The sequence below is a fragment of the Ruegeria meonggei genome (genome assembly GCF_900172215.1).
Classification (GTDB): domain Bacteria; phylum Pseudomonadota; class Alphaproteobacteria; order Rhodobacterales; family Rhodobacteraceae; genus Ruegeria; species Ruegeria meonggei.
In genome coordinates this window covers 1-57,671 of record NZ_FWFP01000016.1, presented here as the reverse complement: position 1 = coordinate 57,671, position 57,671 = coordinate 1, and the positions used below count along the sequence as shown (strand labels likewise).

42 protein-coding genes (1 of these 42 running past the window's edge) are annotated in these 57,671 nt (G+C 57.1%); 9 read left to right on the top strand and 33 right to left on the bottom strand.

From position 1 onward, the window contains the following. The 3 genes from RUM8411_RS20910 to RUM8411_RS20900 all read left to right on the top strand — a co-directional run. Positions 1-8,972 carry the 3' portion of an autotransporter outer membrane beta-barrel domain-containing protein gene (locus RUM8411_RS20910; protein WP_143534952.1) on the top strand. Its footprint begins 4,306 nt before the window's first position, so the window shows 8,972 of its 13,278 coding nt (coding positions 4,307-13,278); the start codon falls outside the window, past its left edge; it ends in the stop codon at positions 8,970-8,972. Between the two features lie 57 nt (positions 8,973-9,029). Next, complete coding sequence (locus RUM8411_RS20905; RefSeq protein WP_159453934.1) at positions 9,030-9,470, top strand: invasion associated locus B family protein; 441 nt, start codon at positions 9,030-9,032, stop codon at positions 9,468-9,470. Between the two features lie 414 nt (positions 9,471-9,884). After that, positions 9,885-10,169 carry a hypothetical protein gene (locus tag RUM8411_RS20900; RefSeq protein WP_085824670.1) on the top strand — a complete coding sequence of 95 codons (285 nt, stop codon included), beginning with the start codon at positions 9,885-9,887 and terminating at the stop codon, positions 10,167-10,169. Positions 10,170-10,778: 609 nt separating this feature from the next. On the opposite strand, the gene RUM8411_RS20895 is transcribed toward RUM8411_RS20900, so the two are convergent. The 9 genes from RUM8411_RS20895 to RUM8411_RS20855 all read right to left on the bottom strand — a co-directional run bounded on the left by RUM8411_RS20895 (position 10,779) and on the right by RUM8411_RS20855 (position 20,429). Beyond that, a complete protein-coding gene (locus RUM8411_RS20895; protein WP_085824669.1) occupies positions 10,779-11,687 on the bottom strand; it encodes a 2-dehydro-3-deoxygalactonokinase in 909 nt (302 codons plus the stop codon). A gap of 8 nt (positions 11,688-11,695) precedes the next feature. Further along, positions 11,696-12,865, bottom strand: coding sequence for a mandelate racemase/muconate lactonizing enzyme family protein (locus tag RUM8411_RS20890; protein ID WP_085824668.1), 1,170 nt, complete (start codon positions 12,863-12,865; stop codon positions 11,696-11,698). Then, a complete protein-coding gene (locus tag RUM8411_RS20885) occupies positions 12,862-14,322 on the bottom strand; it encodes an NAD-dependent succinate-semialdehyde dehydrogenase (RefSeq protein ID WP_085824667.1) in 1,461 nt (486 codons plus the stop codon). Before RUM8411_RS20885 ends, RUM8411_RS20890 begins: the two co-directional genes overlap by 4 nt. 7 nt (positions 14,323-14,329) lie before the next feature. Further along, entirely contained in the window at positions 14,330-15,949 is a 1,620-nt protein-coding gene (locus RUM8411_RS20880; RefSeq protein ID WP_085824666.1) for a GMC family oxidoreductase, read from the bottom strand. After that, positions 15,946-16,398, bottom strand: a complete 453-nt coding sequence (locus RUM8411_RS20875) for a hypothetical protein (RefSeq protein WP_085824665.1) — start codon at positions 16,396-16,398, stop codon at positions 15,946-15,948. Before RUM8411_RS20875 ends, RUM8411_RS20880 begins: the two co-directional genes overlap by 4 nt. A 9-nt stretch (positions 16,399-16,407) precedes the next feature. After that, complete coding sequence (locus RUM8411_RS20870) at positions 16,408-17,610, bottom strand: sugar ABC transporter permease (RefSeq protein WP_234995311.1); 1,203 nt, start codon at positions 17,608-17,610, stop codon at positions 16,408-16,410. Between the two features lie 7 nt (positions 17,611-17,617). Then, complete coding sequence (locus RUM8411_RS20865) at positions 17,618-18,433, bottom strand: ATP-binding cassette domain-containing protein (RefSeq protein ID WP_085824663.1); 816 nt, start codon at positions 18,431-18,433, stop codon at positions 17,618-17,620. 12 nt (positions 18,434-18,445) lie between these two features. Then, complete coding sequence (locus RUM8411_RS20860; protein WP_085824662.1) at positions 18,446-19,507, bottom strand: ABC transporter substrate-binding protein; 1,062 nt, start codon at positions 19,505-19,507, stop codon at positions 18,446-18,448. A 154-nt stretch (positions 19,508-19,661) separates the two neighbouring features. Then, complete coding sequence (locus tag RUM8411_RS20855; RefSeq protein WP_085824661.1) at positions 19,662-20,429, bottom strand: FadR/GntR family transcriptional regulator; 768 nt, start codon at positions 20,427-20,429, stop codon at positions 19,662-19,664. A 723-nt stretch (positions 20,430-21,152) separates the two neighbouring features. Between RUM8411_RS20855 and RUM8411_RS20850 the strand changes: the two genes are divergently transcribed. Continuing rightward, positions 21,153-24,800 (top strand): AMP-binding protein, encoded by a 3,648-nt coding sequence (locus RUM8411_RS20850; RefSeq protein WP_085824660.1) that lies wholly within the window; start codon positions 21,153-21,155, stop codon positions 24,798-24,800. Between the two features lie 134 nt (positions 24,801-24,934). Here RUM8411_RS20850 and RUM8411_RS20845 read toward each other — a convergent pair whose 3' ends face one another. From RUM8411_RS20845 to RUM8411_RS20820, 6 genes are all read right to left on the bottom strand, one after another. After that, positions 24,935-25,708, bottom strand: coding sequence for an inositol monophosphatase family protein (locus RUM8411_RS20845; protein WP_143534951.1), 774 nt, complete (start codon positions 25,706-25,708; stop codon positions 24,935-24,937). Between the two features lie 26 nt (positions 25,709-25,734). After that, a complete protein-coding gene (locus tag RUM8411_RS20840) occupies positions 25,735-28,179 on the bottom strand; it encodes a GcvT family protein (RefSeq protein WP_085824659.1) in 2,445 nt (814 codons plus the stop codon). A gap of 8 nt (positions 28,180-28,187) precedes the next feature. Beyond that, complete coding sequence (locus RUM8411_RS20835) at positions 28,188-29,069, bottom strand: phosphotransferase (RefSeq protein WP_085824658.1); 882 nt, start codon at positions 29,067-29,069, stop codon at positions 28,188-28,190. 1 nt (position 29,070) lies between these two features. Beyond that, positions 29,071-31,062: an ABC transporter permease gene (locus tag RUM8411_RS20830; RefSeq protein WP_085824657.1), complete on the bottom strand. Its 1,992-nt coding sequence runs from the start codon at positions 31,060-31,062 to the stop codon at positions 29,071-29,073. Then, positions 31,059-32,081 (bottom strand): quaternary amine ABC transporter ATP-binding protein, encoded by a 1,023-nt coding sequence (locus tag RUM8411_RS20825; protein ID WP_085824656.1) that lies wholly within the window; start codon positions 32,079-32,081, stop codon positions 31,059-31,061. Before RUM8411_RS20825 ends, RUM8411_RS20830 begins: the two co-directional genes overlap by 4 nt. 77 nt (positions 32,082-32,158) lie before the next feature. Further along, on the bottom strand, positions 32,159-33,100 hold the full coding sequence (locus RUM8411_RS20820; RefSeq protein WP_143534950.1) for an ABC transporter substrate-binding protein: 942 nt from the start codon (positions 33,098-33,100) through the stop codon (positions 32,159-32,161). Between the two features lie 213 nt (positions 33,101-33,313). Here RUM8411_RS20820 and RUM8411_RS20815 point away from each other — a divergent pair, with 213 nt between their 5' ends. After that, on the top strand, positions 33,314-34,087 hold the full coding sequence (locus RUM8411_RS20815) for a DeoR/GlpR family DNA-binding transcription regulator (protein ID WP_085824655.1): 774 nt from the start codon (positions 33,314-33,316) through the stop codon (positions 34,085-34,087). Here RUM8411_RS20815 and RUM8411_RS20810 read toward each other — a convergent pair. The 4 genes from RUM8411_RS20810 to RUM8411_RS20795 all read right to left on the bottom strand — a co-directional run bounded on the left by RUM8411_RS20810 (position 34,011) and on the right by RUM8411_RS20795 (position 38,117). After that, positions 34,011-35,699 carry a cytochrome-c peroxidase gene (locus RUM8411_RS20810; RefSeq protein ID WP_085824654.1) on the bottom strand — a complete coding sequence of 563 codons (1,689 nt, stop codon included), beginning with the start codon at positions 35,697-35,699 and terminating at the stop codon, positions 34,011-34,013. The two genes, RUM8411_RS20815 and RUM8411_RS20810, sit on opposite strands and share 77 nt — an antisense overlap. 63 nt (positions 35,700-35,762) lie before the next feature. Continuing rightward, positions 35,763-36,371 (bottom strand): GNAT family N-acetyltransferase, encoded by a 609-nt coding sequence (locus RUM8411_RS20805; protein WP_085824653.1) that lies wholly within the window; start codon positions 36,369-36,371, stop codon positions 35,763-35,765. Positions 36,372-36,439: 68 nt separating this feature from the next. Continuing rightward, positions 36,440-37,075 carry a hypothetical protein gene (locus RUM8411_RS20800; RefSeq protein WP_143534949.1) on the bottom strand — a complete coding sequence of 212 codons (636 nt, stop codon included), beginning with the start codon at positions 37,073-37,075 and terminating at the stop codon, positions 36,440-36,442. 103 nt (positions 37,076-37,178) lie between these two features. Continuing rightward, the gene (locus RUM8411_RS20795; RefSeq protein ID WP_085824652.1) at positions 37,179-38,117 is read right to left on the bottom strand and encodes a homocysteine S-methyltransferase family protein; all 939 of its coding nucleotides are present in this window, start codon (positions 38,115-38,117) and stop codon (positions 37,179-37,181) included. A 148-nt stretch (positions 38,118-38,265) separates the two neighbouring features. On the opposite strand from RUM8411_RS20795, the gene RUM8411_RS20790 reads away from it, so the two are divergent. Then, entirely contained in the window at positions 38,266-39,828 is a 1,563-nt protein-coding gene (locus tag RUM8411_RS20790; protein WP_085824651.1) for a winged helix-turn-helix domain-containing tetratricopeptide repeat protein, read from the top strand. Here the strand turns inward: RUM8411_RS20790 and RUM8411_RS20785 are convergent. Both RUM8411_RS20785 and RUM8411_RS20780 read right to left on the bottom strand, forming a co-directional pair. Then, positions 39,794-40,816, bottom strand: coding sequence for a hypothetical protein (locus RUM8411_RS20785; protein ID WP_143534948.1), 1,023 nt, complete (start codon positions 40,814-40,816; stop codon positions 39,794-39,796). The genes RUM8411_RS20790 and RUM8411_RS20785 overlap by 35 nt on opposite strands. A 273-nt stretch (positions 40,817-41,089) precedes the next feature. Then, on the bottom strand, positions 41,090-41,626 hold the full coding sequence (locus RUM8411_RS20780) for a winged helix-turn-helix transcriptional regulator (RefSeq protein ID WP_085824649.1): 537 nt from the start codon (positions 41,624-41,626) through the stop codon (positions 41,090-41,092). A 39-nt stretch (positions 41,627-41,665) separates the two neighbouring features. Here RUM8411_RS20780 and RUM8411_RS20775 point away from each other — a divergent pair, with 39 nt between their 5' ends. Beyond that, positions 41,666-42,043, top strand: coding sequence for a VOC family protein (locus RUM8411_RS20775; protein ID WP_085824648.1), 378 nt, complete (start codon positions 41,666-41,668; stop codon positions 42,041-42,043). Positions 42,044-42,150: 107 nt separating this feature from the next. Here RUM8411_RS20775 and RUM8411_RS20770 read toward each other — a convergent pair whose 3' ends face one another. From RUM8411_RS20770 to RUM8411_RS20715, 12 genes are all read right to left on the bottom strand, one after another. After that, entirely contained in the window at positions 42,151-42,927 is a 777-nt protein-coding gene (locus tag RUM8411_RS20770) for a hypothetical protein (protein WP_143534947.1), read from the bottom strand. Positions 42,928-43,049: 122 nt separating this feature from the next. After that, positions 43,050-43,943 carry an RDD family protein gene (locus RUM8411_RS20765; protein WP_085824646.1) on the bottom strand — a complete coding sequence of 298 codons (894 nt, stop codon included), beginning with the start codon at positions 43,941-43,943 and terminating at the stop codon, positions 43,050-43,052. After that, positions 43,940-44,935 (bottom strand): stage II sporulation protein M, encoded by a 996-nt coding sequence (locus RUM8411_RS20760; protein ID WP_085824645.1) that lies wholly within the window; start codon positions 44,933-44,935, stop codon positions 43,940-43,942. The genes RUM8411_RS20765 and RUM8411_RS20760 overlap by 4 nt, the downstream gene beginning before the upstream one ends. Then, a complete protein-coding gene (locus RUM8411_RS20755; RefSeq protein ID WP_234995310.1) occupies positions 44,935-46,149 on the bottom strand; it encodes a DUF58 domain-containing protein in 1,215 nt (404 codons plus the stop codon). Before RUM8411_RS20755 ends, RUM8411_RS20760 begins: the two co-directional genes overlap by 1 nt. A 65-nt stretch (positions 46,150-46,214) precedes the next feature. Then, positions 46,215-47,171 (bottom strand): AAA family ATPase, encoded by a 957-nt coding sequence (locus RUM8411_RS20750; RefSeq protein WP_085824643.1) that lies wholly within the window; start codon positions 47,169-47,171, stop codon positions 46,215-46,217. Then, positions 47,161-48,474: a hypothetical protein gene (locus RUM8411_RS20745; protein WP_085824642.1), complete on the bottom strand. Its 1,314-nt coding sequence runs from the start codon at positions 48,472-48,474 to the stop codon at positions 47,161-47,163. Before RUM8411_RS20745 ends, RUM8411_RS20750 begins: the two co-directional genes overlap by 11 nt. Beyond that, positions 48,471-49,184 carry a DUF4129 domain-containing protein gene (locus RUM8411_RS20740; protein ID WP_085824641.1) on the bottom strand — a complete coding sequence of 238 codons (714 nt, stop codon included), beginning with the start codon at positions 49,182-49,184 and terminating at the stop codon, positions 48,471-48,473. Before RUM8411_RS20740 ends, RUM8411_RS20745 begins: the two co-directional genes overlap by 4 nt. Positions 49,185-49,311: 127 nt before the next feature. Continuing rightward, complete coding sequence (locus RUM8411_RS20735; RefSeq protein WP_159453933.1) at positions 49,312-49,767, bottom strand: hypothetical protein; 456 nt, start codon at positions 49,765-49,767, stop codon at positions 49,312-49,314. Further along, positions 49,745-52,144, bottom strand: coding sequence for a trimethylamine N-oxide demethylase (locus tag RUM8411_RS20730; RefSeq protein ID WP_085824639.1), 2,400 nt, complete (start codon positions 52,142-52,144; stop codon positions 49,745-49,747). Before RUM8411_RS20730 ends, RUM8411_RS20735 begins: the two co-directional genes overlap by 23 nt. Before the next feature lie 14 nt (positions 52,145-52,158). Further along, the gene (locus tag RUM8411_RS20725; protein WP_085824638.1) at positions 52,159-54,141 is read right to left on the bottom strand and encodes an ABC transporter permease; all 1,983 of its coding nucleotides are present in this window, start codon (positions 54,139-54,141) and stop codon (positions 52,159-52,161) included. Beyond that, positions 54,141-55,169 carry a quaternary amine ABC transporter ATP-binding protein gene (locus RUM8411_RS20720; RefSeq protein ID WP_085824637.1) on the bottom strand — a complete coding sequence of 343 codons (1,029 nt, stop codon included), beginning with the start codon at positions 55,167-55,169 and terminating at the stop codon, positions 54,141-54,143. Before RUM8411_RS20720 ends, RUM8411_RS20725 begins: the two co-directional genes overlap by 1 nt. An 80-nt stretch (positions 55,170-55,249) precedes the next feature. Next, positions 55,250-56,203 (bottom strand): ABC transporter substrate-binding protein, encoded by a 954-nt coding sequence (locus RUM8411_RS20715; RefSeq protein ID WP_085824636.1) that lies wholly within the window; start codon positions 56,201-56,203, stop codon positions 55,250-55,252. A 236-nt stretch (positions 56,204-56,439) separates the two neighbouring features. Here RUM8411_RS20715 and RUM8411_RS20710 point away from each other — a divergent pair, with 236 nt between their 5' ends. Both RUM8411_RS20710 and RUM8411_RS22595 read left to right on the top strand, forming a co-directional pair. Beyond that, entirely contained in the window at positions 56,440-57,375 is a 936-nt protein-coding gene (locus RUM8411_RS20710; RefSeq protein WP_085824635.1) for a LysR substrate-binding domain-containing protein, read from the top strand. Between the two features lie 172 nt (positions 57,376-57,547). Beyond that, positions 57,548-57,671: formate--tetrahydrofolate ligase (locus RUM8411_RS22595; RefSeq protein WP_143534934.1), on the top strand; the 124-nt coding region annotated here is incomplete at its 3' end.

Sequence of the window (57,671 nt, the reverse complement as noted above, 5' to 3'; positions counted from 1 at the left end):
CTGTTGGCCTGGGCGGGTCCGGGGCCGGAGGTGGCGATGGCAGCCTGGTTACGGCCAGTACTACGGCCAATGTTGTGACCAAAGGCGATGCGTCTGTAGGCATTCTGGCGCAATCCGTCGGTGGCGGCGGCGGCAATGGCGGCTTTAACGTTTCACCGGCACTTGCGGGGGCCGGTACGGGCGCGGGCGCAATTACCGTCGGTTTGGGTGGCAGCGGCAGCGGCGGCGGCAATGGCGGTGTCGTGGGCCTGACGGTTGCAAATGACGTCCAAACTGAAGGCGCGCAATCGAGCGCGGTTGTCGCTCAGTCGATTGGCGGTGGTGGCGGCAATGGCGGTTTCAACATCTCTGCATCCGTAGGCGGCGCAGGGACAGGGTCCGGGTCAGCTGCTGTAGGTTTGGGTGGTCGTGGCACCGGAGGTGGAGATGCCTCAGCCGTGACCGCGAATGTAACCGGGAATCTCGTCACGTTGGCAGAAACCTCAACGGGTCTGCTGGCCCAATCTGTTGGCGGCGGCGGCGGCAACGGTGGGATGAATATCTCGGTCGCGGTTGCTGCGGCAGGAACGGGATCTGGTGGCGCATCGGTTGGTCTCGGTGGTGCGGCCGGTACCGGCGGCAATGCTGGCACGGCGGAGGCAACGCTCACCGGTGACGTATCGACTCAGGGTGACGAATCCGGCGGCGTTGTTGTTCAAAGCCTTGGCGGTGGCGGCGGTAACGGCGGCATGAATATCTCGGCGACGGTAACCGTCGCGGGAACGGGAAGCGGCGGTGCGTCTGTCGGGCTTGGCGGCAGTGGCGGCAGCGGCGGCAATTCGGATACGGCGGCCGGAACAGTGGTTGGCAACGTAACCACAGCGGGGGACAACTCTGGCGGTGTGCTTGTGCAATCTGCTGCGGGCGGCGGTGGCAACGGCGGGTTGAACGTTTCGGCCGCGGTGAACCTGTCGGGCACCGGTGGCGGCGCTGTTGGTGTGGGGATTGGCGGATCCGGTGGCAGCGGCGGCAACGCAAGTACCGCTACGGGATCGGTCACCGGAGACATTGTGACGGCGGGCGAAAACTCAACGGGTGTCCTGGTTCAGTCGGTCGGCGGCGGTGGCGGCAATGGCGGGCTGAACGTTTCGGGAGCTGTCAGTATTGCCCGCACAGGATCAGGCGCTGCTGGAATCGGTGTTGGCGGATTTGGCGGCAGCGGTGGCACCAGCGATGTGGTCGACAACACGCTTGTTGGCAATGTCAGCACGTCGGGCGCACGCTCGGCCGGGATCATCGCGCAAAGCCTTGGCGGTGGTGGCGGCAACGGTGCGACAAACATTTCAGGTGCTATTTCCGTGGCCAGTAACTTTTCTGGCGGTCTTGGGGTTGGGGTCGGTGGCTTCGGCGGCAGCGGTGGTGCGGCGGACAACGTAACACAGCAGGTCACGGGGAACGTGACAACGATCGGTGACGACTCGGTTGGGGTAATGACTCAGAGCTTGGGTGGTGGCGGCGGCAACGGCGGCACAAACATCTCGGCTGCCCTGTCCTTGTCCCGGTCGACCAATGCCGCTGTTGGCATCGGTGTTGGCGGGTTCGGCGGAGGTGGTGCAGATGCCGGCGCGCTGGTCCAGTCGACCGTCACGGGCGGTGTCGGCACCAGCGGAGATCGCAGCACCGGTGTTATGACCCAAAGCGTCGGCGGTGGCGGCGGCAATGGCGGCACGAATATCTCGGCCTCACTGGGCATCAGCCAGCAAAACGGCGGTGCAATCAGTCTGGGCGTGGGTGGCTTCGGCGGCGGTGCCGGAAACGGCGGTGAAGTAATCAGCACTTTGCGGTCCAGCACGGATACCGGCGGTACGACCTCAGTGGTTACGATGGGCGCCGATAGCATAGGTGTCATGGCCCAGTCTGTCGGTGGTGGCGGCGGCAATGGCGGCCTCAACGTTTCGGGTGCCGTGAACCTGACTGGTAAGTCGGGTGCAGCAGTTGGTCTGGGCCTTGGTGGTTTTGGCGGCGGCGGTGGTGATGCCGGTGCGGTGACGCTGGATGTTCAAAGCGATGTCGTGACTGCGGGTGACGGATCGCATGGTCTGTTTGCTCAGAGCCTTGGTGGCGGCGGCGGAACCGGCGGTGTGAATATCTCGGGCTCATTGGCGCTGACCAAGCCGTCCGGCTCTGACACAATATTCTCGGTTGCTGCCGGTGTTGGTGGCTTTGGCGGGGCAGGCGGCGACGCCAGCGCGGTTGATCTTGACTATACCGGTAACATTCAGGCGGTTCCGATGGTGCAACAACCTGACGGCACCTTTGTGGTCGACGAAAGCGCAGGGGCCAGTGGTATCATCGCGCAAAGTCTTGGCGGCGGCGGCGGTAACGGTGGAACCAATGTGTCTGGCGGCATTGCAATCAGCGGCAAACCCGGCGCGGGTCAGACGGACAGCAGCAAGTCATATGCCGTTGTCGTAGGCGTCGGCGGCTTTGGTGGTGGTGGCGGCAATGCCGGAAATGTTGATGTCAACATCGGCAGCGGCAGCACGATCATGGCGCATGGTACCGGACAATCCGGATTGATGGCGCAATCCGTTGGCGGCGGCGGCGGCAATGGCGGGCTGAATGTCTCAGGCGGGATCGTCTCCGACAGCTCTTTGATCGTGGGTGTTGGTGGTTTTGCGGGCAACGGCGGCACAGCGGGGGATGTCAACGTCACCGCCCAGGCCGATATTACGGTTTCAACGAACCCGGACGATATCTCGATCCCCAGCGACACCACTTTTGAAGAAAAGCTGCGCGACTTCCTTGGGGACACGATTGTTGATGAGACCGAAGAACTGGCTTCAACTTTCGGGTTGGAACGTTTGTTCATCGACATGGGTGTCTTCAATGAAGAAAAGCCGGATACCGATGGCTCAGCTGGTCTGATGGCGCAATCCATTGGCGGCGGCGGTGGCAATGGGGGCCTGAACGTCTCAGGCGGCATTGCCCTGAGCAAAGACGGCAAAATCCCTTCGGTTACTTTCGGTGTCGGCGGCTTTGGCGGCAACGGCAATATGTCCGGTGATGTGAACGTAGATCACACCGGCTTTGTTTCGGTTGCGGGCAACTGGAAACACGGCGTTCTGGCACAGTCTATCGCGGGCGGCGGCGGCAACGGCGCGCTTAACGTGACTGGCCAGCTGAACTATGGCGATTCCAACAGTTCTGACGGCAAAACCGACCTGAGCATCGTTGGTGGTCTGGGCGGTCACGGCGGTACTGGAGCGGATGCGGGCAATGTGTCAGTTACGCAGACTGGCAATATCGCCACCAGTGGTTATCACGCCCGCGGTATTTTTGCCCAAAGCATTGGCGGCGGCGGTGGTACCGGCGGGATCAATGCAACCTTTGTCGGCACCAAGGACAGTTCGCCCATCGCAATGGGCATCGGTGGCTTTGGCGGCGGCGGTGGTCATGCAGGCGATGTCACCGTTGCACGCGGCACCGCTGCGGCAGCAGCGGGCACCATACTGACTGACGGTGTCGGCTCGCACGGGATTGAGGCCTCAAGCATCGGTGGCGGTGGCGGAGACGCCGGGATCAATGCGGTGGTGGGCATCAGCAAAACCACTGGCAATCAGAGCAACGGCGGAACGGGCGATTCCTCTAACCGCAAAACGCCGACCAATACCGGTGTGGATGATTCCGTGCTCGCCAACTACAACAGCGTGCTGGACGAGCTGGAAGGAAAGGTGAACCCGGCGGATTCCTCTGGCAATAAAACCGGTGTGTCGGCTGTCATCGCGATCGGTGGTGATGCGGGAACCGCCGGGGATGGCGGCACGGTGGATATCGACCATTACGGCGATGTCATTACGTTGCAACACAGCAGCCACGGGATCTTTGGTCAATCCATCGGCGGCGGTGGCGGTAACGCAGCCCTGAACCTTGGTATGACGTATGAGTTGGCCTCGGATGCGACCAACAAGGGCTTTGGCCTGGCTATTGGTGGCGGTACGGGGAACGGTGGGGTTGGCGGTTCGGTTGACGTGCGCAACACCGGCGACATCACCACGACCGGTGCGGATTCCCATGGACTGTTTGCCCAATCAGTTGGCGGCGGCGGCGGCAACGCCGGTTACAATTCGGTCTCGACATCAGTGGATGGCGGCAACGTGAATATCCAGATCGGCCGTACAGGTGGCACCGGAGGAAGAGGTGGCGACGTTTATGCCAGCTCGAATGGGTTTGTCAGCACTGCGGGTGACAGGTCTTACGGGTTCTTTGCGCAGTCCATTGGCAATGGCGGCGGCAACTCAACATCGACATCTGTCAGCATTGGCACGCCCAAATCCGGCGATAGCAAAGGCAATAAGGCCAGCCTTTCGGTTGGTCTTGACGGCGGCACCGGAGGTGCAGCGGGCGATGTCACGACCGTTGTAGCCGGTACTGTGGTCACACAAGGCGCGGATGCCCACGGTGTCTTTGCTCAGTCCGTGGGTGGCGGCGGCGGCAATGGCGGCAAGGCCAGCAACTCTGCCGGTAAGGGCATCTCGATTGCGCTGTCAATTGGTGGCACAGGTGGAACCGGAGGCGTTGGTGGCAAAGTTGACGTGACCAATACGGCGCAGATTGCAACCTTTGGCGATCGGTCGATTGGTCTGTTGGCGCAGTCCATTGGCGGGGCCGGCGGCACCGGCGGCATGGTGCAGGCGGGTCAATCGAACCTCGACACCGTCAAAGCGCTGGTCAAACCGTCAACGGTTGGCACAACGGCGTCGATCAATGTCGGTGGTACAGGCGGCGACGGCATGACTTCGGACACTGTGACTGTGGTCAGCGATGGCATGATCAGCACGGCAGGCACGATGTCTCATGGCATTTTTGCCCAATCTGTCGGTGGCGGCGGGGGTATGGGTGGCGTGGTGGAAAACCGCATCATTAGCCTGCGCAAGGATATTGGGAACACTGCGACCCTATCGATTGGTGGCGACGGTGGCACCGGGGCGACCTCTGCGGCGGTCTCGGTCACAAACCGTGACGTCATCCAGACAACGGGTGACAAATCCATTGGCATCTACGCGCAATCTGTCGGTGGCGGTGGTGGTGACGCGCAACAGGTGCGCAACATCATTCTGGGTCGGTCTTCGGACGGGTCGACCACAAATGCCATTCTGATCGGTGGCACTGGCGGGACTGGCGCATCTGCAAGCACAGTGACGGTTGTAAACGAAGTTGATGCAACGATCCTGACGACCGGCAGTGAAAGCTACGGCATTCTCGCGCAGTCCGTTGGTGGCGGCGGCGGCAATGGCGGCTCGACAATCTCGATAGACGGGCGCTATGGCGGGGCCGAAGCCAGCACGCGGCGCGCGCTACAATTCGGCCTTGGCGGCTCGGGCGGCGACGGCGGTACTGGCAGCACCGTATCGGTGACCAATGCCGGGACGATCATGACAACCGGCGATGGCGCACACGCGATCCTGGCACAGTCCATCGGTGGCGGCGGCGGCAATGGCGGAAGTTCGATCACCGGCACGATGCGTCTCAAGACAGGGGACAGCAGCTCGCCCACTGCACAGTTGAACATTGGTGGTTCTGGTGGCACCGGCAATATGGCTGGCAATGTCATCGTCGCAAATAGCGGCGGTATTCAGGTTGATGGCGCAGGTGCTTATGGCATTCTGGCGCAATCTGTTGGTGGTGGCGGCGGCAATGGCGGTCTGGCCGTTGCCATGGATGTGAATGACATCAAGAACACTATGACCGGCAAGTCCTACTCGAATATCGCCATCGGCGGGTCGGGTGGATCGGGCGCAGATGGTGGCGATGTCACGGTCGACCACACGGGCATCATTATCGTGAACGCCGAAAACGGATTTGGCATCTATGCACAATCTGTAGGTGGCGGCGGCGGCAACGCGGGGTATTCGGTGTCGTCCCCGCTGATCTCGGCGCTGGATTATACAATCTCGCAAGCGCTGGGGGCCCGTTCAGGGTCGACTGGCGCAGTTGGGACTGTGACTGTCAATTCGACTGGAGATATTCTGGTCAACGGTGAAGGCAGCGAAGCTGTGTTCGCTCAGTCCGTGAACGGCGGTGGCGGAAATGTCGATACCTTTGTCGATTTCACTGCGGCAACTGCCAACTCTGGATCGACCGGGACCGGCACAGTCGTGAGTAGCGACATCGCCCTGGGCGGTGATGATGTGTCAGGAATGGCTGGCAATCGGGTCGCCCAGTCCCATAACGGCAACATTGCCACAACACGCGACCGGTCGACCGGCCTGATGCTGCAGAGCGTTGGCGGCGGCGGTGGAACGTCTTCCAACACAGTCAACGTTCAGGATGGTGACGGCATCGATATCACGGCGCGTCTGGGTGCGATCGATACGGATGACGCCAGCGGCGGCGACGTAAACGGCAGCCGGACGGGCGATGTTGGCACCGATGGGGCCTTTTCATCGGCAGGTGCGGCGCAGTCCATTGGCGGCGGCGGTGGCAAACTGGTTCTGAACAGCACCAGCGATGTTCAGGCCGGGGCCGAAAAGACCGCTTCGGTGATCCTGGGGTCTGACCCCAGCTTTAACAACGATGGCGGCAATATCGATCTGTTGCTGGACGGAGACGTGTTCACAAGCGGTGATCGGTCCTTTGGCCAAAGCGTCCAGAGTATCGGCGCGGGTGGCGGTGAAGTTGTCTTGTCCGGCCTTGGGCGTGCGGACGTGACTTTGGGCGCGCAGGACGGTTCGTCTGGAGACGGCGGCAATGTTGATTTCGCCAATACCGGCGACGTGACCACCAGCGGGAAAGGGTCGCACGGTTTCGTCATTCAGAGTATCGGCGGCGGCGGCGGCCTTGTTTCAACGGATATAGACGCCAGCAAGGTTACCGTGGATCTATCCTCAAACAATGGGGGTGACGGTGGTGACATCCGGTTTGCGCAATCCGGAAGCATCGTGACGACCGGCAAAAACGCGATTGGTGTCGTGGCTCAGTCTCTGGGCGGCGGCGGCGGTATGGTTGACAACGCCTTCCGTGGCACGGCGGGCGGTGCGGGTGCCGGTGGCGCAATCGACATGGACCTAACAGGCAATATCCTGTCAGTCGGAGAAGGCGGCATCGGTGTTCTTGCGCAATCCGAGGGCCGTGACGGTGCTGACGCAATCACGCTTGGTTTGGATGGTGTGGTCATGGGCGGCACCGGTCAGGCGGATTCTGTCGCATCCATCGTTGTGTCTGGAGGTGCCGATAATGTGCTGTCCCTGTCCAACGCGAGTGTGCTGATTGCCGCAAACAATCAGCTTGTGAATGGCGGTGACGGTAACGAACAGATTTCGCTGAAGGGTACAGCGCTTGGGAACCTAAACCTGGGCGCGGGCCAAAACAGCCTGACTGTCGAAGAAGGTGCCGACTTCTATTCGCTTGATACGGTCGATCTGGGCGCGGACGGGCAAATGCAGGTGAATGGCAATCTGGTTCTGGGCGGCAATGTTGGTCTGAACACGGATTTGACGCCCACAATCCAGTCCAGTGATTTTATCTTCGCCGGAAATGTCAGCCAGACAACAAACCTTACCGGCAGCCTTGCCTTTGGTGATACGGCAATGTCGACCTTCGACGTGTATTTCCTGACCACGGGCGCGTCGGGGGGTCGTAGTGATCTGATCAATGTTACCGGTGATGCCTCGATGGGCGGCACGCTGTTGCCGCAACTCAACACGCTGGAACGTGCATTGCCGCTCGTCATTATCAACCCCGATGGAACAGCGACGGATGCCGGTACTGTAATACAGGATACTGTCGTTCTGGATTACACCATCGGCCTGAACGGAGCCACTTCAGACGGAAGTTCGGTTGATCTGGTGATCACACCTGATTACTCGACCGCGGGCATGAACGCGAACCAGGCGGCGGTTGGTGATTACATCAATCAGGTTCTGAACGGGCAGGGATCGGTCGAACAGGGCGAACTGTTCGCTTTGATCGGGAACATGATGTCCGAGGCCGAAGTCATCGCAGCAATCGACAGTCTCACAATTGCTGATTACGCGGCAGACGTGGTTGATGCCTACTATGGTACACGCGTATTTGCCGACGCTCTGCACAATTGCGAACGGTACACTGAGCATCAATCAGGAGACGATCCGCGCCGGTGTGTCTGGTTCTCTGGAGGCAGATCTTTCTACGATCGCGAACAAATCGGTATCTACGATGAACTGGACATCAACAATACCAACCTTTCCGCCGGTATCCGGCTGCCGGTTGGGGATGATCTGTATGCAGGCTTTGCCTTCGGTCATGACCAGATAAGCCTGAGGAACGGGACGCAATACAATGCAACTGGTGACCGGTTTAACCTGGGTGCCTCGCTGACCAAATATGTCAGCTCATGGGAATTTGCAGCGATGCTTTCGGGTGGTTGGTCAGATTATGATACGGCGCGCTCTGGCGGGGTCAGCGGTACGCTCCCCAATGGAACGCCTGTGAACACAAATGGTGTCAGCTCGATCAAACACAAAATGAACCACCAGAATCTGCGCCTGAGCGTTGCCTATGATTACAGGTTTGCAGGCGGCAGTTCCTTCCTGAAACCCGAGATTGCCGTCGACGCCACGCGTCTGGCAACCGAAAGCAACGGTGATGCGACCTTGTCAGGGGTTGTTTTGCAATACGACAGCGAAATGATCTATTCGCTGACGCCTTCGCTTGAGATCGGAACGGAACAGACCCTAAGCGCCAAGCAAAAACTGCGGGCGAGCCTGCGGGCCGGGGCCATATTCTCATCTGATGACACAGTTTCTGTGAGTGCAGGGTTTTCTGGTGCAAGTGCTGCTGATGGTGGTTTCTCCAACACCAGCTACATTGGCGACACACACGGTCTAGTCTCGGCTGAGTTGGGGCTGTATGCCTTGGACGACAGCAGTTTCCTAAACCTGAGCCTCGACCACGTGTTCGGTGACTCAACCGAAGCCCTGCAAGTCGGGCTTGGCGTCGGGATACAATTCTAAAAAATGAGGGACAGCAGAATGAGAATTTGGGTATGCGCGCTGGCGGCGTCGCTGGGATTGGCACAACCACTGGCTGCACAAGAAAATGAAACGCCTCCCTGGTCGATCACTTGCGGCAATCTGGTCAACGGGACTGAGTTGATCTGTGAGATGACCCAAAGCATCGTTTTAAGCGAAAGCAATCAGAGGTTGGCGTCTATCGCGTTTGTTAAAGCGGCAGGGCAAGACGAAACCGAAGTTGTTCTGACTCTGCCGTTTGGACTGCTTTTCAGCGACGGTTTGACCGCAAAGATAGACTCTGTAGATGTGGCAAAGTTGGAGTTTCTGACGTGTGAAGCACAGGGCTGTTATGCGCGCTCGCCGGTTTCATCCGATTGGGTGAGATCGATGCGCGCAGGTAAACAACTGACAATTGATGCCAAAAACAGAAATGGGGAACCAGTTTCGCTGGGCTTTGATTTGACGGGCTTCAGCCAAGTGTCTGATCTTTTGCCTTAAATGCCTCGTCCTGTATTGCGACGTTCATTCCGTGCCGGGTGGTTGTTCGTCTGAGCGTGCCTCGAACTGAACTTCCCCATTTGAACAGGTCCTCCGTCAATATCAGGAAACGGAGGGCCAAGAGACTGCGTCCAATCATCTGACAGGGCAAAAGCAAACTCGTTGAGACACTCGAAATAGGACCTTGAGTTTTCAATCCACCTCACTGGGATTTCAGACGGCTAGCTGCGTATTTTCAATCAGTCGAAGCCAGGTGACGCTAGCCCACACCCCTGATTTGCTAAAAAATGATACAAGCGTCATCTGATACATGTGTTGTTCTGATCGTTGGACAACGGCAATTTGGTAAATCAACTTTTGCGACCGACATTGCCATCGGCAACTTTTATTCTGGCATTGTAGGATACAACAGTCGTGCTGCCCATCGTCGTCGACCCGGTCGGTTTCGTTCGCAGGCTGGATCGTGCAGTGATTGACGGTACCCAGTGGAAACCTGATTTACTTTTCGCAATCAAGAAAACGGTGATGACAGAACTACTGGTTCTGCCGATCTGTCGAGCATCGCAGCTTATTCCAAAACTGTTCACTGAATGGAGCAAGCTCAAAAGCGGCATCGCAGATGCTCAAACGGTTGTTCTTGAAAAAGCAAATTTGTGCTCACCGGTTGAACGCCCTTCATCTATTACATGTCGATTTTGACTACCAGAGCATACTCTGTACCTTCAGCTAGTGACCGAGTTCTATCCGGACGTCGGCTGCTCCGATTTCCGTCCCAACGATTCACGACCCCTTTGCGGTGTTTCCTGTCAATGGAATGACTTTGCTGCCGGAATGGCAGTTTCAGTGCAGCGGTCAGAAGTTATTCACTCTACTGTTTTGGACAGGGCAGGGAATCGACGCAGTAAAGTGCGTTCAGCTCAGCCCTGGTATCATCGAATAGTGGGGCGCTGTAACCGGTAAGCCGGTCTCATCATCCCGATAACAATAAGATTAATTGCATCGAATTCCGCTGTCTCTCGCTTGCGGTCCGAAAGTGGAGTTCGAACTCCACTTGTTTGGCTATTCTGAATACACTCTGATCCGCTTGAACCATGCGTCGGGCCGGTTAGGGGACAAGCGCCGCGCTGGTCGCGTGTCGTCTCCAAGTTAAGAAAGCCGGTTCTTCCTACGCACTGGCACGCAGTTTCCCTACATTTTATGCCGTTCAGGCCCGGCGACAGTTGCGGGGCGACACATAGATTTGCCATTTGCGACCTAAATGTCTGCCAATTCCTCTTTGACAAGCTCAGCGCGTGCGGCGGCTTTTCTCTAAACACCGATGCCGTCTTGTTGGTGTTGATAAGCCGCCGTGAGCCCTCTCAAAGTTATTTCTGAGACCTCCACGACCCTCCCACTAGCTCCCATTATGTCCAAAGCCGTCAGGTAAAGTTCGCACAGTGCTGACACTCCAATCAAAGTCACCGTTTGATCCAGCCAGTACTGTCTTACTGCCATAAATTCTTGACCGATCAATAGACCTGAAAGAGTGGCGCGGGCTTGCGCGCTGGTTTGCTTTGCAACCAGCATATCCGCACGGATTGCAAAAAGGCGACGCGGGACGGCGGCAGGATCATCGGCTACCAACCGAATTGCCGCCTGAAAGGCGCAGTCGCTCCACCCATCGTCTGGCATCGAGTGCGACAACACGGATGCTTTGGATAAGAACGCGAATTGCTCGCCGGTCATACAGGTTTCAAATTCGATGATGGCACCATCCGCAACCCGGACCCACTTCGTGTGTGTTCCTGGCAGGCAAACGATGCCGTGAAAATCGGGGACAAGATGAATCAACCCGGCAATCTGAGTTTCTTCCCCGCGCATGACATTGGCTGGTGACTGCTGCTTTACCCCTGGAAGTATGCATACCTCACGCGATGTGTTACTGACTCTGATTGCGCCCGCCCCAAGCTCATCGAGACGCGTTGGTGCCAATAGGTAAGGGGCCTCGCACCAACCTTGCGCGGCGCCCGCCATGCCACAGATAATGGCTGGAACATCCTGACCTATGCCCAGTTCATTCAGGCTTTCTTCAAGTACGCGACCAAAGTCGCTGGGTTCAAGATTTGACATGCCAAATGGACCATCGATCGAGGCAAGAGTGTTCCCGCATGAATCCAGCACCCATAACCGAAAACCAGTGGTTCCCCAGTCGACAGCAATCAAGGAAGGGTGAGACATAGCGCGATTCAACTGCAGATATCGTATCGGAGGATGAAGTCCCGGTCCGGCTCTACACCCAGACCAGGCCCGGTTGGAATGGCGACAAACCCACCGGTCGATGCGACTTGGGATTGAATGTTCAGCGGATCCACAAGCAGTTCATCCCGAAACTTATTGTCGGTGGTATCAAACTCGAGCATCGGTTCCCACGGGAACAACCCGCCTGGCAGGGGCGGCATGGCCGCGAGAAGGTGCATGTTGGTGGCTACTGCGACGGCTGAACCCCAAACGTGATTCACAACTGGCGTAAAGTGCGCATGGCACAACGCCAAAACCCGTTGGTATTCAGTGATCCCACCCAGAGCACACACTTCTGGCTGCGCGATATCCAATCCCCGGCTTTCCAACAGGGCGCGCCAGCCCCATCGGTTGAATTCAGCCTCACCTCCCGAGATATTGACGTTCAAACCGGCACGCAGTTCGCGATATCCGTCAAGATCTTCCGGGGCGACGGGTTCTTCGAACCAATAGGGGTCGAACTCTTCCATCGCGCGACCCACATAGAATGCGTCATGGGTCGTGTAGGCATGGTTTGCGTCGATCATAAAGCGATAGTCATCGCCGACGCCTTTGCGTACCGCTTCGATCAAGCGCACGTCATCCCTTGGGCCAAGCCCCACTTTCATCTTTGTCGCACAGAACCCCATTTCCTTAATTGCAGCGGCCTCGTCTTTGAAGCGGGAAACCAGATTGTCCGCGCTCTCAGGGCGTAGCATCATTCCATATCCGTAAACCTGAATGCGGTCGCGATGGGTGCCCCCGATGAGTTTATGCAGAGGCAGGCCCGCGATTTTGCCTGCAATGTCCCACAGCGCGATGTCGACGCCCGAAAGTGACTGAAGCGGCATTCCCTTTTGCCCATGATCGCGCATCAGATTGTAAACCTTGTGCCAGATCACATCCCGGTCCAAAGGGTCCATGCCCAGAACCATTGGCTGGATCACCTGCTCGACGATCCCTTTGTTGGCTAGGGCAATGTTGCCTGCGCCAAAACACTCGCCCCAACCTGTGACACCTTCGTCGGTTTCCACCTCGACCAGATGCGCAGTACGCTTGTGATAGTATTGCTGTGAATACCCAAGTGGCTTGGGCAGGTCGTAACTCAGAACATGGCTGGTAACGCGGGTAATCTTCATGGGTTCAACCCTCCAAATCCGGTCGTATCGAGGGCGCGCGTGATCCGCTTTTGCACAAGATATTCGTGCAGTGCGAGGTTTGAGCAATCATGCCCAATACCCGACTGACCAATCCCGCCATGCGGCAGGTCGATATCGTACTTCACCCCATTGATTTGAATTTCGCCATAGCGCAACTGCGCGGCATAGTGTTCGGCCCGGCCCAAATCGCGGGTAAATAGGTAGGCCGTCAGCCCGCCCTCTTCGCAATCATTGGCCATTTCAACAAGCCGGGTTTCATCCGCGAAGGGGATCAGACTAACAACCGGACCGAAGGTTTCTTGTCGGTAGACCCCCATTGTTTCGGTCACTTTATCCAAAACGGTTGGTGCAATGTAGTGACCTTTACTCAGGTGCACGGGCCTGTCGCCGCCGACGAGAAGGTTCGCACCATCCGCGATTGCATCGTCAATCAAACCCTTGATGCGCGCCCAGGCGCGGGCGTCAATCACTGGGCCGGTTGTAATGTCCGCTGTCTTGTCGAACCCGACCTTCGCCGCCCTTGCCTGGGCCACAACCTTGTCGGTGAACTCCTCACGCACTGCCTCGGCTACGAAAACGCGGTTGGGTGAAACGCAGATTTGCCCGGCATTCGAGAACTTTACTCCTGTTACGATGTCAGCCGCCAAATCAAGGTCGGCGTCTTCGAACACGATAACCGGTGCGTTGCCTCCAAGTTCCATCGAATAGCGTTTGATGGATGTGGCACCGGTGCGCATGATGTGTTGTCCGGTCTTGGTCGACCCGATCAAAGTCACCACCTGTGGAATGGTAGAGGCCGAAAGAGTATCCGCCACATCGTAGCTATCTGTGCCGAAAATCTGCACCACGCCCTTGGGTAGACCGATTTTTGCGCACAATTCGCCGACTGCGTAAGCAGAAATAGGCGTCGCCTCGGACGGGCGGATGATGATCGGGCACCCCGCCGCCATGGCCGGGCCAATCTTGAACGCCAGATTCAACAAAGGGAAATTCCATGCAAGATAGGCTACAGCCACACCGGCAGGTTCATAGACCATGCGATGTGCATGGGTTCCAGCCCGGTCGGAAACGCCGTAATCCTGAATGCGGGCAATTTCTTCGGCGTAAAAATCCAGTGAGACAACCAACCTGTCCCAATCCTCATGGGTTTGAGCCCAAGGCTTGCCCATCTCATGATGCACGCAGTCGCGCAGAAATTCTTCATGGGCAATCACCTCATCGCGTAGCCGTCGCATCCACATTTGCCGGTCTACGATGGATGTCGCAGCCCACTTGGGAAACGCTGATTTTGCCGATTGCAATGCGCGTTCGACATCCTCAAAGCCTGCCGTGGTGACCGTGGCGATGTTTTCTTCAGTGGCTGGATTGATTACCTCTTTGCGTCCGCTGCCATCTGTCAGTGCGCCGTCAATGTAGATTTGCGTCGAAAACTCCATGGCCACCTCAATCAAACAGCGTTGCGATGTTGGTTTTAATCTGGTCGCCGATATAGAGCGCCAGCGCTTGGATCGTGGAGGTGGGGTTCACCGCCCCGGCCGTAACAAAAATCGATCCGTCCACGATGAAAAGGTTCTTCACGTCATGACAGCGCCCCCAGCTGTTGACAACGGACGTCTCAGGATTGTTGCCCAGGCGGCAGGTGCCCATCTGATGCCATCCCGCGCGCCACCAGACCTTGTCATCACCTTTAGTCAGGATGCGCTTGGCGCCAGCCGCAAGGAGAACCTCTTTCGCCCGGTCCTCGCCATGCCTAAGCATCGCGCGCGTGTTGTCACCCAGCTTATAGGTTATCTTTGGGGCCGGTATTCCATCACTATCCGTCAGGTCCGGGTCGAGTGTGACACAGTTATGCTCTTCCGGCAGGTCCTCGGTCACCACGGTGAGGCCAGCGAGGTAGGGATAGACGTTGTCCATAATCTCTCGGTGCTCAGCCCCCCATGGGATAGGGCTATCGATCCCATAACCGCCAAGTGCATAGGTCATCGGCGTGGTCGACCGCCCTGAATGAAGGCCATAGCCACGGACAAAGCCGCGGGTGGGGTCGCTCTCGTAAAACTCCTGGGACAGGATCGAACAGGCCATCGGCCCTTCGTGCCCTTTCATCGGTTCTTCGAAAACGCCTGCAACCCCCGTAAGTGGATGGAACATTAAGTTCTTTCCCACCTTCCCAGACCTGTTGGCCAGGCCATCAGGGAACAGCCTGGATTTGGAATTCAGCAGCAGACGAGGTGTGCCAACACCGTTGCAGGCGACGATGACAAGCTCGGCTTTTTGTTCATGCACGCGCCCGTCGGCACCATGAAAAAGCACACCCGTTGCGAAGCCTGTGGACTCGTCCACCAGGATTTCGCGAACGCGCGCCCTGGTACGCAGCTCGACACCTGCATTTTCAAGCATCGGCCAATAAGTGAAATTGGTCCCGCCTTTGGCCCCTGCCGCACAACCAAGGTCGCAGGTCCCGGCATTCACGCATTTCTGGCGGCCATCGTCGTCTTCACTGAGGATGGCCACATCCGACGGCCACCAGTGCCAGCCCTTTTCGTTGAAACCGCGCGCCAGCGTTTGCCCCAGTTTGCCAATTGGAATTGGCGGATGTGGCGGCTTATAGTCGGGATACGCCGGATTACCACCTAATCCAGAGACGCCCGTATTGTGGTCATTCATGTCATAAAACGGCGCAAGCGTATGATAGTCGAGCGGCCAATCCTCACCAACTCCATCCAGCGATTTGGTCCGAAAGTCTGACGGGCGCATGCGCGGCCAATGGCCAAGAAAATTGATCGTGGACCCGCCTACGCCATTCCAGTTCACCGGCGTGATACAGCTGTCATCCGAGTTAATCGGATAGTCCTGCTGCAACCGGCGCACATTGGGGTCGCAGGAAAACGCACCATATCGAGCGATCTCATAGTCCTCGTGACGCGAAGGGAAGTCTTTGTCCGGCAGATGGTCGCCCTGTTCCAGACACAGAATTCGCATCCTCGTTTCCAACAGCGACCAGGCGATTGCAGCTCCTGATGCTCCTGCACCAATGATCAGGACATCAACAGGATCATTATTCATGCCTGGCCTCCGGGCGGGTCGCGAAACACTGGCCCGCGGGCACGAACTGGCGCTGTCAGTTCGTTCAGAAGTTCTGGCGACTCACTGGCAACTTCATACCCGGCTGGGTGCACAGGATGTGCTCCAACCCCGACAAGCGCCCGAATGTCCGGTCGGCTGTAATACCCTTTGTAGGTTTCCACGAGCAAAAGGTTGAACGCCTCGGGCAGTTCGGTTTCCAACTGACGGACGGTATCGGGGGTAATACCGTCCGCCAATTCCCCAGCGCGCGAAAGCAAGGCGATGAGCGCAGTGTTGAGAGCGTTTTTTTGCGCCGCCGCCTCTGTGACAAATGTAGCCACACCTAGTTGACCTGCCGCAGGGATGTTTCGGCTGGGGTTTGCGGGGATAAGAACATCAAGGATTGCATCAAGCGGTGATTGTGGATCGATATTCGAATGTTCTGACATTGCGGCCTCCTATCTTCCGCTTCCATTGCCTGGACGCGACAGAGCATCAATCGCAACGGCCAAAAGCAAAATTGCGCCCGAGACCATCAACTTGTCCGCAGCACTCGCCCCGGTTAGGTCCAGCCCGTTTCCGAGCGAGCCAATAACCAATGCGCCAAGGATGGCATTCCAAACGGACCCGCGACCGCCAAAGAGTGATGTACCACCAATCACTGCGGCCCCAATTGCTTCAAGCAGCAGTGAACCACCGGCGAATGCCGTGTAGGAAACCGATCCGTAACGCGAAGCTCCAAAAATTCCCCCGATTGCGGCCATAAACCCGACGATTGCAAAGGCGGATACTCTTAGTCGCTTGACCTTCATGCCGACGCGCCGAGCACTTTCCGGATTGCCGCCAACAGCAAAAAGGGATCGACCATACGGCGTGCTTGTTGTGATCCACCCCAGAAGAGCAGTGATTGCGACCAGCAACACAAGCAACAATGGCAAGGAGCGATAGGCGTTGAGCGTGAAAACGACCGCTACAACAATGGCTGCAAAGGCGATCACCTGACTCCACAAGGCTAGCGGACTGTCTTGCTCCAGCCCAAGTGTCTTGCGTCGGGATTGCTTGCGCAAGTTGGCGTAGGCGAACATTCCTACAACTGCCAATCCCAGCACAATTCCCCACAAGTCCGGTATAAGAACCCGGGCAATTCCGCGAACGAAGGGGTCACCGACGTTCAGGTTGCCCGTCGGCAGAATTTTCTGCATCAGGCCCTGATACCCAAGAAGCCCCGCGAGCGTAACGACGAAAGAAGGAATGCCCACGTAGGCGATCAGAAGACCCTGTGCCGCTCCCATGACGATGCCCACGAAAATAACGATGATACAAGCCAGCCAGCCGGGCACGCCGCTCAACACAAGCACACCCAAAAGTGCGGCACAAACGCCTGCGGTTGCGGCTGCTGACAGGTCAATGTCACCAAGCAGCAAAACGATAGTGATCCCGACCGCCAGCGTAGCAATCACTGCAGATTGCATAAACAAGTTGTAGATATTGCGGGGGCTTAGAAAGATCGCACGAAAGCTGTCTGCTTCCCCGCTCATCAGATCAATCAGTGGCAAAACAAGGCCGAAATACCCCCAGATTGCTGCCAGCGCGAGGAGAACAGGTACAAAGGCTCCGAACTGCGTCTCGCGCATAGCGCTGAACCGGTCAAGAAACGTCATTTTGGCCTCAGGCTGCATTGCCGTTCTCCGTATCCAAGCCACGCGTCATGGCGACGACAATTTCATCCGGGTTCGTATCTGAAGTTGTGTAGGTGGCGACGTTGCTGCCGTGGCGCAGGACGGTGATCCGATCTGAGACTTCAAAAATGTCGCGCATGTTGTGCGAGATGTAGACGACTGCGTGGTTCGTCTCGCGCAGTCGTTTGACAACCTCCAGAACCTGGCGTGTCTGTGCGACACCAAGTGCGGCCGTGGGTTCATCCAGCATGACCACTGAGCTTTCCGTCCCGACGGCGCGGGCAATCGCAATGGCTTGACGCTGACCACCTGAAAGTCCGCCTACTTTGGCCCGAACAGATTGCAATGTGCGAACTTCAAGCTTGTCGATGGCTTTCTTGGCCTTCACTTCCATTTCCAGATCGTCAAGCGGACGCAGGAGGTGCGGCAGGAAACTCCAGCCGGGTTTAACGGGTTCGGCCCCCAGGGACAGGTTGGCTGAAACATCCAGATTTTCGCACAGAGCAAGGTCCTGATAGACGATCTGAATGCCAAGCTCGGTTGCATCATTGGGCGTGGACATTTCGACGGGCTTGCCGTCGAGCAAAAACTCACCGTCGTCGGCAAGATGCGCTCCGGCGAGCACTTTCATCAGCGTGGATTTGCCCGCGCCGTTGTCGCCGACTAAGGCCATCACTTCACCGCGGGCGACCTCAAAGTCAACGCCGCGTAGCGCGTGCACTCCGCCAAACCGTTTTTGAATCCCACGCACAGCAAGGTGCGCTGGTGGGGCAGCTTGCCCCACCATTGTGTTTTCAAACGTCATAACTTGACCTTGTTACTTACAGAAGTCGGTTGCGGCTGCTTCGCCCTGGCAGACCATATCCTTGGTGATCGACGCATCGTTCTCGATCACGTAGGCGACACCTTCTGCGCCGATAGCCGAGTATGAACCAACCGGCACGTAGGCCACGTCAGCTCCGACACCGTTGGTCACAGTTTGTGGCGCAAGATCAGAAAAATCTTCACCACTCACCAAGCGAACCGTGACCTGAGCCGCAGCGGCTGCCATGTCTTCAAGCGGGCGCCAGCCGCATTGCGTTTGCTTACCCAACAGCATCAATTGTTGTGCCTGTACCGTGCAGTCCAATCCAGAGACCGGGACCGTTCCGGCCATCCCCTGTTCTTCCATTGCGGCAATAGCAGCACCGGCGTTCCCGTCGTTGGAAGAAACGACACCTTGAACGTTGTTATCGAGTTGAGTCAGCGCCTGATCCATCGAACGACGCGCAATGGCGGGGTCCCAGCCTTGTGTCCAGTTTTCATAGCCCATGACCCGTGCACCACTTTCAAACAGAGGTGTGAGTGCGCGCAACTGGCCATTGTGGATGACAGCCGCATTCGGATCGGTCGGCGACCCTTTGAGCATTACGAGAGTATCGCCGTCTTTGGTGTTCTCGATCACATGGGTTGCCTGATCGAACCCCATGCCTTCCAGATCGGCCTGCACCCAGAATGTTGTGTTGGGCGAGTTGATCATCCGGTCATAGGCAATCGTCGGAATACCTTCTTCGGCAGCCGTATCCGCAATAATGGCCGAGCTCTCACCGTCGATAGGAATGACAACAAGAACCTTTGCGCCTTGCGTCAGCGCTTGCTCAGCCTGTCGCTGCTGTGTGGCGGTATCATTGTTGGCATTGAACACCTCAACTTTCACGTCGGGTGCAATCTCGCCCATGGTGCGCACAAACGCCGCTGCATCCTGCTGTTCCCAGCGTGGATTCACGTTTTCCGGCAGCAACAGAGCAACCATGTCTTCTGCCGATGCCATCTCGGCTGCCAGCAACGCAGACGTCGCGACAGTTCCGGCCAGCAGGCCTTTCGAAAGCTTTGAAAACATCATATCCTCCTCGTCGATGTTTCTGGCGCGTAGCGCCGGATTATCTGGTGGAGTTCTCCCGTTTCTTCGGGCCAACCTGACGACGCGAGGCTGGGTAGAAGCATGTCTCGTGTCGTCACCACTAGCCCGGCCACCTTCCCGGACAGTGGGTATCTCATCCCTTTTGTTCGCTTGCCCCACGTTTGATGCTGAAATCTGGCAGAGCCCCTGAAAGGCGCTCATAGGTATCGGCCAAATGCTCGCGCATCGCCGATGTGGCGACCTCACTGTCCTGAGCCTCAATGGCCCTCAACACCCGCCTGTGCAGCGGCAGCGAACGTTTGTTTTCGCGCGGGTCGCTGTTTGTCACTTTGATTGAGCTTAGGAGCGCCGAAAAGATCACACCCTCCAGAGCGATAAGCACTTCGTTATTCGCGGCGCGCAGGACAGAACGATGAAAAAGCGCGTCTGCGACCACAAAATCCTGGATCGAGCTCGCTTGCTCCATGTCTTGCTGCGCTTTGCGAATATCTTCGATCTGCTTTGGCGTTGCCGTTTGAGCCGCCCAGCCCGCAGCATTGGGCTCTACCATTTGTCTTACGTCCATCAACTGACGAAGAAACTCGGGCTTCGGTTCAATGCCCTGATGCCAGGCCAGCACATCATCATCCAGAAGGTTCCAACTTGCGCGCCACCGCACTCGCGTACCACTGCCGCGGCGCACTTCCAGCAGCCCCTTGCTAACCAGCAATTTGATTGCCTCACGTACAACAGATTTACTGACCCCGAAACGGGTGCACAGCTTGTTTTCGTCGTCGATCAAACCGCCTTCCGGGAAATGCCCGGCAACGATGCGCCGCCCAAGCTCACGGCACACCTGAGTTGCAAGGCCAGGTGCCACACCAGCTGTATCTTTCAGATCGTAAAATAAAAGCTCGCTCATAGGATGATCTTAAACATCTGATGTTTCCATTGTCCAGATGTATTGCCTGCCTAGAGGTGATTGTGAAATTATGAGATGGCTCAACTTTCACCCAAGTGTTTGCCAAATATAGGCTTATAGGGACTGGTAGTCCTTGTTTCGGGAACTGGTAGAGCGACGGTTTGGCTTGCGTCATATTTGAGTTTGGATTTTTTTTGCCCGTATTCCTCTTCGGTCCGGAAAGTATTTGCGCCGTCTCGACTCACTCAGCATGAAACCCAGGGTGTTCCTTACTTTTTCGGCAACTCGATAGAAATGCACCCATTCGCCACGAACGCTAAAAAGGTCTCATCCATGGGCTTGGAAATCAGCGTAGAGCGCCTTTTCTGTTGCGCTCGAACTGCGATCACCGGCGAGTGTTTCGAAGCCCATCCATTTAAAGTGGTGTGATAGAAAGAAACACCTCATTCAGAACCGCTTGCTAGGGAAAGGGATAACCTTTCAAAGAGGTTATAGTGAAACTTGTTCGATTGATTTTAACCCAACAAGCACCAGGATACGCAATTTGATCAACCATAGTCTCAGGCTTGCGACACAACCTCCGCGCTTTCGATCCATCCATCGCTGACAGGCTGCTTTTTGCGACTTTTCTGAATGCGGGTCCATTGTATCGGGAAAGAGTTTGCAGGATAAAAGCAAATCTCCGGGCAGGCAGAAAAATCAGGCGGCACTTGCGAACCTATCATGAATACGCTGAAAAAAATCTTGGGTTCAATTTCCGAAGGATTGGACCGCCAGGCAGAGACCTCTCCAGAATATCCAAATTCTGGGCTTCACTTCGTTGGTTATGACTACAATGTGCGACAAAACCAAATTTGTGGGGCGGGCTGGTTACTGCTTTCTTTCGGTGTAGCGTCTCGTAGACGGCTGGGCAGGGCCGTTCTCAAGTCACTACCACATTCGAACCTTGCAAAAGTTTCTCGTTGGACATTGCCACGAGAAGTTGACGCAGCACTCAACTCATTGAAAACGGCACGAGACCTTGAAGCAAACGAGGTTATGGGCGGAGTTCCAAGTGACAGCGCTGAACGCATTGGTGAAAGAATTCTTCACCTTACCACCATGCGTGCCTTTGGCCGCGCTCGCGAATTGCTACTGCAAAACGAAGCCAATCTGCACGATAGATTCGAGCCGCTTCAGGAACAGTTAAACAGACTGGAGAACGGGGATCCGATCCCGCAATGCGGAAGCTGGTTGGTTGGTCGCCGGAGCGAGAAATCTGAAAATACGAGCGGTTCGAAGATAATATCTGAAACCCTGTGGCGAACAGAAAATCAAAAGATCGTGGATACCCTCTACAATGAAGGGGTCCATAGCGCGGCGGGTCTTGACGCGTTGCTTGCCGGCGTTTCAACCGATCCTTTGCGTGCCCTTTCCCTTCTTGGATTTATGAACAATGGACTTGATGAGAGCTACAAGTCCAAGTTGGTAGCTGCTACACGCCCCTTGCCGCCGATGGCCCGTTTCGTGATGTTTTCGCACTGGAATTGGGTGGACGGAAAGCGCCTGGTCGACGCGTTTGAAGAAGCTATTGCAACGGGCCAAACCTACAACGTCGAAGCGTCGCTGCTGCGTGCGATGTCCGGTCATCTGTCCTTGCCAAAGAAGGGCGGAGCGAAAAGGAAATTGTTCGACAAGCTGTCTCGACTTGCGGCAGGAAGGGCCGCCTTTGGGGCCGATCCTTTGATAGATTCAGCGGCAAAACAAGGGGTGCGCGTGGTGGGGAAAGAAGCCATGCCAATCGCGTTAGCAGCAGATCAAGACTACAATTACTCACCCAAAAAGATGGCACAGGGTGTAGCACCTGCTCTTACCAGTCGAGCAAAAGCCTGGTTGGAACAGGCATCTGCCAGGGCCAAGGGAACGGTGGTTTTCTCTCCTCACGCCCAAAACCTTGCCCACGCTTCAAGGCTATTGCAAATCGCACTGGCGGGCATGGGAAAACCTGTTCAAACCATTGTCACAATCGCGCCTGAGATCGGCGACCCCGCCGAGGCTGCGGGCTTTTTGACCGCGGCACGAAAAAAAGGGTTTGACATCACCTTATCTGGTCGTTGGTTGAACAAACGCAATACTCACGCAAGCCAGTACCTGGAGCGTTTGCGTTCGGGTGAGGTGCTACAGATCTATTTCGACGGCACCAAGGCACCTGGTAGAAGATTGTTTGTCCCGTGGTTAACGCGGCCCGCCAAATTGCCGGGGTTTCCCGCGCAACTGGCGATATCCAGCGGTGCAGATGTTTGCTTTGCTGCGACTTGGGTAGACGGCGACGGTACTCAGATCATCGACATTGTCCCGCTTGACCCACCGCCCCGGGCGGGAGCAAACCTGGTCCGCACGTTGTGGCTTACCCAGCAACTTGCGCGTGCTTGTCGACACTTTGTTTTGATGCAGAAGATGCCGGTTCAGAGACATTTGTTAGCCGCTTACGGGGGCCCATCACCCAAGCGAGAGTTGATTGAGCTGAGCACCTGGCTGCAAAGCGATGCGGTGCGTGAAAGCAAGCTGTGCTGGCTTTCTGGTTTTGACCCAACCCATATCGCCATACGAACGGCATCGGGTTCCGTCACCTATGCAAGTCTTGCGAGCTTGTGCTTGCGTATGTCCAACATGCTGCTGCATTTTCAGGATACTGCACCAAACCATACCAATTCCGAACGCAGTTTCGAGGATCAGCACCGGATCTTGTGCTTGTTGCCAGCCAGTCCTGCTGCAGTTGTGACACAGCTGGCTTCAACTGCAGCCGGCAGTTTGCTTTGCGTTGGATTGCCAGAGGATTCCGACGTTCAGCTTACTGACCGTTTAACGGCCTTTAATCCTGATTTGATTGTCGTGACTTTTTCGCTGTGGAGCCGTTTGATTGCTGCGGCCCCAGAGCTGGAGGGCAGGAACGCACTGATCATTGGCGACGACTGTGATGAAGCCGCGCTGGAATTCTTGTTGGAGAGTTTTGCCGAACCCCCGGCATTGCCACCTCTCGACCTTCAGCGCCCAGCTTATGTCGTCTACACCTCAGGCAGTTCAGGAGAGCCCAAAGGAGTCGTTCTGGCCGCGGGTATGGCCTCGCGGATGCTGGTATTCAACTATGATGAACCACAAACACTGCTGACAGTTGTGCGCTGGGACACTGCAACTGCCCTTGAAACGTTGCCTGCATTTGTGGGGAACCATACAATTGTCCTGCCTCCGACCAACGGCTTTTCAGACCTGAAACAGCTTTGCAACCTTATGATTGAAACTTCCGCAACAGCCTTGTCTGCTCCGTGCAGCGTGTTGCATGGAATGCTGCAAAACCCTGATTTTTCGCCCAGCCGGTTGCCCGAGCTGACCGTATTTTTCCCCTGGGGCGAACCAAGTCGCGCACGATTCATACAGGATCTTGTCAATCGGTTCCCGAAGGCGGAACTAAACGCGTGTTACGGTGCAACAGAGTTCATCGATGTGTCTTGCGGAAAGCTGTCAGGTGAAGAGTTCGCCAAGTATCAGGGATCTCCGGGTGGGATGCTGTTGCCGGGGACGCGGGCGGTCAATTCTGAAGGTGATGATTTGAAACCTGGAGAAATCGGTCGAGTAGAGGCGCTCGGCTATGATCGGACCCTGGGCACGTTCAAGGACCTTCAGGCAGGAGCTCGGGTGGTTGATCCGCTCAAAGATCCAATTCTTTTGGAGGACTGGGTGACGGTTTTGCCGGATGGCAGCTTGGATGTGCTGGGGCGAATTGACGATGTGGTCAACATCCGGGGGCGGAGAGTATCGCTGAATGATCTTTCTGAAACGGCAGAAAACATAGACGGTGTCGCCCGCGTGTTTGTCACAACCATACTTGTGCGCGATGCCGACGCGGTGGCCATGGCCGTCGAAACCAGCCGGACAGACACCGACATTCTTGAAAATGAGCTGCGGCAAGCCATTACCAAAAAGTTCTTTGCCTCTGCGGCACCTGTGCGATGTGTTCACATTGAGGAACTGCCGCGTCTGCCGAGCGGAAAATTGGATCGAAAGAGACTTCAAACCTTTTTGGAGAATGGTTGCGCCAATACGACCGCCTTGATCGCGCGGCGTGCAGAGGGTGCGAACACCGCGGAAGAGCCCTTGCCGCCAATGCTAGAGTTGCTGAGAGACTTTGCAAGTCAGGAGGGTCTGGTTCCGCGGGCAAGATTTGATCCCGACAATACCCTTCCGTTTCTGGATTCTATCCTTAGTCTGATACTTATGCTGAGCATCGAGGAATTCCTTGGAAAACCCCCACCGGCGCATGTTTTTGACCGTCAAAGTACCGTAACATGGCGCGAACTGGCTGAAGAACTGAGTAGCGAAACTGTTCAGGTTTAGTGTGGTATTTCCACTGTGGTTATGCGAGCCGGAAACCGTTGTTCCATTTCACAACACCGATGACGCATGACAAGAGGGGAAACAGGCACTGCTTATCCCGCCATCTGTAACATCTGTGGTCCTGGCCTCGCTGCTCACGGGTTCAAAAGCTCTAATAGCTCGGCGTGTAATGCGGGGGTTGCAGCCGATACAACCGCCCCGTTTGAGCTGAGTTCCAGCGGCCTCCCCTGCCAATCGGTCATCACTCCACCCGCAGCTTCGATCAGTGGAGAGAGCGCGAGGAAATCATAGGGCTGCAGGTCATAATCCACGACCGCATCCACATGTCCCGCCGCCAGCAAGGCATGGGGATAGCCGTCATAGGCGAACCGACGTGTCTGTCCCGATTGCATCAAACGATTGAACAAATCCGGATGGTCGCTATACAGCTTGTCGCCTTCATTCACGTAGAGGATAGCCTGATCCAGGTGTGATTTGTCCGAAACATGGATAGGCTGGCCATTCAGGCTTGCGCCTTTTCCGAGCACACCAAAAAAAGTCTCGTTCAATGCGGGCATTCCCACCACACCCAGTTGCGGGTGCCCATCGACAAGATATGCCAGAAGAAACCCGAATAGCGGATGCCCTGACAGAAAAGACCGGGTTCCGTCGATCGGGTCGATCACCCACATGTGGCGTCCGTCACCGGTATCTTGACCTTCTTCCTCGCCAAACACGCCATGGTCGGGAAAGTATCGGTTCAGATAGGACCGCACTTTGGCTTCTACATCTTTATCGGCCTGTGTAACCGGGCTTTGATCCTGTTTGAACTCAATGCCGAGAGTGCCGCGAAAATACTGCATCGCAGCTTGTGACGCGAGTTCCGAGATCGCTTTTGCATGCGTGTCCAACGCCATGGCATCTTGCATGTTCTGTCCTTTTGGAAGGGTTCGCGTCACGTTTTGACACGTTCCATTTTAGGGTCATAAAGCGGTTGCAGGGTAACATTGCAGGGGACCCGCTGGGTTGCGACTTCCAACTCATAGTTACCGGACGTTACAAATTTCACGTCGACCCCTTCGGGGTTGCGAACGTAGCCATAGCCAATGGATTTACCCACGGTATAGCCATAGCCGCCTGAGGTCAGCCAACCAACGCGCTGTCCATCGCGATAGATCGTCTCACGGCCCAGCAGAACGACATCAGGGTCCACGGTGAAGCAGGCCAGCATCTTTTTGACACCCCCGGATCCTTGCGCCTCGGCCGCGGCGCGGCCCTTGAAATCGACGTTCTTGCGCAGTTTCACAGCCCAGCCCAAACCGCTTTCGAAGGGCGTGTGATCGGGGCCGATATCGGATCCCCAGGCACGATAGGCTTTCTCCAACCGAAGCGATTCAATCGCGCGGTAGCCGGCATTTATCAGACCATGTGCCTGCCCGGCCTCCTTCAATGCGGAATAAACGGTCTGGGCGTATTCTACCGGCAGATGCAACTCCCAGCCAAGCTCGCCCACATAGGTCACGCGCAGCGCCCTGACCGGGCAACCGGCGATGCCGATTGTGCGGATGGTGCCAAATTTGAAACCCTCATTCGACGCATCATCGCGGGTCACTGCCGCCAGAATGTCCCGCGCTTTCGGGCCCATCAGCGACAGCACCGCGTTGGACGAGGTGATGTCAAACAACTGACAGTTCAGCCCATCGGGGATATTGCGACTGATCCAGTCGAAATCATGGGTGGCAAAGCCGGTGCCGGTGACGATGTAGAATTCGTCATGGGCCACGCGACCTACGGTCAGGTCACATTCAATCCCACCCTTGTCGTTCAGCATCTGGGTATAGACCAGTGCGCCAACAGGCTTGTCCACATCATTGGCGCAGATCCAGTTCATCGCCGCCAGCGCATCCGGTCCCTTTAACGCGAACTTGGCAAAGGAAGTCTGGTCGAAAAGTACCGCCGCCTCACGCGCAGCCTTGTGTTCGCGGCCTACGGCATCGAACCAGTTCTGGCGGCCAAAGCTGTATTCATCCTTGGCCGCCTCTCCCAGCGATGCGTCGGCAAACCAGTTCGGGCGTTCCCAACCCAGTTTCTCGCCAAAGCAGGCGCCATGGCTTTTCAATGTGTCATAGAGCGGCGACTTTCGGCACGGACGGCCCGAGGCGTGCTCTTCATGTGGCCAGGCCATTGTATAGTGCTTGCCATAGGCTTCGACAGTTCGCGTTCGGACCCAGTCGGTATCGAAATGCGGCCGACCAAACCGGCGGATATCGGCGGACCACAAGTCAAAGGGCGGCTCACCTTTGTGTACCCATTCGGCCAGGGCCATTCCCGCCCCGCCACCCGCGGCGATACCAAAGGCGTTGAATCCGGCCCCGACAAAGAAATTGCTCAGTTCGGGCGCTTCACCGACGATGAAGTTGCCATCGGGGGTAAAGCTCTCGGGACCGTTGGTCAGGGTTTTGACGCCCGCATGCTCAAGTGCGGGCACCCGGCCAAGGGCTTGTTCCATCAGCTGTTCGAAATGGTCGAAATTGCTGTCGAGCAGGGTATAGTGGAAGCCCTGCGGCATGCCGTTGGTGGCCCAGGGGATCGGGTTTGGTTCATAGCCCCCCATGACCAGACCGCCGACTTCTTCTTTGTAGTAGGTCAACCGGTCCGGATCGCGCAGGGTTGGCAGATTGCTGGGCACGTCAAACGGCTCGGTCACCATATACTGATGTTCCATTGGCACTAGAGGCACGTTTACACCATAGCGGCTTGCAAAATTGCGGGTCCATTGACCGGCGCAACAGATGACCTTTTCACATTCAATCCGGCCATGTTCGGTGATGACGGCGCGGATTTTGCCGTTTTCGATTTCGATATCAGTGACCTTGGTGTCCTCGAAAATCTTTGCACCGGCCATGCGTGCGCCCTTGGCCAGCGCCTGCGTGATGTCCGAGGGGTTGGCCTGACCATCGGTCGGCAGATAGGCCGCGCCGATCACGTCCGACACATCCATCAGCGGCCACAGTTCCAGCGCCTCGGAAGGGGTCAGAAGCTGCATGTCCAGACCAAAGGAATGCGCAGTGGTGGCCTGTCGCTTGACCTCGGTCCAACGTTGCTCGTTACAGGCCAGGCGCAGACCACCATTCATCTTCCAGCCGGTGCCAAGACCGGTTTCCTCTTCGATCTTGTTGTACAGATCGACCGAATACCCCAGCAGCTGCGTGATATTGGCGTTCGAGCGCAACTGCCCCACCAGACCAGCCGCATGGAATGTGGTGCCAGAGGTCAGCTTTTTACGCTCTAGCAGCACGGTGTCGGTCCAGCCCAGCTTGGCCAGATGATAGGCGGTCGAGCAGCCGATGATCCCGCCGCCGATGATGACGGCTTTGGCTGTTTTCGGAAGGTCGGTCATGTCTGTCCTCAGGTATTATTGAAATCGCTCAGGGCCGCGCGAAACCGCGCGAGGTTTTCGGCTGTGTAAGCTGCGTAATCGAAGTCAATATCCGAGGTGATCTCGGACACCATGCTCCACATGGTTTCGCGCAGCAGCGATGCGCATTTCATCGCGGTGTAGCGATGGCGCAGGTCGTCGGTGACAAGGGTTTCGAAATAGCTTTCCAGCATCCAGTTTTCTTGTTCTTGCGACAAGCCGTTATTCGAGGCCAGCCCGCCCAGATCGAATAGTGGCGAGTTGAACCCGGCATAGTCGAAATCGATCAGCCACAAGCGGTTGCCATCGTCCAGAAAATTGCCGCAGAGCAGATCGTTATGGCCAAAGACCATGTCATAAGGTCCGGCCTCGGCTTCGAGTTTGTTACCGGTCTGAACCAATTCAGAGATTAAAGCCGAGTGAGTGCTGCCGCGGTCCGTAAGCGTGGCGGCATAGTCGCGGATGACATGGAAAACCCAGAACACCAGCACGGGTCCACGCAGGTGCAAAGGTACTTTGCGGTGGTAGGCTTTCACCAATTCCAACACATGGGGCAACATATCGGGATGGCGCACATCCTCTTCGCTCAGCGTGTGGCTTGGGATGAATTCCAGCACCGTCAGATCGCCAGAGGCATGAATGACGGCAGGGGACAATCCGGCGGCATGTGCGGCCTTGTTTGCGGCCAACTCATTGAAACGCATCACTTGATGCAGCGGGATGTCGTCCCCTGCGCGCACTACATAGGACCCGGTGGTGTCGGTAACTTTGTAGTTCACGTTAGTGATCCCGCCGGTCAGCGGTTCCGCCGTAATTTCCCCTTGCCAGACAGGCAATTTTCGGATGCGGGCCAGTAGGTCAGATTGGCTCATCTCAATTCTCCAGTCCAAAGCGGATGCGCGCCTGACGGGCACCCGCGTTGATCAGCCGGTCGGCAATGATGGCAATGAAGGCAATCGATAGACCCGCCACCAGACCCCGGCCGGTATCGGCCTTGGTCAGAGCGATGTAGACTTCTTGACCCAGATCGCGGGTGCCCACCAAGGCGGTAATGACCAGCATGGACAGAGCCAGCATGATTGTCTGGTTGATGCCCAACAGGATCTCGGGCAGGGCCATCGGCAGGCGGATATGGCGCAACAATTGTGTGGGGGTGCAGCCCGAAACCAATCCGGCCTCGATCAGTTCCCCGCTGACTGAGCGCACGCCATGAGCGGCATAGCGCACCGCCGGGGCCAGCGCATACAGGACGATAGCGATCAAAGCGGTGAAATCGCCGACCCGGAACAGCATCACAACCGGTATCAGATAGACAAAGCTGGGCAGTGTTTGCAGCGTGTCAATCAGCAGGTTGATGACTGCTCCGGCTCGTTTGTTCAACGCGGCCAGTACGCCCAGCGGTACGCCGATCAGCGTCGCAAGAATGACCGAGGCACCACAGAGATACACCGTCACCATAGCTTTGGACCACAGGCCCGAGACCAGGATCAGCGAGGCCATCCCTCCGCACAGCAGCGCCAGCCGCCAGCCGCCAGCATGCCAGCCCAGCAAGGTCAGCATGGCAATGGCCCAGGGCCATGGGATTCCCAGCAGAACCGTTTTGATCGGAATCATGAACCACGTCAGGAAAAAGACCTTGATCGCCTCGAACGTGTCGAAATAGTTGACGTTCAGGTATTTGACCGTGTCATCCCAGAACGCGCCGGTAGTGATGGTCTGGTTTTCCGGATACTCCAGCAACAGGGGCGAAAACTGGCCCAGTACCCAAGTCAGAACCAGCAGGACCAGCACAAGCACCGTTCGACGATGGCGGGTGATCCACGTGCCAGGTATCTCGTGATGCACCTGTCCCATGCGCTCGGCAAAGGATTGGCTCAGCCGGTCAATCGCGATGGCAAGGACGACAATGGCGATCCCGGCCTCGAACCCTGCGCCGATGTCCAGTCGGCGCAGCGCGGCGAGGACGTCGAACCCCAACCCACCGGCCCCGATCATCGAGGCGATGATGACCATGTTCAGGGTCAGCATGATCACCTGATTGACCCCCACCATCAGGCTGTGGCTGGCCGAGGGCACCAAGACGCGCCACATCAGCTGCCGTTGGGTCGTACCGGCCATGCGCCCAAAGTCCAGGATCTCGGGATCGACGGCCTTAAGCGCCAGCGTGGTGATCCGTACCATCGGAGGCGTGGCGTAGATCATCGTCGCAACCAGCGCTGAGATCGGGCCAAAGCCGAACATGAACAGGATCGGTACCAGATAGGCAAAGATCGGGATCGTCTGCATCAGGTCCAGAATGGGCGAAATGATGCGTTCGAATGTTGGGTGGCGATAGGCGATTATGCCGGTCATCAGACCTCCGCCTGCACCAATCGGAACCGCGATCAGGACCGAGGCAAGCGTCACCATCGCGCTGTCCCACTGACCAAAAACGGCGAGGTATATGAAACACGCTCCCACCAGTGCGGCCAGCGCCCAGTCGCGGCAATACTGACCCAGCGCGATCACGGCGGCGATCACGACGATCCAGCTGATGGCGGGCAGAATAACTTGTGCCTCATTTCCCTGACCGCGGACAAAACCATCCGCCAGCAGGGTCAACACAAGGTTATAGGGCTGTTCGATCAGCCATGCGATCGCGCGCGTGACATCGGTGAACGAGACTGGCCCAAGGGCTGCGTCTTCGATCAGCCAGGTCATCGCCGACGAGATATAGCTTTTGAACGGGATAACCCAAGCTGACGGGAATTTGGTCAACCAGCGCGCATCCAGCGTTTTGCCTAGATCACGACCGAACCAACCCAACAGAATCGTGACCACAACAAGCGTCAGAATAACGATCCGGCTGCGGTTCAGGCGGATCATGCGGCGTCCCCTGCGCCGAACAGCACATGCGCCACCGCTTTGCGATCAATGCCTCCGACAATCTGGCCGTTCCCATCCGACACCGGAATCGGCGCATCCGCCGCTATGATCCGTTCTGCTACATCCGAGACGCGGGTGGATTGCGGAATCGGTTCGCCTTCACCTTTGACGCCGGGAGTCATGACACCCCCCACTGTCAGAACTTTCGACCGTGGGATGTGGCGGGTGAACTCGGCGACATAGTCGGTGGCGGGGTGCATCACAAGTTCTTCAGGTGTAGCGATCTGGATGATTTCACCATCCTTCATGATGGCGATGCGATCGGCCAGACGGACCGCTTCTTCAAAATCGTGCGTGATGAAGACGATTGTTTTGTGCAAGCGCTCTTGCAGGCGCAAAAACTCGTCCTGCATCTCGCGCCGGATTAACGGATCAAGCGCTGAGAACGGTTCATCCAGAAACCAAAGATCTGGTTCTGTCACCAAAGAACGGGCAATGCCGACACGTTGCTGCTGCCCGCCTGAGAGTTCGCGTGGATAGTTGTCTTCGCGCCCTTTCAGGCCGACCAGCTCTACTACGTCGCGCGCCTTGGCTTTGGCCTCGGGTTTGGGCGTGGCCTGAATGGTCAGCGGAAACATCACGTTCTGCAACACTGTCAGATGCGGAAGCAGAGCAAAATGCTGAAACACCATTCCCATCTTGTGACGTCGGATTTCGATCAGTTCTTTTTCACTCGTGCTCAGCAAATCTGCGTCATCGAACAGGACTTCTCCGGCGGTGGGTTCAATCAACCTTGAAAGGCAGCGGACCAAAGTGGATTTGCCCGATCCGGACAGACCCATGATGATAAAAATCTCTCCTTCAGCGATATCGATATTGGCGCTGCGCACCGCGCCGATCACACCCGCCTTGCGAATATCATCGGCTGACGGGTTCGGATTTTGTCGCAGCAGCGATTCCGCCTTGGGGCCGTATAGTTTCCATACGTTGCGGCAGGATAGTTTTGTCTTGGGGGTCATCCGGGCGTCCAGTCACAGGGTGGAAAAAAACCGGAACGAGTGGGGAGAGGAAGTTACTCGTTCCGGCAAAAGGCGGACTACTTGGAAATCCAACCGGACCAGCGATCCTTGTTTGTCTCCATCCAATCCGCGACAACGGTGTCAATATCCACCCCGTCCAGATCGGCCTTGCCGACCATCGCGCTCATTTCATCGTTGTTGATGTTGTAGGCCTCGATAATGTCATACGCGCCAGGCCATTTTTCCTGAAGACCGGACCAGGCAGCTTTCCAGATCGGGCCACGGGGCTTGCCGCAATCATAGGCAAGATCCGGGTTCACGCCGACTGACGGCTCGCTATAGCATTCCGCCGAAAATGGTGGAAATTCCACAAACTCACCATCGTATTTGGCTGGTGCCCAATGGGGAACGTAGACCCACAGCACGATCGAATCTTTTCGCTGGTAGGCGGATTCCAGTTCTGCAAACAGGGCGGCATCGGTGCCTGCGTGGACAACTTCGAATTCAAGCTCCAGCGCCTCGACCCGTTCCTCATCAAATCCGCCCCATGTTACAGGACCGCCGACATAACGCCCGTTGGGCGCGGTTTCTGCGGTTGCGAATTCTTCGGCGCAGTCTTTCAGAGCTTCCCAATTTGGTAAACCGGGGCACCGGTCTTTCATGTAGGACGGATACCACCATTCCTCGATTGCCATCAGGCCGGTTTCGCCGACATTGACGACGTTGCCCGAAGCAGTCGCCTCATCGAGCGCTTCGCGTCCAGTGGTTTCCCATATTTCCATCGCCAGATGCAGGTCGCCCGTTTTCAGGCCCGCGAACTGGGCAATATAGTCTGCCTGTAAGTATTCGACATTATATCCCGCTTCTTGCAGGATCGATCCCATGATCTTGGTATTGATCAGCTGCCCGGACCAGTCGTGCAGTGTCAACTTGATCGGATCCGTGGATTCGACAGCCCAAGCTGCAGACGTTGCAACTGTAAACCCTAACGCACTGAGTCCCAATTTGAGGTTCATCATACCATCTCCCTATCGTGGTTTTTTTGGTGAATCGGTGGTATTGCCAAAAGATCACCACATTGTGGGGTTTTGTGTCAATAAAAACCACGTTTAGCCAAATTCTCTTATTCACTCGGGGAAAAGCATCGTCCAATTGCCGGGCAATGTTGCATTATGTGGGTATTATGATATGCATTATCGGCAATTTGGCGGGCTAGAAAGTACATCAAAGATATGAATCTCAGAACGACCAACCAGCGCGAAGAAGAGATTGTGCGTGCACTGTTTCGAACCGGTGGATCTTGCCGGGTAAGCTTTTTGGCCAAAGAGTTAGGCGTCACCCTGGAAACCATCCGGCGCAACGTGCGTACTCTTGAAGAACGGGGCATCGTTCGCAAAGTGCACGGTGGCGTCCATCTTCTGGAGGACATTCTTGAACCGAACCTGGAGAGCCGTCTTGACAAGAAAGTGGACGCCAAGGAAAGCCTGGCCAAAGCGGTAGCCGAAACCATCAGCAATGGCGATTCACTGTTTCTGGATATCGGATCAACCACTGCCTATGTGGCCCAGGAACTTCGCTATCACAGTGATCTGTTTGTGGTAACCAACTCAGTCTTTGTTGCCCACACACTGGCATCGCGGAACAACAACAAGGTGTTCATGGCCGGGGGTGAACTGCGCCCGCATGACGGTGGTGCCTTTGGTTTGGAAGCCCAAAGACTGATCGAACAGCTGAACGTACGCTTCGCCATTCTGTCTGTCGGGGCGGTGAACGCGGATCAGGGATTCATGCTGCACGACTTGCAAGAAGCCAATCTGGCAAACATCGCCATAAACAAAGCGCAGGTTCGGATTGTTGTTGCCGACAGTGAGAAACTTGGAAAACGCGCGCCGGTGACCTTAGAAGCGGCCAACAAAATCAATCTGCTTTTTACCGACACGCAACCATCACAGGACATTCAACAAATGCTGGCCAGGAATGACATTGACCTAGCTGTTGTCGAATGATTTCCGCTTTGTTTGTGCCTCGGGCCAGGCCCATGTCGGGTTCAAGCCTATGGGCTCTGCTGCATCTGTCATAGCAGGCATCAAGAGGGTTAACATGGCCTGCCACGGTCACTTCATGTCCGGACGTCCTTAGGTCACAGTCCGTCTGTCGGTTGGGTTGCGGATCCAGGCCTGATGGCACGGTCTTGGGCACAAGTCGGGCGACCTGATCAACGGCGGGATCAGTCAAGGTTTCGAGAAAGGCGACTAGGTATCTGACATCGGCATCGCTCAGGTTGTCGCGGGCAGGCAGTGTGTTGGCGGCTGCTATGCGGTCGGTCAGGGTGAATGTCTTCATTACCCATGTGTCGCGGGCTGCAAAGGCGTCTCGGCGGGTAGGCTCAAGTGGTTTGAAGGTCAGTGCCGATCCCCTTGCCGCCAATCGCTGGATACGGTCTATTTTCGGCAGCGTGCCGTCAGGAAGTTTATAGGTTTTAAGACTGCCGACCGGATCAATGTGATGCCGAACAACCGCGCCCAGATTGTCAAAGGTGCCGCTGTGGCCCCATGGCCCGGTGATCGCCACATTAAGCAAGGACGGGGTTCGGAACGCAAAAAGGTCACTGGTTTGAAAGGTCACCCTGTACCGGCCCTCGTCCTCAGTGCGGCCTGGTAAACCGGTCTCGCGCCAATAGCTCAGGTCAGCCCCGTGACCCTTGCCGGGACCGATCTGCGGCATGGCGATTGCGTGAAACTGATGGTCAGTCAGCAACGGGCCACTATGGCAACCAGAACACCCAGCATCGCCATAAAACAAAGCAAGCCCCGCGCGGGCGTCCTGGGCCAGGTGCGAGGTGTCTCCGGTGCGCAGGACCCGATCAAACGGGCTGTTATGTGCGCGAAAACCGACTGTCTGGAAGGCGGCAAGAGCTTTGGCCAATTGGGTGTATGTGACGTCCGAAGGGTGTTTTACTTCGGCAAATGCAGCCTTGAGCAGGGTCATGTAGCCGGGCACTGCCGCGACCCGGGAGGCAAGCAGGGACCAGACTATTGCACGATCCTCAACCGCTGCGGCATTTGCGATTGGGTTTTCACCAAATTGCCCGGCCATTTCGATCGGTGATGTCACTGGGAAAAAGGCCTGCGCCACCAAAGCGGTGCCGAGACCAGAGGGCAGTGTCTGCCCGGCGGGGCTGCGCTGTGTCGGGCCCAGATCCTCGACCCGGCCGTCGTGAAACATGCTGGTATAGGCGCGGGCACCAATGTTCCACAGGGCCTGAGCGTTGCGCGGAACCCGCCCGGTGACCGGGTCTTGGGTGATCCGGTTTGTCCCGATACCGGTCCCTCCTTCGCCGATGCCAAGGGCCAGCCCGTCGCCAGTGCCATTGCCGGGGTCGTGGCAGGTCCCGCATGAGATGTTGCGATTGCCGGACAGAATCGGGTCAAAAAACAGGTTGCGGCCCAGCTCGACCAGATCCTCTGGCGGTGTGCCGTCATATAGGAAATCCCGGTCGTCCAGCGGTTGCGGCAGACGGAGCGATTGCTGGGCCGATCCGGGATTGGCAAGTATGGGTGCCAGAAGGACAACGCCCAAAAGAAGTGTTGCCTTGGAAAATTTGAATTTTATCAACATATTAATCTCATTCCACTAATTGATCTGCGAAGGCACAGGAACTGTTCCCGCAGGTCCGGCCGCTCAACCAGACCGCTGTGCAATCTTCCGGATCAGCAAGATGACATCGCCCGTGTAGTAGGGAGGGCAGGGGTGATGGCGGACCGGGGCTTGCGCGACCGGTTCAAACCCCAGCCGTTGATACAGACGCAGTGCTCCGGTGTTCTGGCCATAGACCTGAATGCTGATCTCAGAGTATCCGGCGCGGCGAGCCTGTTCCTCGACCCTGGCCAAAAGTACGGTTCCAATTCGCCGGTTTCGGCTGGACGGATAGGTGGCCAACGCATTCACAAACCACGTGCCGGTCGACAGGGCCTCAAGCTCGACAAAGGGTTTGATCGGGTCTGGCAGATCGGCGATGTCGGTGTCTGGTGCGGCATCGATGGGGTAGGTCAGGGCCATGCCCAGAACTTGGCCAGCCTCTTCGGAGACAACAGCGTTGGTGTAGGAAAAACCTCCGCTGGTGCGCCGCGCGCGGGCAATTCCGACAGTAAGTGGCGATTGACCCTCAGCGGTGTTCTGGCCCCAAAGCCACGAGGGGATGCCTTCACCGGCGATGTCTATAAGTTTGGCCAAATCTCTGGCGTCTTGCTGCACGGCACGGCGCAGGTTTGGATGTGATGTGTCCTTCATTGTCTTTCTCGTCTGGTCTGAAGTGTTGTTTGTGTGCCCGGCGGATACCGGGCACAGCCATGCGATGATCAGGAGTTGGTATCCGGTCGGTCTTCGATCGGACCAACCGGTGCGCCCGAGTCCCACTCAAGAACGTCATCTTCGTCGATGGTATAAGCTGCCTGATCTGATGGGGCGGTTTCGAACGCAAAGGTCGCATTGATGGCCATGAAATCGTTGAACCCCAAAGTGATCTGAATCAGCCCGCCTTCGATCTCGGCATAGTCCCCGGTTGCGCCGGTGATCGGGCGCAGGTTCTTTTTACCGATATCGGCGATTTCCGGGCCTTGGGTGATGACGGTGTCACCATCGTTGAATTCAAAGACCTGCCGGCTGATGACCCAAACGCCCGAGGTAGCATTGCCGCCATCGCCAACAAAATAACCGTCACAGGTCCAGGTGCCCAGAACCAACCCCGGAAAGGCCGGGGTGCCGTCCAGATTGACCCCCTTGGTGCCGTCGTTCAGGGTTCCAGCCGGGTATATATAACCTTGGCTAAGGAACGCGTTGCCATGGGCGGGCATGCCATTGTCGTGCACTGGCTGGGCGGCCATGAAAATCCGTGTGTGATCCTCGGCCACATCAAAGGACATCGGGGCGCTATCGGCCTGGGCAATCGCGGTTGAAGCCAACAGTACAAAGGTTGAGAGTATGGGTTTGAACATTGTGTTTTCCTTTTGGGTTCAGAGACAAGTTTTTCCTGCGCCTGCGGCTTACCCCGCAGGCGGCAATTGATTTGGGGCGTTAAGCACCGGCAAAAATGCCGTATCAAGCAGCGGCCATCGCCTTGCAGATCGCAGACACGTGGCGATGATCCGTGCCGCAGCACCCGCCCAAAACTGTCAGGTTGGGCAGCATCGCGGATAGTTCGGCGTAGAGCTGACCCAGCTCAGTCGGATCGCCATCGTCTAGGGTTTCAGCGGCATCCAGCTCAGCATGGCTGAGTCGCGAGGCATTGGCGCGCAGCCCCATGATCCGCTTGGTCCAGCTGTGATCGAGGACATGCGCAAAGTGATCGGGATGGGCACAGTTGATCATGTAATAGGCCGGGTAGCTGCCTGTTGCGGCGTCGACGGCCTCAATCGCCTGTTGCAGGGTCTCGCCCGAAGGTAGCAACCCGTCGGTTTCCAACGTAAATGCGATTGCAACCGGGATCCCATGATGTCGGGCTGCCCGCGCGATACCAATGGCCTCATCCGAATAGGTCATCGTGATGGCCGAGACCATGTCGGCGCCAAACTCTTCGAACCATCCTACCTGCACATCATGGTAGGATTGCGCCTGATCCGCGGTCAGAATGCGGGTCGGAGCGTATCCGTCATCCTGCGGGCCAATGACACCGTTGATGACAAAAGGCGATTGGCCTTCGACCTCCATCGCATTGCGCAAATTGCTAAGGGTGCAGATCGTTTCCTGATGTACTGCGCGCAGGGTGTCGTGGCTGATCCCCAGATCAGCCGCCCATCGCGCGCTGGCCCGCCATGTTGGTGTGTCCATCACAAAGCCATGTTTTTCCCTGATCGCCATTTCGGCAAAGCGCTTCATATAGGCGTCGATTGCCGCCACTCCGGCATCTGTCTCAAGCGCCTTGAACGCCGCAAAAAGCGGCAGATCGATCCCGTCCTTGAAAACCAGCGACGTCTCAAGCCCACCATCGGTGATCATGGATTTGCCGGCCAGTTGCGGCAATGCGTTACGGTATTTCATGTTACGTCCTTCCCGTTTTCTGGTTGTCGTCAAAAAGCAGTGAGGATGTGGTACGGTGCCCATGTCGAGCAGGCTTGAGATAAACCTGAGAAAACTCTGAGAAGTTCTGAGGCTTTTCGCGGTCAGGCTTCGCGGATACTGTGGCGCAATGAAAACGCGGATCTCAGACACCGAGATCGACTTCGATCAGATGACGGTCTTGCGTAACGGACAGACACAGCGGCTGACCCGGCAGTCGCTGGGCATTTTGCGTGCGTTGTTCGAGGCAGGTGGGGACGTTGTCAGCAAGGATGATCTGATCCTGCGGGCCTGGGGGGATCGGATTGTGACAGACGCCACCTTGTCTACCGCGATCAAAGAGGCCCGGCGCGTGGTCGGGGATAACGGGTCCAGGCAACAGGTTATCAAAACGGTGCATGGGGTCGGGTTCCGACTGGCCGTTGCGATCGAGCCCACAGGCGAGAAGCCGGATACAGAGTTGGCCACGCCCTGTCTGGCCTTGTTACCATTTCGGAACACTAGCCAGGACCCGGATGCTCAGTTCTTGTGTGAAGGCATCACCGACGAAACCATCTCTAGCCTGTCCCGGTTCAGCGAGATCAAGGTGCTGTCCCGCACTACCTCTGACGCGATTCAAGGCGACCGGTTGGACCACGATCAGATACGCCGACGCTATGGCGCGGACTTTGTGATCGAAGGCAGTGTGCGTCGGACTGAGACCAGGCTGCGGGTCAGTGTTCAACTGGTCTCGACAACGACGGGCACTGTGGTTGTAACCGAACAGTTCGACAGTGAAGCAACCGTTGGTGATCTCTTTGACGTGCTGGACCGGATCGCCCAGATTTGTGCGGGTCGTCTTGCAGGGCCGCACAGCCCGGTTGCCAAAGAAACTGTCAAGCGGATGCGCACCCAAGCACCGCATGAAAGCTGGACGATATTTCGGCTGGTCTCGGACTTTCGCCGGTTCTATCGCAGCTATGACATCGGTTTGCACGCCCGGTTACGAGACGCGTTTCCGCAGGCCTTGGAGCGTCACCCGAACGCGGCGGATGGGTGGGCGGCGTATTCCGTTATCCTGCTGGAGGAGTTCCGCTATCACGTCAACGAACGCCCGGATGTTGATGCGCTTGCACTGGCTACGGATGCGGCGGAAAAGGCGGCCCAGGCTGATCCGCGCAATGCGTTTGCCTTGGTCGCGCTGGCCATGTGCCGGTTATTTGCGATGGATGTCGACGGGTTTGACCTTGCGGCGCAAAAAGCGCTGGAATTGAATTCCGGCCACTCGGACGTGTTGTCAGAGATCGGCCATTGCTATGCGTTTCTGGGTCGTGAAGAGGACGCCCTGCGCCTGCTGGACAAAGCCATGGATATCAGCCCCGAACATCCCGGTTGGTACCATTTCGCCCGCGTTTGGCGGTATGCTCGGTTAGGTATGTTCGAAGCCGCGCTGTTCGAGATGCAAAAGGTTCCGATGCCCGGTTTCTATTGGTACCATGCGCATTTGGTGTGGTTGTATGCGGCGCTTGGGGATCTGGACTCGGCCGCTGAACAGGTGGACCTACTGAAACAGGTGTTTCCAGAGTTTGAAGGCCGCGCGTTTCAGGAACTTGCAATTTGGGAAGCAAACAAAGACCTGGTCTCCTCAGCTCTGGCCCATTGGCGTATGGCCGGGTTGGTCATCGCGGATGAGACCGGACGCCCGATTGCATAAGCCCGATCAAACCGGACAGCAGGATCGCCCCTGCCAACGCGGTATACCCGACCGAGAAGATTAGGGCAGAGCCGACGGCGCCACCCACAGCAAAGCCCAGCAGGTATCCGGCCATGGCTCCGGGTGCCTTGTCGCCTACCGTGCCCAGATAAAGCGGAAAATAGACAAACAGGGCAAATCCGTTCACCAAAATGGTCAGGCCAAACAAGGCCAGATTGGGCGCCAAATAGCTGCACCCGCCAGTGACAGCGGCTGCGACCATCGCCCAGGCTTGCGTCCTTGCCTGCCAGCTCGGGGGGATGCGCGACGCCAAAAATGCGCCAATTGCGCCAGTCACCAAACTGCCCAGCAGCCAGAACGGCAACTGTCCGGCGTTGTCGAACCGCGCGCCGAACAGCTCAAGATAAGTCCAATAGGCGCCCATCATGACAAAAAACGGAATGTACTGAACCGGCAGGGCCGAGGTAAAGTGGTTCCATTGAAACCGTGATGAGGGGGCCATCTGTGGCGTTCTGACGGCGAGCAATCCCAGGGACATTGCTGTCAATAGCCACAGCGAGGACAGGGTCAGAACCAGCAGGATCAGATAGACGAGCAGCGATACGACCAGCCCGGCCGACAGCGCAAGGCTGATCGCCGCTAACTTGCCGCTCTGGCCGTCCAGCCCACTGATGACGCGCCCGGTCAGCGCGCCGATGGCAATTCCCAACCCGCAACAGGCAAGGGCGGGCAGAAGCGGGGCTGAAGGTGGGCTCAGTGCCAGCAGAGCCAGGCAAATTGGGGCCGCGACTTTTGACAGGCTGATATATTCGGCATCTCTCAATCCCAGACAGGCCAGAGACGCGGACAACAGCACCAGGCTGGCAAAAGCCCCTGCAATACCGTCCGAAAGCCCGGCTCCTGATGCCAGATCTCCGATCCAGACGGGCATCGTGTTGATCATCACCGACCCAAACCCGACAGTCAGGATGATTGAGCGCTGATCCATGAGCCACCCCTGTTCCAACCGCGCCAGCCAATCCTGTGATGGATTGGGCAGCCTGCTGCAACCACAGTCTTTTTGGGGTGTGACATCAAGAAGAAGTTTGCCGGGCGAATCGCGTTTGGGCGCTTGGGGCAGGGTGCGACGCACCAGACTCGTACCCCCTCAAAAAACTAACAAACCCCCCAAGGTGCGCCGCAAATTATGTCTACATAAATTGAAAGAAGGCCTCAATGTAACCTTTGTTTCGACGCTGTAACAAACTCTCGGGGTAGGGGGTCAGATCGCCAGGGCAACTGCACGGGTGACCTCGATACCGGTGTTCACCGCGCGATAGGTCGGATGCGGCACCCGTCGTGAGACATCAATATCGCGTTTTAGCCATTCAATATCCTCAAGCTGGTGGAGTGACTTCGAAAGGGCCCGATCCGTAATTGGCACCAGTCCGGATCTGATCTCGGAAAACCGCCTCGGTGTTTGCGTCAGTGCCAGAACGGGAACCGTCCAGCTGCGCCGCAATAGGGCAAATTGAGTGTCATTAGGCACTGCAGTTGTGATCCTGCTGGCGGTTTCGGCGGCAAGGGCGCCCGACGGGGTCAGTCGAAACTCGGGCCGCAACGGGTGGCCATGACCTGGGTTTTTTTCCAACAACCCCATTTTGATCAGATGGTCCAGGCTTGCGGAAAAGGACGTCCGACCTGCGCATGTTGCGGCCAGCAGGGGGGCTTGCCGTCCGGGGACCCCTTCATGAAGTGCCGCCAGAATGTTCAATGACCAGGCCCGCGAGGTGAGCTTGACAAGTGACTTAATGTCCATAAAGTATAGTAACTTTATTTTCTGCAAAGGGAAAGTCAAATGTCGCTTGTTTCATTGGACGCCACGATCACTCTGGCGATTTCAGTCAGGGATCGGCACGTCAGTGCTGCGTGGTACAGCGCAATGCTCGGGTTCGAACTGATCCACCATATTGACGACGCGGGTTGGAGCGAAATGCAGACCAAAACCCCCGGCGTGACCCTGGGTTTGGGAGAGCAGTTGGAACCGTCGCCAGGCAATACCGTGCCGGTGTTTGGAATCGGCGATATCGAGGTTGCGCGGCAAGCCTTGGAAGGGGCAGGCGTCCGGTTCGACGGCGCAACTGAGACCATCGAGGGGATGGTCAGCACAGCCACGTTTTATGACCCGGATGGCAATGCGCTGATGCTGGCGCAGGACCTGACAGGGCAGGTCTGACTACAGCCACAATAAACCTGCGGGTATTCTTGTTGCGACCCGATGCGGTATACCACGCAGGCATGTCGATATCGGATCGCAACAGTTTGATTCAGCCGGAGAATGCGTTACTTGAACACGTCCACCAGGTCCGAGACGCTGACGCCCTCTTTAATCTCTTTGAGGCGTGCGAAAATGATGGCAACCGCAATACTGGCCAGACCATAAGCGATTGCGTTGATGATTGTCTCAAGCAAGACGCCTAGGCCAAAAAAGTTACCAGAAGAGAAAATGGCCAGAATAAAGGCGGTCACAAAGCCAAACAGGAACAGGCACAAGAACACCAGTATGAATGCGCCGATGATTGGCCAACGATATCCTTTGGTCAGCTCTGCGCTACGACCCAATGCGCCAAACCCGGCCCCTTCGATGACGATAACAGGCACCAGCATTGAAAACACCGCGTACAGCCAAATCCCCGGAATGATAAAAAACAAAGATGCGATCACATACAGAACCGACGCTACAATGGACAGAACCACAATGGCCGGCAGGTTCTTGATCGCCGTTGACAGGTATTTGACCAACTGTGTGGGTCGACCCAGTTTGGCGTCATAGGAAAGTTGAACCAGCGTCGCCGTGATGACCGACATCATGACGAGGCTGACAAGAAACACGATCCCGAATGCCTGCACGAACCCTCCGGTGTCGAAATCAGCACCAGGTTCAAGGTTTGCGGCACTGTCCAGCCCCACGGCGTTGTTCAGAATGACGTCGATGAGCGCGGGAATGAACCCAAGCAAAGCCACCGCTGGAAGCCTGCGAAAAAGGATTGAAAACGAATCCCCTAGCACGGCCCCTACGCCAAGGGGCACATGAGGTGCTGTATCTACTGCATCAGTCATATAGGAGTTCCTCTTTAATATCCGGGACTAACTGCAAGCGATAAAGCCCCGAGGGCGCACTCATCCGCAAGCAGAAATAAAAGAAAAACGCTCTCGTAAGTGTAAAATTACAACAAGCGATATCAGGGCGGATCATCCTGCGTGCCGTGGTGTTTGTCGACACGTTTGTCGCCAAACAGCTGACGCTGCTCAAGATAGCCGCGCTGTGCCTTGTAGAACGCCTCAAGGAAGGCCAGCAGGTCTTCGGCACGCACTGAATCTGCGTAGTCGATCTTGCGTCGGATCTGGTCGACTAGCGCGTCCAACGTGGTTTTGTGGCGTTGGTAGGCAGCCGGGCCTTTATTCCGATCACTCGAGCGGAGAAAACCTTCGAGGGTCTGCAACTCGAACGCGCCGTAATGTTCCAGATGGTGGGTGAGGAACCGGAATTTCTGATCGGAATGCAGCGGTTGCTTGATTGCCTTGGCCATGTCTTTCAGCAAAACCGGCTGCGGCAAGTGGACCACATAGGTGCCCGCGATGATATCGCCCAACCGTTTGCGCCGTTTGTTGAACAGCGGCACCGCCACAACGCACATCACCCAGAATAGCGACAGAAGAGAGGGCACCAGGCGGGTCGCATCCAGGGTCAAAAGCAGGGTGCCGGGCAAAAAGATCTCAGCCTCTTTCATCAGATTGCGAATGACCAGGGATTGGGTGGTCAACGCCCGCCCATCGGCGGCCACAACCTTGATCTTCAACAACCGCTTGCCGATGGTCTGCCCGTTCCAGATCAACTCGGACATGGCGTAATAGGGTATGCGGATAAAGAAAAACAGCATCGAGGCAATCGCGATCAACGTCCCGGGGGTCGTCAGATCGATGGCCATGACAAACAAAAACAGGGCCAGAGCCGCGATGCCGGTAATCATCAGATCGCTGAGCTGCGCGGCCAGGCGGACGCCTACGCCGGCTATCCTGAAATGCAACGGAACCCCTTCGGGCGGCAGCAGCTGATCCATGGATTGGATGCTCATGCGTGCTTCCTTCCACCCAGTAGAAACCAAAGCATCCACAAGGCACCAACACCCCAACCGATCGCGATACGGGCGTTTTGATCCTGAACCAACTGCCTGCCGAACCCTTCCAGCAGGGCCGCAACCACCAGCATCAGCGCCGCAACCAACGCCAGCTTGACGGCGTCATGACCGGCCTCACGCAGCGCCAAAGACCGGGTCCTGTTGCCGGGAAACAGCACTGCCAGCCCCAATTTCAGCCCACCGGCGCAGGCGATGCATATCGCCGATAACTCGGTCACTCCGTGAATGGAAAGCCAACCAAACAGGTCCCAGCCCAGGTTCCGATCCACATGAAGGCCAAAAAACACGCCTACAATGATCCCGTTGTAAAAGGTCAGCATTATGGAGGGCGCGCATAGGAAAGCCCCAAGGCCAAAAGCAAATATGGCGACGCGCGTGTTATGAGAAAACAGATAGGTCGCAAACCCGCCCAGCCCTTCGGGGCCCTCGTCACCGTAAATCTGTGCGCGCAGGAATTCGGTGCTGGCGTCGGGACCGCGACCGCCCGAAAGGTCGGGTGGCATGAACACGTAAAACCATTCGGGATTTTCCAGATAGAAGAAATATCCTGCGACCGCCCCGGCCGCCATGCACAGCATCCCAAACAGAACGATGCGCCACGAGGATCGCATCGCCTGTGGGCCGCCGCTGGTCAGGAACCGGTGCAGGATACCGCCCAGACGTTGTTGCGGCGCGTAGGTGCTCAGATAGGCGCGGCTTGTCAGCGCCTCGAGATATTCCAGCAGCCCGCGATCCAATGAGATTTCGCGAGCGATAGATAGGGACGTGGTGGCCTGGCGGTACAGGTCGGCCAGATCCCGCGCCTCCTGAAAGCTCATGCGGTGCATGCCTTGCGTTTCGGCCTTGGTGACCAGAGCTGCCAGTTTTTGCCAATCGGCCTCGCGCTCTTGTCGAAAACGGGCGGATCGGATCATTTCGCTGTCTGACATCAGATCATCTCCCGCGCCTTGATTTCAAGGTAAGTTGAAATCAGCCGAGCCGAGATATGACCCGGTTCAGCATCAATGATCGTGACCCCCAGCTGGTGCAGGCGTTCAAGAACAAGGCGTCTTTCCTGTAGCAGTTGGCCGGTAGAAACAGTTTCAGCCACACCGTCCATATCCGCAGGGGTGACCCTGACCTGCGCCTCGAGGATCGGGTCCCGCAAGGCGACAAAGACAATCAGGTGCCGCTTGGCCAGAACGCCGATGTTTTCGACCATCAGCTCGGCCGAGGTTGTGTCGATGAAATCGGAAAACACGATGATCAGGCTGCGTTTGGGTGTGCGCCGGTTCAATTCGGTCATCGCCAGCGTGTGGTTGGTTTCCCGGCTTTCATAGCGCAGCTCTGCCGTGCGGCTGCGCAGGCGGGTAAAGGCCGCACGCCCCGGTTCTGGCGGCAAAAACAGCCGCGGTTCGGCATCATAGGCGTACATCCCGACCAGATCGCCGCCAATTGCAGCGGCCCAGGCCGTGGCCAGCGCTGCGGTGATGGCGTGATCGATCTTGGGCAGGCCCGCGATTTCCTCGCGCATCTGATAGCCATTGTCGAGCGCGATGATCACATGGTGGTTGCGTTCGGCCCGCACCTCTTTAGCCACCAGCGAGCGATGGCGCGCAGACCGTTTCCAGTCGATCGAGCTGGCATCCATTCCCTGCACAAAATCGCGCAGCTGATGGAATTCGGTACCCTCGCCAATGGCGCGGTTTTCCTTGACGCCAAACAGGCGGGATTGAACCGTTGTCGAAATCTCACCCGATTGCACCCGGCGGATATTCGGCACTACGGCGACCTCAAGAGCAAAGGCGGTTTTGGGGACAAATTCAAACAAAGACAAGCGCGAGGGCCAGTAAAGCCACAGATTGGAAAACACCCAGTTTCCACGCCGGACAGCACGGCCCTGAATTTTGGCCGATCCGGAATTCAGATCAAATCCGCTGGGTCCGGTCAGCCCGTCGGGCCAGCTAAGCTGACCCCGCATACTTGCGGCCCGGGGGCTGACGTCAAGGACGATGTCGAAGCTCTCGCCGACAAAGACCTCTCCCACAGGGTCAACTGAGATGGTTCGGCGACGCGGCCAGGACAACAACAGATCCGCTGCCGCAATCCCGCCCAGCAACAGCCAGGGGATCCCGGCCACGGTTCGGGCAGCATCACCCAGCACAACCGCGGCCAGCGACAGGCCAAGCGCGATACAGGCCGCGATCAGCAGTTTTGAGGATGGACGGATCAGCGGGGCGCCTCGATCTGGTTAAGGATGTTTTCCAGCACCTGCCGGGCGCTGCGGCCTTCGATTTCAGAAGAGGGGCTCAGGACGATCCGGTGTTGCAAGGCGTGAATGATCAGGTTCTTGACGTCGTCGGGGATTGCAAAGTCGCGCCCGTTCAGCGCCGCTGCTGCGCGGGCGGCCCCAGCAATTGCATCCGCCGCCCGTGTCGATGCGCCAAAAGCAATGTCTGCGCTTTCGCGGGTCGCGCGCACCACCCTGAGGATATAAGCCAGAATGTCATCATCCAACACGATGCCGTTGATCAACTGACGCGCCGCGTGGGTGGTTGCCCCATCCAGGACCTGCGCAACGGCCTGGGTGGTGGTCAGGAAGTCCAGCGGTTCAGCTGCATGTTGGCGCAGGATCGCAAGCTCGATATCTTCGGGCGGAAAGGTCAAGTGAACCTTGAACAGAAAACGGTCCAGCTGGGCCTCGGGCAGGGGATAGGTGCCCTGTTGCTCAATCGGGTTTTGGGTTGCCACCACCATAAACTCTGATCCCAGATCATGGTCGGTACCATCGATTGTTACCATCCGCTCGTTCATGGCCTGCAGCAGGGCGGCCTGTGTTTTCGGCGGTGCGCGGTTGATCTCATCCGCCAGCAGGATCTGGCTGAAAACCGGGCCTTTGGTCAGAACAAATTCGCTGGTCTGAAAGTTGTAGATCGAGGTTCCCAGCACGTCTCCGGGCATTAGATCGGGTGTGAACTGGATGCGCCCGAAATCCAAATTCAGTGCCCCGGCGAAACTGCGTGCCAGCAGCGTTTTGGCGGTACCCGGAGGCCCCTCGAGCAGCACATGGCCCCGGGCGAACAGGGCCGTCAGCAACAGATCAATCGCCTCTTCCTGTCCCTGAACCACTTTGCCGATCTCTGCGCGCAGAGCCTCGGCATGGGCAAAAAGTTCATCAAGCGTCATCGGCTAATCGCTCCAGTATCGATTCAAATTGGTCCACATATGTGATGGCGTCGCTGGCTGTCAGATGGGCTGGCAGGCCCCTGATTGCGTGCAGCAGGTCTTGCAGATTGTCAGCCACCGCTGGCCGGCGGCTGCGGACATAGCGCAGGTAAGCGGCCTCGGTGCCGTCGGCGACAACATGGGCAGAGCCAAAAACTTCGGCCGCTTCGGCACGAATTCGGGTGTCAACGAAATCGGACAACAACGCCCCGTCCTGCCCAGTTAGACGCATAAGACGCGCCCGCGCGGCATTGGCAGTGCGCGTTCCCGACCCCAGCGAAAGGTGCTGATCAAGGACCGGACCGTTGCGAATGCCGCCGCGCCAGATCGCAAGCCCCAACAGTAGCGCCGCACCTATCCACAACACTCGAAACGGGTAGTCGAACAGCTGCGCAATGTCGTCCCATGTCCGCTCGCGCTTGGTGAATTGTTCTGGTTCGGTCAACCAGTTCTGGTCGCTGTAATCGATGATGATCCGATTGCCATCTGCAATGCCCGGCAAGAGTTGGTTGGCAATCCGCGCATTTTCCCCAAGCCGCAGCCCGTGATTGTTCAATACGTCCGGGTCCGACAGAATATAGACCTGGTCCTGTTCGCCGCCTTCAGGCAAAGGGCACAGGCCAAGCACCATCGCGCCTGGGCTGCCAATGATAGGCTCACACCCGGTGCCTTCAAAAACCTGACCGGCATAGGTTCGTGCTGACATTACGGCATCATCACCCTGATACCGGAAATCCGAGAACGGGTTGGGCATGTAAGACAACCGGCCAACGTCAGATCCGGTGATTTGGCGCAATACGTTTTGGACATCGCTGCGCGGAGCCAGCAGAAAGGGATGGCCAAAGCCTGTCAGGCGCATTCCGGTGCGCCATTTGGGCAGGATGATCAGGCTGGGTACGGACTGGGCTTTTTCCAGGATGACCGGGATGGTCTGATCGAACTCGTCCGCCTGAATCAGCAATTCCTCTTTGGTTTGCGCGGCCATACGATCGGTGCCGGGCTTTGTGTCAAACACCGGCTGGATCAGCAACCCGATCGAGCTCCGGTCCAGTGGCCATCCGCCGGTAAAGCTCTGGGCCTCATGGTCTTTGCTATTCAGCCAGATCTCGAGCCCTTCAAACCCGTTGACCGACTCGCGCAGCACATATTGCCGTTGTGCAGTCAGGTAGAAGAACACGCCCAGCGACAAGACAATGACAAGGCCAACAACAACAAAGTCCAGCCGGATCTGCGGCATGGGGTGGGATTGGGTGACGTCGCTCATGGTCCGACCTCCCGCAGGATCGGACGAATGCGGGCCACATGCGAGGCAAAGTCGCCTTCGCTGATTGAACGCCCGCCGAAATGAACACGCTCACTGTCCAGAACCAGGGCCCGAAGGTCCTGTATGTAGGACAAGGTCTGAGGCAGTTTTCGCAGTGCTTCACGATGGGTCCAGCTGCGTTTGAACAACACCCCGTTGGCGTTCAGACATCTGGTCAGCGCCAGCTGTGCCAGTCCGATCAGTGCCATCTGCCGGTCCGGCAGGTTCAGGAGGGTGTTCAGGTCCGCATTGTCCTCGGCCTCGGTCCCGTCCTCGGATGATCCGCGCTGGGAATTGCGCGCGGTATTCTCGATACGTTTGCCGAACGACACGGAAGTGCCGCGTGCTGTGAAATAGGTGAACGTGACTAGAAAGATGATCACAATCAACGATATGACGCCGATGATCCATTGGGCGTCACCGGAAAACCCCCACGAACGGTCCTGATCCGAGCGCTCGGGGGTAGGCGTGAATTCCGTATCCAGCGGCGGGGCAGGGCGCGTCGGATCGAAATAGACCGCATCAGTGTCGATGCGCCCATAGCGGACCGCGTCCATGTAAGCCTGCCCAGAAGCGCCAAGTTCGGGTGTGTCGATAACCCCCTCCTGCGCGATTGCGACCGAGGCAACACACGCGGAAAAAGAGATAATCAATACTACAACACAACGCATCGGGGTATCGATAGATCAGCGATTGGAGTGATGCAATATGTCAAATCGGTGTGTTTGGGTCTGTTGCCAATGTGACAATATCTGCACAGTGGATTGCCGACGCTCAATAGACGCTCCAGGGGTTTTCTCAGCCCTTTTGTTCGACGCTGAGAAACACGAATGTGCGCTGTCGCTGGTTTTTATCTTTGGTCGTTACCCGGTAAATGCCTTGGTTGGCGTTCAACGCGCGCACGTCATAGCTGTCGGGGTGGTTGACCGGGTTAGTGTCAGGCGATGCATGTCCGACCCGGCAGCGTGTGACCTCGGTCCAGACGTCATTTGAAAACGCTGCCGCCTCGTGGCTTCTGAAGGGGAACGCCCAATAACAGGAAACACCATTGGTACCGTTCAAACCCGCATAGGTCGCGCAGGTTGATCCGTTAGGCTCAGCACCAGTTGTTGCAAACCTTTCAAGGACGGTGACCCTGTCACAGGAATCCGCCCAGCCAATTGTTGGATACACGGCCAGAAGTATGAGAATGCCCAGCCGAACAGGCAACGGCTGCCCTGCGACCCGGTGATCACTCGGCGGCTTTGGGAACATTTGCGTCGCCATATGTTCCTTTCACCCGCTCTTTTGTCGGATCGAAATGCGGGAAGGGCACAATTCTGGCTTTCAGACGCTTTTGCTGACCATCCAGCTGGCCGATCTCGATTTCGTCGCCAAGGGTGGCGTGGGTGGTGGCAACGCGACCCAAGGCAATGACCGTACCCAGAATGGGCGATTTCATTGCGCTGGTGATCTCCCCCACCTGAGCCTTTCCAACACGCACACAATCGCCCGGAGAGGGGATCGTGCCGCCCTCGATTTCGAACCCGACTAATTTGCGGTGAGGGTGGGCCTTGCGTTCCTCGATCGCGGCACGACCAATGAAATCATCTGTTTTCGACTTCAACGGCACGGTAAAGCCAATACCGGCCTCAAATGGATCGGTTTGGTCGTCAAACTCGGACCCCGCAAAAATCAGCCCGCCTTCGATCCGCAACATATCCAGCGCCGCCAGACCAAGCGGTGTAATGCCGTAATCCTGACCAACCTGCCAGACGCGGTCGAAAATCTCGTTGGCGTCTTTAGGGTGGCAGAATATCTCATACCCCAGCTCGCCGGAGTAGCCGGTACGTGAGATCACGACCGACGTGCCTTGAACGTCGTCAACCCGGGCCACGGCAAGTCGGAACCAGGGCAGCTCCTCGATTGTAGGTTGTTGGGGCGGAGTCCAGAAGATCTTGGACAGGATTTCGCGACTGTGGCGTCCCTGAACTGCGATGTTGTGCAGTTGATCGGTCGAGTTGCGCACCCAGACGTTCATATTCCGCTTGAGCGCCTGTTCCTGCAGCCACAGACCACTCGTGTCATTGCCGCCTATCCAGCGGAAATTGGTCTCGGCCAGTCGGTAGACGGTGCCGTCGTCGATCATGCCTCCGTGTTCATAACACATCGCGGTATAGACGACCTGTCCAACGCTCAATTTTTTCATGTTGCGGGTCACGCAGAGCTGCATCAACTCTTCGGCGTCAGGGCCAACGACCTCGTATTTGCGCAACGGGCTGAGGTCCATGACGGCGACCTTGTCCCGGCAAGCCCAGTATTCGGCAATCGCGCCGTGATTGGTCATCGTGTTGGGCAGCCAATAGCCATTGTATTCGATGAAGTCACGGGTATGCCGCGCAAAGCAGTCGTGAAACGCTGTTTTCTTGGTGTCTTCCACATCCGCCTCCGCAGATTTTCTATAGCCATATGACCGCTTGAAATCCTCGGTCGCCTTGTAGGTTCGAACCTGTATATCGGTCGGGTTCCAGCCATTGGCTGAGTCGATGTCGCAAGGACAGCCGGTGCTGACGCAGACCAGATCGGTCAGCGCGCGCAGCAAAACAAAATCACCAGGGCGCGACCAGGGATCATCCATCCCAATCGCGTTGGTGTCGTCTAGCATGGTGTTGAAAAAGAAGTTGATCGCAGGCCAACCTGCGCGGGGTTTGATGCCGTATTGGTCAAGGTCCCGATTGATATTGTCGGAGCAGTTCAGGTGCCCGGGATATCCCAGATCCTCGTAATAGCGCGCGGTGCAGGCCAGTCCGAACGTATCGTGCCGCCCGCAGGTGTCTTGCACGATCTCGACCAGCGGTTCTTGATCCACCGACCAGTATTTCGAGAATATGCCGGGTTGCGGGTACAGGCTGCCTATCAGGCTGCGAGTTGTGGTGGGGTCAATCTCGCGCTCGATCCCCTGATCCAGGGCGCGGCGGCTAAAGGCCTGAAAGTCCGAGCATTCGCGCCCGCGGATATCCACAATCTGGATAAACTCGCCAGCCTTCACCTCATAGGACTGGGCGTTGCCGGGTTGAATGTTGATGTCCTTCAGCGGGTCCGCCAAAGGCTCAGGAGCGCCGACATCGGGCTTTTCTAGGCCCGGGGCGGCGCGTTGGATATAAAGGATAATGTCCGAGGGGGGGTTACTTTTTTCGGGGCGCATCGCCTCGGCCGGGGCGGCGACGATCAGCAGGCCATCGTTTTCGGCCACAAAGCTGACCATATCGCCGGGACGCGAACCGTTGGTGAAGGCCCGGATGGCATCTCCCTGACCGATATCGAACCCGGCGGTTTCCAGCGCGCGCAGAACCTTGCGTCCCGAGGGAGATCCATTTGCCAGCGTGGCAATCACCCCGTTGGGGCGACCATGGCCCTGCGCGCCCAGCATCGCCGCGTCCGAGCTGCGGTCTGGGGCAAAAAACACCATCTCGGCCGGCTGCATGCCGTCGCGATCCAGCAATGTAATGGTGTCGCCCTTGGACACAGGCACCGCACGAGAACCGGCCCCAGGCACCGGGTGACGTTCGGTCCCATGCGGCAGGATTGGCAGGCCGGGGGTCAACACGCCGCTGCGCTCGAACGGGACCTCGAATACAGGCTTTACGTTCATCTCCGAAACTCCAGTTAGTCCAGGCCCAAAGCGCGTTTGCGCTTTTGGGTCCAGCTGCTGATGGCCATGTCAAAGGTCAGCGCCATCAGCGACACGTTCATACCCAGCACAAAGTTTTTGCCCAGTTCAGTGCCAGCGAGCGTGCGTTGCAGCTCCTGGCCCAGATCCTGGGTGCCGATGAAGGCCGCGATGATGACCATGAAGAACGCGAACATGATCGCCTGGTTGAACCCTACGGCCATGGTCGGCAGCGCAAGTGGGAATTGCACCGACATCAGCTTCTGCCTTCGGGTCGAGCCTGACATATCCGCTGCTTCGGTCATTTCTGGCGGCACAGTGCTGAGGCCGATGATCGTATAGCGGATCAGGGGCACGGCGGCGAAAATCAGGATCGAGAACACAACCGCCACGTCATTGACCCCAAACAGCATGATCGCGGGGATCAGATAGATAAAGCTGGGAAAGGTCTGGGCCGTGTCGCAGGCCAACAGGATGCTTTTCGACCAATGCTCGGACCGGGCGGCAATGACGCCCAGCGGGATCCCGATCAACGTGGCCAGCGCCACCGCTGAGATTACGGTGTAAAGCGTGATGACCGACCGATCCCACCAGCCCGAAAAGGCGACGATGGTAAAGAACACTGCTGCGTAAATACCGGGCTTGCGGCCGCCCACCCAATAGGCAAACGCAACAACCAGCAGGATGAAGGCCGGTGTCGGAATGGCCAGCAGTGTGTTGCGGAACGGGATCAGCACCTTGACGTTCAAAAACCAACGCAGCCATTCGGTTGTGCCTTTGATCGCGTCCAGAGCAAGGACGGATTTGATAACGACATCGATTTCCTTGCCCTGACTCAGATGTTGTTTGCGGCCAATCTCGGCCAGGATCGGGAACAATTGGGCCAGCAGGGTAAAGCCAGCGAAAAGAGCTAAGGCGATCAACGGCATCTGGTGGCGTTTCCACCAAGGCGTGCCGCGGTCGAAATGCACCGGTTGTTTGACCACCCAGGCCTTGGACATCCGGTCAAGCGTGACGGCCAGCAAGACAATTGTGACACCGATCTCAAAAGACCGGCCCAGTTTGAAGCTGCCCATCATGGCCAGCAACTTGGCGCCAAGACCGGGCATGCCGATGAACGCGGTCAGAACCACCATGGCCAGACACAGCATGATGACCTGATTGACGCCGACAAGAATTTCGGTCCGCGCCGCCGGAAGGTACACATGGCGCAGCATCTGCCAGCGGGTGCAACCAGACATTTGCCCGGCCTCGATGACCTCGGGGCTGACCTTTTTTAAACCCAGCGTTGTCATCAGGATCATAGGTGGGATTGCAAAGGTGATCGTGGCAACCGCCCCGGCCGTGGGGCCAACCTTGAAAAAGATCACAGCGGGCAAAAGATAGGTGAAAAAGGGCAGTGTCTGCAACACCGACAGAACGGGTTTCAGCATCCGTTCGAACCAGCCGTATTTCCATGCGGCGACACCCAGCGTCAAGCCCAGCAAAAAGGCAAGCGGGGCGGCAACCACGATGACAGACATGGTCTGCATGGCAATCTTCCACTGCCCGATCAGGGCGGTCCAAATAAAGGTGCCAGCCCCCAATGCGGCCAACCTCCACCCCCCTACGGCATAGCCGACCACAGCGGCCACAGCGGCTATGGCAGACCAAGGGATGGGTCCCAGAAAGGGCCAGCGCCGTTTGCCTTCCAACAAGTTGGCCGAGGTATCCAGAAGAAATTCAAGCGGGCCTTCGGCGATAAAGCGGGTCACATAGATCAGGCCCAGATCGTTCTGAACAAAGTCGAAGATTACGTCCAGCACCTGGGCGGTTGGCGGGATTGCCCATTCCGGGATGCGATTCAGCCATTCAGGCAGAACGCCGAACGCCTTGGCAAGGATCAATGCTGCGGCAGCGGCTAACAAGGTAGTCAACACGCGGAGCTGGCCAGACGGTTTGGCCGATGCGTCCGGCACTTCGGTGGACAGCGTCGCCATCAGTCGGTTCCAAGCAGCATGTTCAGCGCGACGTCACGGTCCAGAACACCTGTAACAACGCCTTTGTCATTTGCTACCGGCAACAGGATGCGCGTGTCGTTGACCAACACACGCGCCAGTTCGTGAATGGTCGACCCGCCGTCAATTGGCGCACCCTCCAAAGCGTGGCCATTAACCGGTGTTGCCAATCCGCGAGCGTGGACGACGCGGGCCTTATCGATCTCTTCGGTGAATTTGGCGACATATTCAGTGGCCGGGTTCATCACGATCTGGTCCGGCGTGTCACATTGCTCGACCATACCATTGCGCATGATGGCAATCCGGTCGGCCAGGCGCAGCGCCTCGTCGAAATCATGGGTAATAAAAACGATGGTTTTGCCCAGCATCTCTTGGAGCCGTAGAAACTCGTCTTGCATTTCTCGACGGATCAGAGGATCCAGCGCCGAAAACGGCTCGTCCAGGAACCAGATATCCGGCTCAATCGCCAGAGAACGGGCAATGCCGACGCGCTGTTGTTGCCCACCGCTTAGCTCGCGCGGAAAATATTCTTCGCGGCCTTCAAGGCCGACCAGCTTGATAACGTCCAACGCCCGTTCGCGCCGGTCATGGCGATCCTGACCGCGCATTTCCAAAGGAAACGCCACATTGTCCAGAACAGTCCGGTGGGGCAGCAGTCCAAAGGACTGAAACACCATGCCCATCTTGTTGCGGCGTAATTCGATCAGGTCACGCTCGCTCAGGCTCTTGATATCCTGACCGTCCACTTCGATGGTTCCGCCGGTGATGTCATGCAAACGCGAGAAGCAACGCACAAGGGTGGATTTGCCGGATCCAGACAACCCCATGATCACCAGCATCTCCCCACGATCGACCTGAATTGAGGCGTCCTTGACGCCAGCGATATAGCCGTCAGCGCGAATGTCATCAAAGCTGTGGCCCGCAGGCATGGATTTCAGATAACGTTCCGGCGATGGGCCAAACAGTTTCCATACGTTTTTGGCTGATATCACAGGCGTTCCGGCGGGCATGGCTGTTCTTTCTTGCTTGGCACGGCCTAGCGTCGTCGGGTGGGACAAGGCCGTGCCAGTTTCAGTATGTGTGGATCAGACTATGTGCTGCAGGCGCTCATCCAGGGGTCCACAACGGCGCGATTGGCATCCAGCCATTCTTCGGCCGCCTCTTCCGGCTCCAACTCATCCGTGTCGACCAGTTTGGCCATTTCCGCGATCTGCGGGTTGGTGAACGAGATATTGGTCAGCACGCAATAGGCGGTCGGCCATTTATCTTTCATACCATCCCACGCCGCCTTTTTCAGGTAGCCTGATGCGGGATTGCCGCAATCATACAAGGCATCCGGGTTCGGGCCTTTGGCGGGGTCCTTGTCACAGCCGTCTTCCCAGACCGGAAACTCGACAAACTCACCGGGCCAGACGGCCTCGGCAAAGTTCGGGGTCCAGTTGAACACAAGAACAGGCTTTTTGTCCGCCTCGGCTGCGCCAATCTCAGCCCACAGAGCTGCGGCAGAGCCGGCGTTGATCACAGTGAAGTTCAGGTCCAGCGCCTCGGCGCGTTCTTTACCGTGCTTCAACCAGTCGACCGGTCCGTCCAGATACCGGCCTTTATCGCCGGTTTCAGCGGTGGCGAACAGGTGGGCGCAATCGTTCAACGCTTCCCAGTCCGGCAGGCCGGGGCAGGCGTCCTTTGTCCACATCGGGTACCACCAATCCTCTCGCGTGACCGCGTCATGATCACCGGCATCGTGGAGGCCGCCTTTTTCCAGCGCTGCACGGTAGGATGCGCCAAATGCGCCTTCCCAGACTTCCATCTCCAGCGCAACGTCACCCAAACGCACCGATTCATAGACCGCTTGGCTGTCGGTGGTGACAAACTCGACGTTATTGCCCATTTCTTCGAAGATCAGGCCGACGACGGACGACATCACGATTTGGCTTGACCAATTGTGTATCGGGATAACGATCGGATCACTGCTGTCTTCGGCGATTGCGAACGTTCCCGCCACTGCTGCCAAGGTTGCAGTAGAAAGTAAGTGTGAAAGTTTCATGTTTGCTCCCTGAGTGACGATTCTTTTTGCTAACGGACTCTTCTGGCCCTGAATTTTTCCAGTTTGCCTTTAACTGCTTTGGTTGCAGAATAGAGATTTGAGGGTCCTTGCCCATAAAATCTTGAGGCAAACCCTGGTTTTTGCTATATTAACAATCAGTTGTCTTGTCGGATGCTATCCGATGTGGGCATAATTTTTTGATTGTGACCACATCCAACGCGGGATTTCGGCCTCAAATGCCCAAGAAAACGCCAGTGACCGGGAAAGTGCTGCCGCCGCTCGATTACCTGTTGGCCTTTGAGGCCGCTGCAAAAGTGCAAAGCTTTGCTCGCGCCAGCAAGGTTCTCAATATCTCTGAAACAGCCATAAGCCGCAAAGTACGACTGCTGGAGCAGCACTATGATGTCCCCTTGTTCGTGCGCGGGAACAGGTCGGTAACGTTGACCCAGCAAGGGGCCATTTTGCTGGCCACTGTAGAGCAGTCGCTGGACATGATGCGGGATGTCAGTCGGGACATGTTGGCCAAGCACCGCGCCAATACGGTGACGGTTGCGGCGACCAATTCCGTGGCGTCTCTGTGGCTGATGCCGCAATTGCGCAAGTTCAACAAATCAAACGGACGTATTCGCATTTCGCTTGTCTCTTCGGACAGCGACGCGGAATGCCTGTCAGAGGCTATGGATCTGACGATATTGCGCGGAGATGGCAACTGGCCGGGTTATGCGGTGCAATTGCTGTTTGGCGAGACGGTGTTTCCGGTGTGCAGCCCTGAATACCTGAAACGCAATCCGTTGGCGTCTGATTCGGCGGCTCTGCCCCAAATGGACCTGATCGAAGTGACCAGCAGCCATGCTGAATGGATGACGTGGCGCACTTGGTTGGGCAGCAATGGTGTGGCTACATCGGTGATGGAACGGGCGGTTGCCTTCAACACCTACCCGCTATCTGTTCAAGCAGCTGTCGATGGGTTGGGGATTGCGTTGGGATGGGCCCACCTTGTTGATCCGCTGTTGGACAGCGGTGCGCTGGTTCGGCCGGCGGGGGATGCTTCGGTGCGGACAAAGTCGGGCTATTACCTTTTAAAACGACCTACGCATAAGGCATTCCCGGAACAACTGATTGTCGAAGATTGGCTGCTTGGGCTTAGCGCGGGTCGAAAGCGGTACGCGTGAATGGACAAGGGGTACTAAGGGTGTTTGATTTCGGAAATACGAAGTTCGCGTATTGACCGCTGGGAATAAATATTTACCTTAAAGAAAAAATAGACGCGAATCTGGGGCGATGATCACGCACTCGGTCAGAACAAGATCAGCCTATTTCTTCATTCAGGGAGCCAGACATCCAATGAGTTATAAATCGGACATTGAGATTGCGCGAGAGGCGCATAAGAAGCCTATTCAGGAGATTGGGGCCAGGATTGGCATCTCCAGTGATGATTTGCTGCCTTATGGCCACGACAAGGCGAAGG

Excerpts from the sequence above, each read along its gene's own strand:
- RUM8411_RS20745 (WP_085824642.1), bottom strand. The coding sequence starts at position 48,474 with ATGAGCGACGTCACCCAATCCCACCCCATGCCGCAGATCCGGCTGGAC.
- RUM8411_RS20835 (WP_085824658.1), bottom strand. The coding sequence starts at position 29,069 with ATGAGCCAATCTGACCTACTGGCCCGCATCCGAAAATTGCCTGTCTGG.
- RUM8411_RS20810 (WP_085824654.1), bottom strand. The coding sequence starts at position 35,699 with ATGTTGATAAAATTCAAATTTTCCAAGGCAACACTTCTTTTGGGCGTT.
- RUM8411_RS20765 (WP_085824646.1), bottom strand. The coding sequence starts at position 43,943 with ATGAGCATCCAATCCATGGATCAGCTGCTGCCGCCCGAAGGGGTTCCG.
- RUM8411_RS20710 (WP_085824635.1), top strand. The coding sequence starts at position 56,440 with ATGCCCAAGAAAACGCCAGTGACCGGGAAAGTGCTGCCGCCGCTCGAT.
- RUM8411_RS20855 (WP_085824661.1), bottom strand. The coding sequence starts at position 20,429 with ATGAGCGAGCTTTTATTTTACGATCTGAAAGATACAGCTGGTGTGGCA.
- RUM8411_RS20785 (WP_143534948.1), bottom strand. The coding sequence starts at position 40,816 with ATGGATCAGCGCTCAATCATCCTGACTGTCGGGTTTGGGTCGGTGATG.
- RUM8411_RS20865 (WP_085824663.1), bottom strand. The coding sequence starts at position 18,433 with ATGACGTTTGAAAACACAATGGTGGGGCAAGCTGCCCCACCAGCGCAC.
- RUM8411_RS20780 (WP_085824649.1), bottom strand. The coding sequence starts at position 41,626 with ATGGACATTAAGTCACTTGTCAAGCTCACCTCGCGGGCCTGGTCATTG.
- RUM8411_RS20815 (WP_085824655.1), top strand. The coding sequence starts at position 33,314 with ATGAATCTCAGAACGACCAACCAGCGCGAAGAAGAGATTGTGCGTGCA.
- RUM8411_RS20875 (WP_085824665.1), bottom strand. The coding sequence starts at position 16,398 with ATGTCAGAACATTCGAATATCGATCCACAATCACCGCTTGATGCAATC.
- RUM8411_RS20750 (WP_085824643.1), bottom strand. The coding sequence starts at position 47,171 with ATGACGCTTGATGAACTTTTTGCCCATGCCGAGGCTCTGCGCGCAGAG.
- RUM8411_RS20820 (WP_143534950.1), bottom strand. The coding sequence starts at position 33,100 with ATGATGAACCTCAAATTGGGACTCAGTGCGTTAGGGTTTACAGTTGCA.
- RUM8411_RS20825 (WP_085824656.1), bottom strand. The coding sequence starts at position 32,081 with ATGACCCCCAAGACAAAACTATCCTGCCGCAACGTATGGAAACTATAC.
- RUM8411_RS20840 (WP_085824659.1), bottom strand. The coding sequence starts at position 28,179 with ATGACCGACCTTCCGAAAACAGCCAAAGCCGTCATCATCGGCGGCGGG.
- RUM8411_RS20895 (WP_085824669.1), bottom strand. The coding sequence starts at position 11,687 with ATGTCTCACCCTTCCTTGATTGCTGTCGACTGGGGAACCACTGGTTTT.
- RUM8411_RS20775 (WP_085824648.1), top strand. The coding sequence starts at position 41,666 with ATGTCGCTTGTTTCATTGGACGCCACGATCACTCTGGCGATTTCAGTC.
- RUM8411_RS20730 (WP_085824639.1), bottom strand. The coding sequence starts at position 52,144 with ATGAACGTAAAGCCTGTATTCGAGGTCCCGTTCGAGCGCAGCGGCGTG.
- RUM8411_RS20850 (WP_085824660.1), top strand. The coding sequence starts at position 21,153 with ATGAATACGCTGAAAAAAATCTTGGGTTCAATTTCCGAAGGATTGGAC.
- RUM8411_RS20715 (WP_085824636.1), bottom strand. The coding sequence starts at position 56,203 with ATGAAACTTTCACACTTACTTTCTACTGCAACCTTGGCAGCAGTGGCG.
- RUM8411_RS20735 (WP_159453933.1), bottom strand. The coding sequence starts at position 49,767 with ATGTTCCCAAAGCCGCCGAGTGATCACCGGGTCGCAGGGCAGCCGTTG.
- RUM8411_RS20870 (WP_234995311.1), bottom strand. The coding sequence starts at position 17,610 with ATGACGTTTCTTGACCGGTTCAGCGCTATGCGCGAGACGCAGTTCGGA.
- RUM8411_RS20830 (WP_085824657.1), bottom strand. The coding sequence starts at position 31,062 with ATGATCCGCCTGAACCGCAGCCGGATCGTTATTCTGACGCTTGTTGTG.
- RUM8411_RS20845 (WP_143534951.1), bottom strand. The coding sequence starts at position 25,708 with ATGCAAGATGCCATGGCGTTGGACACGCATGCAAAAGCGATCTCGGAA.
- RUM8411_RS20725 (WP_085824638.1), bottom strand. The coding sequence starts at position 54,141 with ATGGCGACGCTGTCCACCGAAGTGCCGGACGCATCGGCCAAACCGTCT.
- RUM8411_RS20800 (WP_143534949.1), bottom strand. The coding sequence starts at position 37,075 with ATGTTCAAACCCATACTCTCAACCTTTGTACTGTTGGCTTCAACCGCG.
- RUM8411_RS20720 (WP_085824637.1), bottom strand. The coding sequence starts at position 55,169 with ATGCCCGCCGGAACGCCTGTGATATCAGCCAAAAACGTATGGAAACTG.
- RUM8411_RS20805 (WP_085824653.1), bottom strand. The coding sequence starts at position 36,371 with ATGAAGGACACATCACATCCAAACCTGCGCCGTGCCGTGCAGCAAGAC.
- RUM8411_RS20795 (WP_085824652.1), bottom strand. The coding sequence starts at position 38,117 with ATGAAATACCGTAACGCATTGCCGCAACTGGCCGGCAAATCCATGATC.
- RUM8411_RS20740 (WP_085824641.1), bottom strand. The coding sequence starts at position 49,184 with ATGCGTTGTGTTGTAGTATTGATTATCTCTTTTTCCGCGTGTGTTGCC.
- RUM8411_RS20860 (WP_085824662.1), bottom strand. The coding sequence starts at position 19,507 with ATGTTTTCAAAGCTTTCGAAAGGCCTGCTGGCCGGAACTGTCGCGACG.
- RUM8411_RS20790 (WP_085824651.1), top strand. The coding sequence starts at position 38,266 with ATGAAAACGCGGATCTCAGACACCGAGATCGACTTCGATCAGATGACG.
- RUM8411_RS20880 (WP_085824666.1), bottom strand. The coding sequence starts at position 15,949 with ATGAATAATGATCCTGTTGATGTCCTGATCATTGGTGCAGGAGCATCA.
- RUM8411_RS20890 (WP_085824668.1), bottom strand. The coding sequence starts at position 12,865 with ATGAAGATTACCCGCGTTACCAGCCATGTTCTGAGTTACGACCTGCCC.
- RUM8411_RS20770 (WP_143534947.1), bottom strand. The coding sequence starts at position 42,927 with ATGACTGATGCAGTAGATACAGCACCTCATGTGCCCCTTGGCGTAGGG.
- RUM8411_RS20760 (WP_085824645.1), bottom strand. The coding sequence starts at position 44,935 with ATGTCAGACAGCGAAATGATCCGATCCGCCCGTTTTCGACAAGAGCGC.
- RUM8411_RS20885 (WP_085824667.1), bottom strand. The coding sequence starts at position 14,322 with ATGGAGTTTTCGACGCAAATCTACATTGACGGCGCACTGACAGATGGC.